This window comes from Aeromonas sp. 96A, assembly GCF_051919165.1.
GTDB lineage: Bacteria > Pseudomonadota > Gammaproteobacteria > Enterobacterales > Aeromonadaceae > Aeromonas > Aeromonas veronii.
The window spans coordinates 3206153-3259862 of sequence record NZ_JBQBFE010000001.1 but is presented as its reverse complement, the minus strand read 5'-3'; the positions used below and the strand labels follow the sequence as shown (position 1 = coordinate 3259862).

The following is a 53710-nucleotide window of genomic DNA, read 5'->3' as shown; positions in this document are numbered from 1 at the left end:
TTGCAAGATGGCCATGACATCATCGGGTGTTGCCCCGAGTGAATTGACAGCCTTGACGATCACTTCCAAGGAAGTGCCATCCGGCCAGACAAACATGTTGTTACGTTCCCGATCGACCTGGATCTTGGAGTTGGGGGTCGTGGTGGTCTGCCCATTGGAGAAGGCGTTGGGCTGGCTGACAGTCTGACTCTCGCCAATGGTCACCGTCAGACTGCCATGACTGACGGCAGCCTTGTGAACCTTGACCCCTTGCCCCATCACCACAGTGCCGGTTCGACTGTTGAAGACCACCTTCGGCCGCTCCTGACCCGGATCCACCTTGATATCTTCCAGCAGGGCCATAAACGCGATGCGCTGGCTCTCGTCCTTGGGGGCTGCAACCTGAACCCGCCCGGCACTCACCGCGCGGGCAACCGGCCCCAGCTGATGGTTGATGGCTCGCTCCACATTGCGTGCGGTCTTGAAGTTGGGTTGATGCAGATTGAGGGTCACTTCCGGCTTTTCGGCAAAATTGCTCACCACCTCTCGCTCGATGGTGGCGCCATTGGGGATAATCCCGGCTGTCGGCACGTTAATCGTGACCGATGAACCCGATTGCCCTTCCGCTTTCACCCCGGCGACGACCAGATTGCCCTGCGCCACGGCATAGACTTCACCATCGATACCACGCAGGGGGGTCAGCAGCAGAGAGCCGCCACGCAGACTCTTGGCATCACCAATGGAAGTCACGGTCACATCGAGCAACTGCCCCTTGCCAGCCAAGGCGGGTAGCGTGGCCTGAACCGAAACGGCTGCCACGTTCTTGAGCTTGGGATCGATATCGTCCGGTAGCTGCACACCAAACTGTTTGAGCATGTTGGCCATGGATTGGCCGGTAAATTTGACCTGGCTTTTGTCGCCGGTCCCGGAGAGACCGACCACCAGACCATAACCCACCAGCTGGTTGGTTCTCAGCCCCTGCACATCGGCAATATCCAGCAAGGCTCGTTTGGCCGGTGCGGCAGCCTGACTAAACCAGGGCAAGCAGAGACACAGCAGGGCGATAAACCATCTGTTCATGTGATTCCTCAAAATGGCGCAAACGCCGAGCTAAAGAAGCGGCCCAGCCACCCCATCTGGTTACTGTCTGCAAGGGCTCCACGACCGGCATAGGTGATGCGGGCATCGGCAATGCGCTGGGACGAGATACGGTTGCTCTGATCAATATCCTCAACCCGCACCATGCCGCCCAAGCGGATATACTCATCCCCCTGATTGAGGCGGATCCACTTTTCACCGCGGATCCCCAGCACACCATTGGGCATCACTTCTGCTACGGTCACGGTAATGGAACCTGCCAGGGTATTTTGCTGACTGGAGGTCGCTCCGCCATCAAAATCCCGATCCGCACTGAGGGCGGCCCCCCAGTCGGGGCGCAGTTTACCGCCAATAGAGGGGGCCGGCACATTCATGCTGCTGTTTTTGCTCATGCTGGTATTGGCTTTCTTGCTCGACTGGGTACGCTCTTCCAGCACCACGGTGAGAATGTCACCAACACGGTAAGCACGCCGATCCTGAAACAGGGTCATCATGTAGTTGCCCCGATAGAGGCCACCATCTTCGCCCTGCGCAGTCGCGGTCACCTTGGGACGGGATGGTGCCCATTTCTCGTCACCCGGCTCGGGTGCCTGCAGCTCATAGGTGGCACAGCCGCCCAGCAACAATACCAACCAGATATAACGCAGCATCGACTTCATCATTACAGTGCCTGAGTGACAAACTTGAGCATCTGGTCGGCAGAAGAGACCACCTTGGCATTCATCTCGTAAGCCCGCTGAGTCGTGATCATGTCGACCATCTCCTCGACCACGTTTACGTTGGAGCTCTCCAGCGCGAATTGCTTGACTGCCCCCATCGCCTCTTCACCCGGTACACCTTCAATGGGCTCACCGGACGCACCGGTTGCGCGGTATAGGTTGCCACCGAGCGCTTCCAGACCTGCCGGGTTGGCGAAATTGGTCAGGGTGATGCGGCCCAGCTCGACGTTCTCTTGCTGACCGGGCAACGAGGCGCTGACAGTGCCGTCGGTACCAATGGAGATCTTGGTGGCGTTATCAGGGATCTGGATCTGCGGCACCATGGGCAAACCATCCGCGTTAACCAGTTGCCCCTCGGCATTGCGATGCCATTGACCATTGCGGGTATAGGCCGTCTCGCCATCCGGGCGCTCAACCCCGAAGAAACCGGCACCGACCACCGCCATATCCAGCTCCTGATTGGTATTCTGGAATTGGCCGGAGGTGAAGACCTTCTGGGTACCCACCACTCGCACACCATTACCCATCTGAATACCGATAGGCGCCAGATTCTGCTGATCCTGCTGGGCACCCGGCTGGCGCTGCACCTGATAGAAAAGATCTTCAAACGCTACTCGATCGCGCTTGAAGCCGACCGTGTTCACGTTAGCCAGGTTGTTGGAGATACTGGACATCTTGGCATCTTGTGCCGACAGACCTGTTTTACTGACCCATAATGCTGCGTGCATTGTTATTCCACCTTGTTCATCAAGCCCAATCCACAAAGGAGTGGCCAGATACCGGACAGCAGCCCGATACCGTCAATCTCAACCCTGACCGGAAATCAATTTGGCCCCTTGACGAGCCTGATCATCCGCCGCTTTCATCAACTTGACCTGCAGTTCGAAATTGCGGGTCAATGACATACTGCTGACCAGCTCATCCACGGCATTGACGTTGGCCCCTTCCAAAAAGCCGGATGCCATCACCACCTGCTCGCTACTTTCGGCATCCCCCCCCTGGCGCATCCGGAACAGACCATCGTGGCCTTTTACCAGCTCAGCCGGATCAGGATTGACCAGCTTCAGGCGGCCTACATCAAGCCGAGCGCCACCACCCGGAGGAGTGATGCTCAGGGTGCCATCCTTGCCGAAACTGATGTCACGATAAGCGGGCAGCACCAGCTCGCCCCCCTCCCCCAGCACCGGCCGACCATTGAGGGTCAACAGCCCGTCGGCATCGGCCTCCAGGTTACCCGCACGGGTATAGGCCTCTTTGCCATCAGGCGTCTGCACCGCCAGAAAACCCTCGCCACGAATCGCCACATCCAGCTTGCGCCCCGTCTGCATCAGAGGGCCAGCTTTGAAGTTGGTCCCGGCCATCTCTTCTCGGGCCATTACCCGGCTCTGGTAACCATCGCCCGTCAGGGCATAAGCAGAAACTCGCTCAAAGTCAGCCCGAAAACCGGCGGTATTGACGTTGGCCAGGTTATTGGCACGGATCTGCTGAGCCATCAGGGTATGCTGCGCCCCGGACATGGCGGTGTAGATAAGCTTTTCCACGGGTTACCCTTAGAAGGAGTTGAACAGAACCTGGGTCATCTTGTCAGCGGAACTGATGGTCTTGGCGTTGGCCTGATAGTTACGCTGGGACGTCATCAGGCTAACCAGTTCACCGGTCAGGTCCACGTTGGAACTCTCGTAGGCCCCGGCAGTCAGCTTGCCCATGGTGCCGGTTCCCGGCGCCCCCAGTACCGGCTGGCCGGAACTGAACGACTGTTGCCAGGTGGTGTTGTTGGTCTGCAGCAGACCATTGGGGTTGGTGAAGTTGGCCATCACGACCTGCCCCTGCAACAGGCTCTGGCCGTTGGTAAAGGTGGCATAGACACCACCATCGGCATCAACCCGTACACCGGTCAGGTCACCTGCGGTATAACCATTAGACTGGTTACGAGTGGCGTTAAAATCGGAGGCATATTGGCTCACCTTGCTGATATCGACGGTGAGCTTGATATCCATGGCACCTGGCGGAGTCAAGTCCAGAATGGGCATAGCGGTAGACTTAGCAAGCGTGCCATCTTTCTCAAAAGTCAGTGCGGTGGTGGGCAGTCCCGTTTTGTCACCATCGAAGGTGTAGTGTACAGCCCACTCATTAGGCTTTTTTTTGACAAAATACTGAGTAACTGTGTGCTCAACCCCCAGCGAGTCATAGACCTTACTGGACTGTGAATAACTGAAAGTTTCAGATTTCTTAGGATCAAAATCGTAAGGTGGTTTGGTATCAATCTCAGTGGCATTAGCCTTCAGGTTCGCCACAAACTCCAGCTTGTCGGATGCCTTGGCTGGCAGGCTGCCCGCCTTGACCTGAATATCCCCGACCACACCGGATTGCAGTTTGCCGGCGTCATCCGTGGTATAACCCTGCAGACGGGTACCACTCGCCGTGGTCAGGTAGTTACCGCTATCACGCTGGAACATGCCCGCTCTGGTGTAGGAGGTTTGTCCGCTGCCATCTTTCAGCACGAAGAAACCACTGCCAGAAATAGCCAGATCCAACCCTCGCCCGGTGCGCATCACATCACCGTTGCGATCAAAGTTCTGGGAGACGTTGTTCATCTCGACACCGCCAGCCTGACCACCACCATAGATGGCAGCAAACTCGGCACGGCTGGATTTGAAGCCTGCGGTGCTGGCGTTAGCAACGTTGTTACTGATAACGCTCAATTCCTGGTTTACGGCGCGCAGGCCGCTCAATCCGATACTGAAAGACACTGTGTCGCTCCTCTCTAATTACGCTGATTTGCCGAACTGGATTGCACTGAACAGCGGGACATCGCCCACACCGGCAACCTGCAGCATGATTTCTCCCGTACCGGGCAAAGCAACACGTTCTACCTTGCTCGCTACATAATTTTTGGTCGCCACCAAGGTCTTGCCCGCCGAGGCCTTGACCTCAAAGCGGTACTCTCCGGCAGGAAGGGGGGGCAGTTCATAATCCAACCCGCCCGCCTTGCTCTCACCCCAACTCTTGCTGGCCACCAGCACGCCGTGCTGATCATACACTTTGAGATCCACTTGCTCCGCCGCACCTTGCAGCTCGATTTGACCGCGGATCTTTTGCTCTTGCTGTTGTTTAAGAGTTTTGCTCGGCACCATGACCTCTTTGTCGACCAAAGCGGTACTCTGCAGCACCTGTTGGGTATCCATCTTGGTGTTGCTCTGTAGCTGAAGCTTCTTCAGTCCCTCGACACCTTCTACCATGCTGAACTGGGCCAGCTGGGCGACATACTGGGCACCATCAAGCGGGTTGGTGGGATCCTGATTCTGGATCTGCGCCACCATCATCTGCAGGAATTCGTTACGCAGTTGCATCCCGCTATTCTGGTTGGCTTGTGTTTCCTGAGCAGCACCGGCGTCATTGCTGGCGATCTTGGGGTCAGCAACAGCCTGACCCGTACCACGCGCCGTATCCAGACTGCTTATCTGTGGCAGACTCATGGCTTAGGCTCCCTGACCAAGACGCAGCAAACCTTGCTGCATACTGTTGATCCGGTTGATCACCTCTACCGAGGTTTCAAAACCGCGAGAGGCGCTCATCATGTCGGCCATCTCTTCCACCACGTTGACGTTGGAGTAGTAGACAAAGCCATCCTGATCGGCCATCGGGTTGGTCGGCTCCAGCCGTTTCTCGACCTGACGGTCGGACTGTACGATACCCGCCACTTGCACCGACGCAGCTCCAAGGCCATCGGCATCCTGAATCTTCTGATAGAGAGTGGAAAAAACCGGCTTGATGGCACGAAACGCGGCGTCTTCACTGGCGGCCGCGCTATCCACGTTGGCCAGGTTGGAGGCAACGGTATCCAACCGCACGGTCTGGGCGCGCATGGCACTGCCAGCGATGTCATAAATCTTGTTGAACGACATGGTTAACGGCCCTCGATCGCTTTGGCGATCCCGGTAATCTTCATATTGAGGAAAGTGAGACTGGTCTGGAAATCGGTGGCGTTGTTGGCAAATTTGCCCTGCTCAACCCCCAATTCGGCGGTATTGCCATCCATGGAGACCTGATCAGGAATGCGATAGAGGGGGTGACGCATATCGTCACGCATGGCGCCCTGGCTGATGGCCTGACTCTCCTCGCCCGCAGCAACTTGCTGCGCGACACGGCCCAGAATCGTCTTATAATCGACATCCCGAGCCAGATAGCCCGGCGTATCCACGTTGGCCAGATTTCCCGCCAGAATACGCGCCCGCTCCGCCCTGACATCGAGGGCATAAGGGTGTACACCGAGGGCGCTGTCAAATGAGATACTCATGCTTCCTCCTTTATCGTTCACTCAGACCGGGGTTACCCTTATCAAGACTCATGCCAACCATGAAGATACCTAGTTTCAAGCGGTTACCATGCACCATCCGCCGCAAGCAGATGATAAATGAGGAAGTGCGACTTCCCGTGTGGAAATGGAGCGGCATCCTCTGGCTACTGCTGAGCGCATTGGCTCACGGTGCCCCACAGGCGCAAAGCGCCATGCTTGAACAGTTGCTTGAACAAGATGCCCGCCAGAGTCTTGATGACTACGTCACCCAACAGGGATGGCCTGCAACCTCAGGGGAGTTTAAGGTCTGGCTTGCTCCTTCCGCCGAGCACCTCCCTCCCTGCCCCTCACACTCACTCTCGTTACAAGCAGGTGGCCAGTATCGGCAACCCTGGGGACGACGCCCCTATCTCATCGAATGCACAGACCCCGCCTGGCAAGTGCGCGGACGGGTAGAGGTCTCGTTGCTCTTGCCGGTCTGGGTTGCTGCACGGGATATCGCAAAAGGCCAGGCCATCAGCGCCAGCGATCTGGTGGAGAAAGAGTTGGATGTCAGCCGCATACAGCGCGGGTTTACCCCGAGCAATCACTCCCTGCTGGGCCATAAAAGCAACCGGCATCTGAGAAGCGGACAGCTCATCGGTGAGCTGGACTTACAAAAAAGTTGGGCGGTCAAACAGGGGGAAGGGGTACTGATCCGCGCAGGGAAAGGTGAGTTCTCCGCCACAACCAGAGGGGAGGCACTCGATAATGGCGGAATAGGCGACGGGATCAGAGTGAAAAATCTTAGCTCTGGCAAAGAGATACAGGCATGGGTGACTGATATAGGGGAAGTTGAAACCCGTTTTTGAACCAAGATCGCAATTTGATTCAAGTTCGACAAGCCTTGGGTCGCTTGTCATAAACAGACCATCAGGAATTTATGTTATGAAAATTACCCGTACTGACTCGCTCTATATTCAAAACCAGCCTGGCCGCAAACCGGATGTCACGACCAAGCCGGAAACCAGGTCCGCACAGTCATCCGAAACCCGGATCAGCAGCACAGCGCAGTCAGTAGCCAACGCCCGCAGCCAGCTGGCCACCACATCCGACGTCGACATGGACAAGGTCAACGAGATCCGCAAAGCCATCAGTGAAGGCAAGCTGGAAATCGATCTGGATGCGCTGGGTCAGGCCATTCTGGATATGCATCGCCGATGAGCGTGGATACCAAGGCCACCGTCAAGGCATTGATCCTCGGGATCCAGCAGGATTACGGCCACTATACCGAACTCACCGCCCTGTTGCTGCGCCAACATGCACTGCTGGCAAGCCATGATGTCGATGGCCTGCAAGTCCATAACGAGCAGCAGACAGCGCTGATGGCCAAAGTGACACAACAGGCAAAGTTACGCTGCCAGCAGCTGCAGACATTGGGCCTCAAACCCGATGAGAAGGGGATGGCCACCCTGATAGCCAAGCTGCCACTTCCCCTGCGCACCACGGTAACCAATCAATGGCAACAGCTTGAACAGCTGCTGCACCAGTGTCTGCGCCAGAATGATCTCAATGGCCGCCTGCTGGCAGGCCAGATGGAGACGATTCATTCGCTGTTGGGACAAGATTCAGGTTATCGTGACCCGGACAGCATCACGGATTAACCCTCCGTCTTACTCTTTGCGGGTCAGGTGACGCAAACTCGCCAGCTCGTCCAGCTGTAGCTGATCCCGCCTCTCCTGCTGCTGGCGAGCAACATCATCACGTCTTGCCAGCAATAGCTCCAGTCCCTTGACCCGCCCGAACTGCCGGACAAGTTCCCCTTCGTGGCGCTCCAGATCCAGTCTGGCCAGCGCAGATTGCTGCACCTGATGGGAGAGCAAACGGCGCAACTGGCCATCCATCTGTTGCTTGTTTTGCCATAGCAAAGGGTGAAACTTGTCGGAACCGGGCCGCAGCGAGGAGATCACTTCCTGCAATTTGTGTGCTCGCTGCTCTTCCCGCAACGCCAGCTCCCGCAAGCGTCGACGCTCGGCGCCAAGATTTTCCAGCTCTTCCTGTTGCAACCCCAGATAAGACTTCAGCATAACGAATCCTTATCCCTGCCCCAGCACCTGCTTGAGACCAACCATCACCTGTTCAAAGGCCATCTCTTCATGCAGGCCTTGTTGCAGAAATGCCGCAATCCCCGGATAACGCTGAACCGCTTCATCCATCTGCGGATCGGCCCCGGGTTGATAACCGCCCAGTGGCAACAGCTCACGCACTTGCTGATAGCGTCCCCATAGCTGGCGCAAGGTGACCGCCAGCTTTTGCCATTCGGCAGGCACGACTTGTGGCATGACCCGACTGACCGAGGCACCGATATCGATGGCAGGATAGTGGCCCTCTTCAGCCAGACGACGGGTCAACACGATATGGCCATCGAGAATGGCGCGCGCCGCATCGACCACCGGATCCTGCTGGTCATCCCCTTCCGCCAGCACGGTGTAGAACGCACTCAGACTGCCATCCGGATGCGTGCCGTTACCGGCTCGCTCCACCAGCTGGGTCAGCATGCTGAATACCGAGGGTGGATACCCTCTGGTGGCAGGAGGTTCACCGATGGCCAGCGCGATTTCCCGCTGCGCCTGGGCATAGCGGGTCAGTGAATCCATCAGCAGCAGCACATCCTGCCCCTGCTCACGGAAATACTCGGCAATCCGGTGGCATAGCTGAGCCGCTCGCAGTCGCATCAGGGGAGATTGATCCGCTGGCGCCGCAATGACCACGGCGCGAGCCAGACCATCGGCCCCCAGACTGTGTTCGATGAATTCGCGCACTTCACGGCCCCGCTCACCAATCAGTCCCACCACCACAATCTGGGCTGCGGTATTGCGGGTCATCATGCCCAGCAACATACTCTTGCCTACCCCCGAGCCGGCGAACAGCCCCAAGCGCTGGCCCTTGCCAACAGTCAGCAGGCCATTGATGGCACGGATACCGACATCCAGCGGTTCACGTACCGGGGTTCGCAATAGCGGATTGGGGGGAAGAGCAAACAGAGGGACACTGTCACCAACATCGGGTAACGGCTGCCCGTCGAGGGGCTGCAGCAGGCCATCGAGTACCCGCCCCAGCAGATGACGACCAAGCCGAACGGTTTCCTCTCCATCGATCGGTTCGACCTGAGCTCCCGCGAAGAGGCCACTCATCGGCTGCAGCGGCATCAGGTAAGAGATATCTCGATTAAAACCGACCACCTCGGCCAGCAAGGGAGCGCCACTTGCCGTGCTGACACGACAACGCTGCCCCATCACCAGTTGGCAACCGACTACCTCGAGAGTCAAGCCGGTCACTCGCACCAACCGGCCAAAACGACGAAACGCGGGCAGTTCATCCAGATTATCCAGCGCACTGGTCAGTGCCTGCTGCAAGGCTTCATGCATCTTGCGGCACGTCCAGCGAGCTGTTGAGCTGTTCGATGCAGGTTGCCAGACGAGAGCTGGTGCTTACCTCGACGACGGCAGCGCGCGTTTCGATACGGGCATCGCCTACCCCAAGTGCTGCATCAACTTGCAATGGCCACCCTTCGCAGCGAGTCACCCCCTGCTCGGCGAGTCGCTGTCGATCTCCCTCGTTGAGGTAGATCACCAGCTCTTCCGATTCACTCGGCAAGGTAGCCAGCGCCTGTTCGACCTGATTCATCACCTGCTGCGGATTGAGGGTGAATTCGGCCATGATGACCCGCTTGGCCACCTGCGCCACCAGCTGGGCAATCAGCTCTTTCTGCTCGGCCATCCGGGCCCGGCTCAGTGACTCCCACTGCTCTTGCAGCTTGGCAAACGGCACCATTGCTTGTTCGAAGGCGGCTCGCCCCTCCGAAAGGCCCTGAGCAAACCCGCGGGTTTGCCCTTGTTGCAAACCGGTGCTCTCGCCTTCCTGCAGGCCGCTGGTCAGGCCTTGCTGATAACCGGCCTGATAACCTTCGTCATGACCTTGCTCCAGCCCCTGCTGATAGCCGAATTCAAACTGTTCTTGCTGACTCCGTGCCTCTTCCCCACTCTGACCGAGCGCAGGGAAACGATACAGACGGGTCGCCCCAGGCATCAATTTGCGCACATTGTGACTCATGAATGCCTCCTTTTAACTGACGGTGGGCTCTTCGAACAGCTGGAACTCGATCTCGCCCTGCTCCACCAACTCGCGGACCAGTTGCATGACCTCTTCCCTTGCCTGCTCGACCTTGCGCAAAGAAACACTGCCCTGGTTCTGGATCTGATCGTCCAGCGCCTGAGCCATCCGCTTCGGCATGGCACCCAACACCACTTTGCGGAAGCTGGTTTCGGTGTTCTTGAGAGCCAATGCCAGCAATTCGCTGGGCAGCTCCTGTACCAAACGTTGCAAGGTGTCGTCGCTCTGACGGCGCAACGCCATGAAATCGAACATGTTCTTCTCGATCTCCAGCGCCATGTCACCGTCGTGTTCGCGCAACAGGGAGAGCATCTGCTCCTTGTCCCCCTGATAACGGTTAAGAATATCGGCCACCTGCCGTACCCCGTTTACCTTGGCACCGGATTGATCTGCCACGTAGGTGAGACAGCGATCCAGTGTCAGCCTGAGTTCGCCCAGCACATGTTCACTGACACTGCTGAGACTGGCGACGCGCACCAGCAAATCGTCATGCACCGAGCTGGGCAAGGCATCGAGCACGGCTGATGCGGTCTGGGGCGGCAGGAAGGCCAGCAGCACGGCCTGCATCTGGGGATGCTCGTTGCGGAAGAAACGGGCCAGCACATCGGCAGGTACCCACTGCAGACGCTGGATATCCTGACTCATCACATCGCCGTACAGACTGTCGAGCAGACTACGGGAGAGTCGTTGCCCCAGAGCAAGATCGAGCGTCTGTTCCAGATACTCCCGTGAAGCACTGCCAATTCCGCTCTGCTCACGGTAGTGATTGAAGAACTGCTGCAACGTCCACTTGGCTTCCATCGAGCTGACGCCAGAGAGAGAGGCCATCTTGGAAATCAAACGCTGCACCTCGTCGCGGGAGAGCTTCTGCATCACCTTGGCAGCAGACTCGGTCCCCATGCTCAGCAACAAGATGGCGGCCTTCTCAAGGTTGTCGATATCGATATCAACGGCACTCTGATTCAAGTTAACGCTGTTCATTGCCACTCACCCATGCTCTGACAACCTCCGCCACCCGGGCGGTATCTTTTTCAACCAGCAACTGCAAATGCTTGAGCTGAACCTCCAGCTCGGATCCCGGTTCCGGCAACGACTCCATATCGAGTGACGAGAACTGGGGCTCCATCTTGTTGTCAGTACGGATCAGACTATTTGAAAGAGCAGACGTCAGCTGGGGATCATCGTCATCCCTGCGCATGGACAATCCGACTGTGGGCTCTAGCTCCTCCTCAGTCTCACCCATTTCCATATCAGGCTGTTGCTGGGTACGAACCAGATGTTTCACCAACGGACGAATACCGAAGAAGACCAGCGTCAGGCCAAGCAAACCACCGACCAGATAACGCAAGGAGTCTTGCCAGTAGGGGGTTTCCCACCAGCTGGATTCGGGAGCGGCTACTGGTACCGCACCATTGAAATCGAAGGCCTGCAGACTAATCTGATCGCCACGCGTCTCATCGAAACCGACAGCACGCTCTACCATCTGACGGATCTGTGTCAGTTGCTCGGCACTCCAACCACCTTTCGGAGCGATCTGCTGATTGAGCAGAATGGAGACGTTAATTCGTTCCAGACGTCCCTGCTGGTAACGGGTGTGCACTATGGTGCGACTGTTTTCGTACTGCTTGCTGACTTCCTGACGCTCGGTACGAGTGTCGTTCTGTTGTGTAGCGGTATTGGTATTGGCATTGCCTTTGTCAGCACCAGCCTTTTCATCTTTTGCCGCTGTTTCAGGCGGGCGGTTGGATAACGCCCCCGGGATCCCCATCGCCAACGCATCGATGGTCTTGTCTGACTTATTGGACTCGCGAGTCACCACACCTTGCGGATCGAGCTGCTGCTGGGTCTCTTCGACAGCGTTGAAGTTAACGTCTGCCGCAATCTGCACCTTGAAATTGGTGCTGCCCAGCATGGGATAGAGCATGTCATTGGCACGCTGACGAATGTATTGTTCCAGCTTGCGGACATACTCCATCTGTTGAACGCTCTGCTTGCCAAAACCGACCTTGTCCCCCAGCTCTGCGCTGAGCAACTGGCCGGATTGATCAACCACGGTCACGGCGCCAGGTTTCATTCCGGAGATACTGCCCGCCACCAGATTGGCAATCGCCTCGACCTGACCCGCTTCGATGGATTGGCCCGGTTGCATATCGAGCATTACCGATGCACTCGGTTTCTCCTCATCGCGTCCAACGAATAGCGTGCGCTTCGGAATAGCCAGATGAACACGGGCACTGCGCACGGCATCGAGCGCTATGATGGTGCGAGCCAGCTCCCCTTCCAGGGCATGACGATAACGCGCCCCTTCCATAAATTCGCTGGTACCCAGTCCGGTTACGTTGTCCAGCCCTTCCAGACCAGACGGCATGGCTGCACGCACCCCTCGCGCAGCAAGTGCCATCCGGACATGAGCCAGCTGATTTTCAGGAACCAGTACCTGACCGGTGCTCTTTTCCAGACGGAAAGGTACCTGCTCTTTCTCCAGCATCTCCATGATGTTGGCGGTATCGTATAGCTCCTGTTTGCCATACAGGGGTACATAGTTTTTGCTGGAGGTCCACAGGATAACGACTATGGTGCCTGCCACAATGGCAGCCAGCAGAGCAATGGTCAGGATCGATTTGTTGTCACGGGAGAGGGTACGCCAATTGCGTAATCCCTCTTGTAGCCTGATTTTGAGCGAATCAGGGGCTGCCCCCTGAGGAGACGTTACCAGTTCAGTCATCTGTTACCTCAGAGCGGCATGCGCATAATGTCATCAAAACCGGTCATCAGCTTGTTGCGAACCTGCATCAAGGCTGAAAAACTCAAGCCGGCTTTTTGACTCGCCACCATGGCGCCCACCAGATCATCGCTCTGCCCGGCATCGACGGATGCCATTAATTTTGACGCGACATTCTGCTGTTCATTGACGCGCCCGACCACATCCCGCATGGCATCGGTAAATGATGCTCCCGACAGATCATTGGATTCGATAGAAGGGGTCTGGCTTGCGACACGCTGCATCTCCTGCATCTGCTGCAGTAGCGTCACCTGTGATGACATCATCTGAATCTTCACTTTTTATCCCTCTGCTTGAATCTGCTGTTCAATATCAATGCCTTGCTCACGCATCGCCGCAAGCTTGTAGCGCAGTGCCCGGGTTGTCATGCCCAGTGCATCGGCTGTGCGGGTACGATGGCCACGAAAGCGGCGCAAGGTCTCTAATACAAATTGGAACTCGGCATGCCGCCTGGTTTCACTTAACCCCTCGGGAGCATGCCACGTGTCTGCTGCGACTGTTTCTTCTGGAAGAATACAATTTGGCAACATCAAATCGACGGACTGTATATGCAAACCACGCGCCATTATTAATGACCGTTGAATGACATTATCCAGCTCTCGTACATTTCCTGGCCATTCATATGACAGCAACAACTGACAGGCACGTTCACTCAGGCGATAGCCCTGTTGGGATGCATAACGCTCAATAAAGTAGTTGGCCAGCGGAATAATATCTTCAGGACGTTCACGCAATGCGGGCCAATTCATTGGCAATACATCAAGACGATAGAAAAGGTCTTCACGAAATAGCCCACATGCAACCAGTTTGCGCAGATCTTTATTGCTGGCGGCAATGATTCGAACATCAAGAGCAATCGTTTGATTGCTGCCAAGTCGCTCAACTTCTTTTTCTTGTAGCACCCGTAATAATTTAGCCTGCAGGTTAAAAGGAAGTTCTGATATTTCATCCAGCAACAGGGTCCCCCCCTGAGCCAACTCAAATTTGCCGGGCTGGGCAGAAACAGCACCGGTAAATGCACCTTTATTGTGGCCAAAAAGAATTGACTCAAGCATTGCTTCAGGAATTGCTGCACAATTAATCGCCAGAAATGGTTTTTCCGCTCTGGCAGACATTTCGTGAATATAACGAGCCAACCGTTCTTTACCGGTTCCTGACTCACCACCAATCAGAATGGTGGCAGAGGTTTTGGCTGCTCGTCGGGCCAGTTGCAATACCTGCAGGCTCATGGGAGAAACGGCGATAAGATTGGGGATCGCTTGACGAAGGCGTAAAGCACCACGGACAGCATCGAGCAATTGCTGGGGGCAGAAGGGTTTGACAATATAGTCAACAGCCCCGGCACACATGGCTTCCGCAGCAATGGTGGCTTGGTGCTCATTGACCATTATGACGCAATCAAGTCCTTCGAACTCACGCAGAATACGCGGCCCGAGCTCGGTCATAGCATCCATATCGAGCAGGATCAAATTGACATTACCATCAGCAATAATGCCCTTTGATTGTTTAACAGAATTAACGCTTGATACCCTGATGCCTTCCTTGGATAAGATTTTTTCAACCTCATTTTCGGCAACTATTAGCGGCTGAATCAATAATATATGTGGTTCAGCCAAGCTATCGCCACACAACCCGATTATTTTATTTATTGACAATCCCGAAGACATAGACGTCTGACACCTGTGATTGTGGATAGAACAATCAATAGAACTGAAGTATCAGGCACAAAGGAGAAATACAAATTCGCACTTAAAAAAGTGAAGTTTGTATCTAGATGGTAACAAAATCGTATCCAAATTCACCTTGGTAACCCCGCTGTCATTAGCTTTCCTGCTGTTAGACCGGAGGCTTTGCGTCCTGACTTTTCAGTTCAGTTTGCCCTTACAATGTGATAACACGCCCCGCCTGATGGGCTAAGCGTGTGGCAACACAATTAATATTGTTTTTTGTTATTTAACTTTCACACATTGCTGCGTCAATTTTCGCCACATCATATAGTATTCATACGGCAATTCAAGCTGGGGCGGAAAAAACACTTCCCTTCAGGATATTTATCCAACAGTAATTAACCAAGTGTACCAATTACCTCCACCCGTAGCTCTTCAGGTATCTCATTGTAGGAAAGCACTTTGAGTCCCTTTGAAAATGATCGGGCATAACGGGCTATTAATGGTCTCAGTTGCGGCATAACAACCAACACAGGAGCATGTCCCAACTGCTGCAACTGCTCCTTCACCAACGGCATATTTTGCTGCAATTGGGCCAGCAGTTGTGGATCAACCGGGAAGCTGTCCAGCTGGATTTTGCCCTGCTGTTGTGACTGATTCATTGCAGCCAGCAATGTCTGCTCAAGGCGATCATCCAGCGTAAACGTAGCCAGCACATCGCGATTACCAATGGCCTGCCGCACAATCTGGCGCTTCAAGGCACAGCGCACATCGGATGCCAGCAAGACAGGGTCTTTGGTCAGCTCGCTCGCATCCAGCAGCGTCGTGGCAACGGTTCGTATATCGGTAAGACTGACCTGCTCCTTTAGCAATTGACGAAACACTCTCAATTGCTGCATCTGGGTCAATGCCAGATTCAGCTCTTCAGCCAACCGGGGGGACTGACTGGCCAGATATTGGCCCAGTTTGCCAACTTCATCGTGACCAAACAGCGCATCAAGCTGTTCACGCAACAGCTTGCTGGCGTGAGTGGCAATCACGGTGGCCGAATCCACCACCGAGTAACCAAGATTAAGGGCCTTGGCCTTTTGCTCCGGGGAGATCCAGACCGCACTCATGCCGTAGGCCGGGTCCTGAGTCAACTCGCCATCTAAAGCGCCATAGGTCTCACCACTGCTGATGGCCATCAAGCGCTGACAATCCACATTCCCCATCGCCAACGCGACACCGGACAACTTGATCCGGTACTGATCCGGCTGCAACTGCAAATTGTCGCGAACCCGGATCTCGGGGAGCAGAAAACCGTACTGCTCGGAGAGGGTTTTGCGGATCCCGCGCACTCGTGCAAGCAGTTCAGCCCCTTTATCCGTTTCAGCCAATGGCACCAGACGATAACCAAGCTCGATGGCGACCGTATCGACTGGCGGCAAATCCTGCCACTCCAGTGCCTGCTGTTCAGGCTGAATCATTTGACGAGTCAGCTCTTGCGCTGCATCCAGATCCGGCACATTGACGGCTCGCTTGCTGACACTCCAACCTGTCCAGGCCAGTACAGCTGCGAAACTGAGGAATGCGAGCATCGGCATCCCGGGCACCAGACCCAGGATCAGCATGATGGTTGCAGAGGTATAGATAACGCGAGGCGATGCCAGGATCTGCTGACCAACCTGATCAGCCATCTCCCCCTCATCACTGACCCGGGTCACGATAATGGCCGCAGCAGTCGACATCAGCAGGGACGGGATCTGGGCAACCAGACCATCACCAATGGTCAACAACGCATAGCGCTGGAAGGCTTCGGCAACGGGCAAGGCATGCTGGAAAATACCGATGGCCAACCCACCCACCAGGTTGATGATCAGCACCAACATGCCAGCTATCGCGTCACCACGAACGAACTTGGAAGCACCATCCATCGCACCATAGAAGTCCGCCTCGCGCGCGATCTCCTCACGGCGAGCCCTGGCCTGATGCTGATCCATGGTGCCGGCATTCAAGTCGGCATCGATGGCCATCTGCTTGCCGGGCATGGCATCCAGAGTGAAGCGGGCGGATACTTCCGAAATCCGCTCGCCACCCTTGGTGATCACCACAAAGTTGATGATCATCAGGATCACAAAGACCACCAGACCGACGACATAGTTGCCACCGATCACGACTTCACCGAATGCCTGGATGACCTTACCGGCTGCTTCATGCCCTTCGTGACCGTGCAGCAACACCACACGGGTAGAGGCCACGTTCAGCGACAGCCGCATCAGGGTGGCAACCAGCAACACGGTTGGGAATACCGAGAAATCGAGTGGTCTGCGGGCCGAGACGGATACCAGCAACACCAGTACCGCCAACACAATGTTGAAGGTAAAGAGCGCATCCAGCAGCCAACCGGGCAGAGGCAGGATCATCATGGCCAGAATGGCCAATAACATCAGCGGAATTGCGGTATAGGATTGGGTGAATACACGCCAGTTCACAACTTACCTCTCAGGTTGACGTAACTCGGGCGGTACATATAACGGAGCAAGAGGGGTCGGTTTCCTCCCCTTGCCTGCCTCATACGCCCTTAACTGCAATACATGGTTCAATACATAGGCAACTGCCGTGTACAGCCCTGCGGGGACTTCCTGATCCACCCTGGTCGAGTGATAGATGGCTCGCGTCAACTCGGGCAAGCTCATCACCATCTTGTCATGCTGTTTGGCGACCTGACGGATCCGCTCGGCCATGCTGTCGACCCCTTTGGCAATCACGAAAGGGGCATTGGCACGAGTCGCATCATATTTTATGGCCACCGCATAATGGGTCGGGTTAACGATAATCACATCTGCCTGCGGTACCCGCTGCTCGATACGCGCGCGGGCAAGCATTCCCTGTACCTGGCGGATTTTGGCCTTGATCTCGGGACGCCCTTCGCTGTTCTTGTGCTCATCCTTGACCTCTTGTTTGGTCATCCTGAGCTGCTTGTTAAGCGACCAGCGCTGATAGGGCACATCCAGCACGGCAATCAGCATCTGAACGCTCCCCAGCAAAATAAATGCCTGGGAGAGGATCCGTAGCGCCTGCTCGAGGGCCGCCTGAGGGGGCATCCGGTTCATCATCAACAAAGAAGGCCATTGATGATTTAACATCAACGCCAGCGTGCCGCCGATCAGCGTCACCTTGAGCAGTGACTTCAGCAACTCCATCAGGCTGTTCTTGGAAAACATGCGCCCCAGCCCCTTCAAAGGGTTCATCTTCTCGCCACTGGGTAGCAGCTTTTTCCAGGTCAACGCCATACCGCCCGGCACAATGCTGAGCAACACCAGCATCAGGGCCAGAAAGCCAAACAGGGGCAGCAGCACCCACAGCATGTTTATCAGCGCTTCACCCAACCAATGGATCATCATCTGCGGGTCACGGGCACCTTGCCAGTCAAAACGCTGCGGGCGCTTCATCAACTCGGCAAAGAACTGGCCAAACCCCGGCACCATCCACTGCATCACCAACCCGCCAAGCAGCAGCAAACCGGCAGAACTGAGCTCTTTTGAGCGGGCGATCTGCCCCTCATCTCTTGCTTTCTGGCGTTTCTGGCTAGAGGCCTCTTCGGTTTTGTCCTGCGCGCTGTTCTGACTCATGCCGGGGTCAAGCCTCGCAGCTGTTCAAGCACATGGGTCACCAAATCCAGATAACGGGAGGGCACACCACTGATGGAGAGCGCCATGGTGAGCAACCCGAGCAACAGGGTCATGGGAAAACCGAGGGAGAAGATATTGAGCGAAGGGGCGGTCCGGTTCATCACCCCGAAGGTCAGGTTAACCATCAACATGGCAACAACGGCAGGCAACGTCAGCAACAGGGCGGCACCGATAGACCAGCCAAACAACCCGATCACACCTTTCATATCGATCAGATCCAGAGATGAACCCGGCGGCCAGCTACGCAGACTCTGCACCAGAATATCCAGTACCACCAGGTGGCCATTCAGTCCCAGAAAGAGCAATGCGCAAAACACCATCATGACCTGACTGATGATGGGGGCAGAATCCCCGTTGACCGGATCATTCATCACCGCCATCGCGAGCCCCATCTGCATGGAGAGGATCTGCCCCGCAGTGGTCATCACCATATAGAACAACTGGACACACAGACCAAACAGCAAACCAAACAGCAGCTGCTCCACCGCCAGGACCAGCGCACCGGCACTGAAAGGATCGACAACCGGCATATCCTTCATCATGGGGGCGAGCAGCAGGCTGATGATGAACGCCAGCATCAGGCGAACTTGCGCAGGCACCCGGGTATCCCCAAAGACCGGCATCACCCAGAATGCCATACCGATCCGGATAAACGGCCACCACCACTGTCCCAACCATGCGGTCAGGTCAGCAGCACTGAGGGACAGCAGCGAATTCATCCGATAAACCCGGGGATTTTAAGAAAAAGATCCTGGAACAAGGTGGTTATCTGCGACAACAGCCAGTTACCCGTAAAGATAAGGGTCATCAGAGTCACGATAAAACGGGGAAGAAAACTGAGCGTCTGCTCCTGGATCTGGGTGGCCGCCTGAAAAATACTGACCACCAAACCTACGATCAGGCCCGGTACAATCAGCACCGAGACCATGGTCACCACCAGATTGACCGCGCCACCAACCAGGGCAACGCTCTGCTCAGGGGTCATATCAGCCTCCCCCACCAAAGCTGGCGGCCAAGGTGCCGACGGTCATCGACCAGCCATCGACCAGCACAAACACCATCAGTTTGAAGGGTAACGAGATGATCAGCGGTGAGAGCATCATCATCCCCATCGCCATCAAGACGCTGGCGACCACCAAGTCAATCACCAGAAAGGGGATAAACAGCATAAAGCCAATCTGAAATGCGGTATTCAACTCACTCAAGACAAACGCGGGCAACAGCACACCGAAAGGCACATCCTCTTTAGCGACCGTAGTTGGTTCGCCAGAGATGCGCAGCATCTGCTCCAGATCCGGTTCACGGGTCTGGGCCAGCATGAATTTGCGCAGGGGTTTTTCTGCCTTGGCGATCCCCTCTGACAGGGTTATTTCATTGTTGTCATAAGGGACAAATGCATTCTGATACATGTCCGTCCAGACCGGACGCATAATCACCACAGTCAGGATGAGGCTGATGCCGATCAGCACCCGGTTGGGAGGGCTCTGCTGCAGGCCAAGTGCCTGTCTCAATATGGCCAGCACGATGATGATCCGGGTAAAACTGGTCATCATCAGTAACAAGGTCGGAAGCAGACCCAGCAGGGTCATGAAGAAGAGGATCTGCAACTTGATGTTGTAGTCCTCGCCCCCTGAAGCACCTGGCGATACCGAGAACAGGGTCATGTCCGCCCCCCAGCCGGGCAGCGAAAATAACAGCAGCGTCAGCAGCAGATAGCGCATCAGTCGTCCATGCCACCCAGCAGGTTGGTATCAATGACATCGACCAGGCGCAGACCATATTTGCCATTCACGACGACGACTTCGCCCTTGGCAAGCAGACGGCCATTCACCCGCACATCCAGCGGTTCACCCGCCAGCTTGTCCAGCTCAATGACAGCCCCCTCCTCGACGCGCATCAAATCGCCGAGCGGCACTTCGGTACTGGCCACTTCCAGCGTCACCTTGACTGGGATCTGGCGAAAGAAGGAGAGATCCCGCTGTTTGCTACTACTGGTGGGGGCCAAGTAGTCTGCAGCGCTAGGCATGCTGATGTCGTCACCAAACAGTTGATCCAGTCCATCCAGATCCAGCGGATCATTCATATTGTGCTCGCTCATGATTCAATTTACTCCTCTACAACCGTCGCAACCTGATAGACCAGGCTGCCTTTGTGTTCTGCGATTCGTCCACTGAAGCAGGGACGGCTGCCAATCAGTGCTGGCACAACTTCAGGCAAGTCCAGTGACAGCACATCACCCACCTTGAGACACTCGAGATCCGCCAGCGTCATGGACAATTGGCCCATCACCACCCGCAGACGAACCGGGACATGAGTCAGAGCCTGTTCCAGCTGACCTGCCGGCAATGAATGACTCACCGGAGAAATGGACTCCTCGGGGGGAAGCAACCACATCTGCCAGTAATGAGTGCAATTACCTGCCTGCAGGGTTGCCTGCGTGGTCCAGAGCTGACGGTGGGCGATGGAATCCCGTGGCACGACATGCAACTGCCACTTCAGATCCCCCAACCCCAGACAAGCACACCAGATATCAACCTGATACTGGCAAAGCCGCAATAACAGCCGCTGTTCGGTATCGGTCAGCCCTTTGCCAGACTGAACATGCTCCTCTTTTTGCTGCAAGGTGCCACCGAAAAAGAGGACCGCAAGACGATAGATGACCAGGGGTGCGATCGAGAAATAGACGGCGCGCTGTGGTTCAAGCGGACTTCTCGCCTCGACCCAGATATGAGCGTCATCTATCTCTGCAGGACCGGAAAAGGCGAACTCGCCATAATTCAGTTCGCACTCCGCACTATTGAACAGCTGGGCCATACAACTCGCAGCTTGCAGGGAAAATGTGCTCAACTGGCCATTGACCTGCTTCAAACGGGCGTGGTTTAACCGCTCGACACCCAACAGATCATAATGAGGCAGGGTTCTGCCCCGTTCTGCGCTAAGCAGCCGGGAAGGTGTGAGCATTGCGCTGCTTGATGACATTAATAATCCACCTTAACCATTTCATCTCGCCTTACTGCCACAGGGTCGCTCATCAGGCCAGCAGTGTGATAGATACAGACAGTCCAGCCGACGTATATCGACCAAAAAGGGTGAGAACTTTATTACAAATTCCAGAAAGCCGCCATGCGGTGCATCTCGGCGTGAATAATAAAAATCCCGGTGCCGTTAGGCACCGGGATTTTAGCGTGACGGTTCACGCGGAATGAGGTCGGAGTCGGCCTGTAAGCCGGGTTCTGTACCGGGTTGCCCCGGGTAGCAATCATTCCTCTAGGCCAGCAATCGCTCGCTGGCTCAAGCAACCTACCCGCCCCCAACGCGGGCCGCGCCAATAGGGGCCTATTTGGTCTTGCTTCGGGTGGAGTTTACCGTGCCACGAACTGTTGCCAGTCGCGCGGTGCGCTCTTACCGCACCCTTTCACCCTTACCTGATCCCTTGCGGGCCATCGGCGGTCTGCTCTCTGTTGCACTGGTCGTAGGCTCGCGCCCCCCAGGCGTTACCTGGCACCCTGCCCTGTGAAGCCCGGACTTTCCTCCCCTCCGCCCGTCTGTCCCGAGGGACACAACGACGAAGCAGCGATTGCCCAGCCAACTCCGAGGCGCGGATTATAGCCTTGCGATACGCACGGGGTAAACCGGCAATTCCCGTTTACAGCCATTTATCGCGCTTTGGCCCCCGTTTACATGCTGAATGCTCGCCGGTTCGGGGGATTGCACTGGTCAGAAAACAGCCTTACGGCCTATTAACCGGCTCAATAGTGCTCGAGGCCGTATTTGTAGAGGGCATTCTTCTTCACGCCGTGGATCTCGGCGGTCAGGGCGGCCGCTTTTTTCAGTGGCAGCTCGGCCACCAGCAGACCCAGAGTACGGATCGCCTCGGCTGGCAAATCCTCTTCCTCTTTGGAGGCGCCAGCCACGACCAGCACGATCTCGCCGCGGCAACGGTTGTCATCTTCACCAAGCCAGGCCAGCATTTCAGAGGCTGGCAGACCATGGATTGACTCGAAGGTCTTGGTCAGCTCGCGGCACACCACCACATGACGCTCGCCGAGAATGCGAGCAATCGCTTCTACTGTATCCTGCACACGGCGCGGCGATTCGTAGAACACCAGCGAGCGGGTGTCTTCAATAACGGCTTGCAGGCGATCGTCACGCCCCTTGCTCTTGGCGGGCAGGAAGCCCTCAAAGGCAAATCGATCGGTGGGCAGACCGGCCGCGCTCAGAGCGGTGATGGCGGCACAGGGACCGGGCAGCGGCACCACCTTGACCCCGGCTTCACGACAGCGGGTGACCAAGTGATAACCGGGGTCGCTGATGAGCGGGGTGCCAGCATCGGAGACCAGCGCAACACTCTTGCCCTCTTTGATCCGGCCGATCAGCACATCGGCTTTCTGCTGCTCGTTGTGATCGTGCAGGGCGAAGGTCGGCACCGAGATTTGGTAGTGGCTGAGCAGGATACCGGTATGACGGGTATCTTCAGCTGCCACCAGATCGACACTGCGTAAAATGTCCAATGCACGCTGGGTGATGTCCGCCAGATTGCCGATCGGAGTGGGGACTATATACAGGGTTGGGATGTCACTCATGGGATCTCCGAGTGCCCCGACAATTGTGTCGCCATATTGGCCCGTTTACACTATGGGGAACTTCAACACTGGTCGGGGAATGAACTTGAACCGGGTTACAAAGCAGCTAAGTGTATCACGACTCTTCGGCATCATACTCGCGGCAGTACTGCTCGCCGCCTGTGCGTCGGAGCCCAATCAACCGTCAGGGCAGTCAGGCATGCCCTCTGCGTTCTCCAATCTGACCAAGAATGCCCAGTGGTATCTTGAGCAGGTGGATCCCGCCAAGCCGGCCGAGGCCTTTACCTGGCAGATGCTGGCGGCACGCAGCTATCTGGCGCTGGGCCAGGCCAAACCGGCCTCGGCGCTGTTCCAGCAATTGCAGAAGCAGGCCAAGGACCCCGCCCAGAAGGCACAGTTGCAACTGTTGCAAGCCCATCTGTTGCTGGCACAAGGCCACGCCAATCAGGCGCTGATCCTGCTGGAAGGCAAACCCGAGGTGGTGCTGGATGCCGATACCCAGAAGGATTGGTATCGCCAGCGCGTGGTGCTACAGCTCGACATCAACAACAAATTTGGCGCAGCCAAGTCGTTGATTGCACTGGAGCCCTACCTCAATCAGAGCGAGCAGGCGACCAACCATCAGCAAATCTGGTCGTTGCTCAAAAGCATGACCCCCTCCACCCTGCAAGCACTGGAAGAGGCTCCGGCCCCTGATGTGACCACCGGCTGGTTGCGACTGGCGGCACTGGTCAACGAGTTTGGCGCCCAGCCGAACCTGCTGGCCCGCCAGCTGGCAGGCTGGAAGCGTGACTTCCCCAACCATCCGGCCCAGAAAGATATGCCGGCAGGATTGGGCGATCTGGCGGCCACTGCCAGCACCTCGGTGCAACAGATCGCTGTGCTGCTGCCCCTCTCAGGCAATCTGGAACCGCAGGGCGCCGCCATCCGTAACGGTATGCTGATGTCTTATAAGGAAAATCAGGGGCAATTCACCCTGAACTTCTACGACACCCAGAGCAAGTCGACCGGCGACCTTTATAAGCAGGCGATTCAGGAAGGGGCAGACATGATCATCGGCCCGCTGCTGAAAGACAGGGTCGAGGAGCTGCTCAAGGCCAATCCGACCGTGCCGGTACTGGCGCTCAACGAGCTGGACAAGCCGGTCGTCAACGACACCACCTACTACTTCTCCCTCTCTGCCGCCGCAGATGCCGCGCAGGCAGCCCAGTACCTCTACACCCAGGGCTACCGCAAACCGCTGCTGATCGCCGCTCAGGGGCGGATCGGTTACAGCAGTATCAAGGCGTTCGAGCAGAGCTGGGCCACCCTGAGCCAGGATAAGCCGGTCGTTGCCACCTTTGGTGCCCGTAACGAAGTGCAGGGGATGGTCAAGAATGCCCTGAGCGGCCGCTCTACCGCCCGAGCTGGTGAAGTGGTGCAACTCTCTGATGCCGCACCGCGCAGCATCGATGCCGTTTATGTGGTGGCCAACAGCCTGGAAACCCGGATGATCAAGCCCTACGTAGATGTCTCGGTCAATCCGATGGGCAGCCTGCCCATCTACACCAGCTCCCGCGGCTACGACAGCGCAGCCACCGAGGTCGCCTCCGAGCTCAACGGCATGCATATCGCCGATATGCCGCTGCTGCTGGGCGGCTACGAGAAACAGCGCGAGCAGATCGCCCTGCTCTGGCCGCAGACCCAGGGTGACCTACTGCGTTTGTTTGCCATGGGCTACGATGCCGTCAGCCTGGCTGAGAACCTGCAGCAGATGCGCAAGGTAGGTGGCATGCAGCAGGCCGGCATGAGCGGTCAGCTGAGCGTGGATGCCCAGGGTAATATCGTGCGGATGCTGAGCTGGGGTACTTACCAGAACGGCAAACTGGTCGACGAGAACGCCGTTCAGCAGCTGGAGGAGCCCTCCAATGAAGGAACTATGGAAACGGATGCGCCAGCAGTTGCCGAGCCTGTTCCCCTCACCAACGAGCAAGGGACAGCACTTTGAACAAGTCGCTGAACGCTGGTTGCAGGCTAGGGGCCTGCAACCGGTAGCTCGCAACTACCGCTGTCGTGGCGGTGAAATAGATCTCATCATGCACCAGGGCCCGACCCTGGTGTTTGTTGAGGTGCGCTACCGGGCCACCGGCAGCCATGGCGGGGCCGCCAGCTCGGTCACCCGCAGCAAACAGCACAAGATCATGCTGGCAGCGCGCCACTATTTGAAGCAACATGCCATCAACGAGGCCAATCAGGCCTGCCGATTCGATGTAATTGCGTTCGAGGGCGACCAGCCAGCCTGGATCCAGAACGCATTTTAAGAGGACCCTATGACTGACCGCATCAAAGAGAACTACACCGAAAGCATCCAGACCAAGATAGCCGCCGCCGAGGCGCTGCCGGATGCCATCCATACTGCAGCCCAGATGATCACCATCTGCCTGCTCAATGGCCACAAGGTGCTGGCATGCGGTAACGGTCCTTCTGCCGCACTCGCGCAACTGTTCATCTCCGAGCTGGTCAACTGCTACGAGACCCAGCGCCCCTCCCTGCCCGGCATGGCCCTGACCCCGGACATGGCGACCATCAGCGCCATCGCCACCGATCACGGTTTTGAAGAGGTCTACGCCAAGCAGATCCGCGCGCTGGGCCAGCCTGGCGACATTCTGGTGGTCATCACCACCTCCGGCCACAGCCGCAGCCTGATCAAGGCCGCCGAGGCTGCCCTCTCCCGTGACATGACCATAGTTGTGCTGAGCGGGGGGGACGGTGGCGAAATGGCAGGTCTGCTCGGCCCGAACGATGTGGAGATCCGTGTTCCCTCCGCCCGTCGCCCTCGCATTCTGGAAGTGAACCTGTTGACCCTGCACTGCCTGTGTGATCTCATCGACCAGACACTTTTCCCGCAACAGGAAGATTGAAACCATGAAAAAGCACACTATCCTGCTCGGTCTGCTGGTTAGCACCCTGCTGCTGCAAGGCTGCGCAGCCCTGGTTGTTGGCGGCGCCGCAGGGACTGCCAAGGCCTCTGGCGATCGCCGAACCCTGGGCGCGCAGTGGGATGACCAGACCATCGAGTTGAAAGCGGCCAATCTGCTGGCCGACAACAAACCCCTAAGTGCAGCCAGCAAGATCAGCGTCTACAGCAACAATGGCCGCGTACTGCTGGTCGGACAGACACCTTCTGACGTTTACAAGATTGAGGCGGGCAAAATTGTCAGTCGCATCGAAGGGGTTCGCCACGTCTACAACGAATTGCGCATCGGCCAACCTGCCAGTTTCACCACTCGCAGCAATGACTCCTGGATCACCTCCAAGGTGAAAGCCGACATGTTCGGCACCAAGAATTTCGACAGCACCAAGGTCAAGGTGGTCACCGAGAACGGCGAGGTGTTCCTGATTGGTCTGGTGACTCGCCAAGAGGGAGAGCAGGCAGTCAACATCGCCCGCCATGTCACCGGCGTGAAGCGCGTGATCAAGGCCTTCGAGTTCGCCCAGAACTAAGCTCGACCACACATAAAAAAACGCAGCCAATCGGCTGCGTTTTTTATTTGATCACCTTCAGGGTCGGACGACCGCTTGGACGCGGCGGTTCCGGCTCAGGCTCCACCGGCGCTTCAGCCTGCTCCAGCCAGATATCGTAACCCGGCTCAGGCGGGAACATGGTGCCCACGCCGTTCTCCCGGGCATGGATAGCCAGCACTGCCGCCATCGGGATGTAAACCTGCTGGGAGACCCCGCCAAAACGGGCACTGAAGCTGATAGCCTCGTTATCCATGTGAAATTGCATCACGGCTCGGGGCGCGATATTCAGCACAATTTGCCCGTCCTGAGCAAACTGCATCGGCACCATCACATGGGGAATGTTGACGTTGACCACCAGATGAGGGGTCAGATCGTTGTCCAGCAACCAGTCAAAGAACGCCCGTAACAAGTACGGGCGGCTCGGTGTCATTGTCGGTTCCATGCTCATACGCCAGCACGGATCTCGCGTTCGGCTTCGGTCAGGGAAGCCTGGAAGGACTCACGTTCGAACAGACGAACCATGTAGGCCTTCAGCTCTTTGGCGCCACGACCGGTCAGGTCGATGCCAAGGCTCGGCAGACGCCACAGCAGCGGTGCCATGTAGCAATCCACCAGACCGAACTCTTCGCTCATGAAATAGGGCATTTCACCGAAGATCGGCGCGATGGCCAGCAGGTTGTCACGCAGTTCGTTGCGTGCCGCTTCAGCATCGGTACCGGCCATGATCTTGTCGGCCAGGGAGTACCAGTCCAGCTCGATGCGGTGCATCATCAGACGGCTGTTACCGCGGGCAACCGGGTAAACAGGCATCAGGGGCGGATGCGGGAAGCGCTCATCCAGATACTCCATGATGATGCGCGAGGTGTAGAGCGCCAGCTCACGATCAACCAGGGTCGGTACAGAGTTGTAGGGGTTCAGCTCGGCCAGCTCATCCGGCAGATTGGCTGGATCAACCTGGCAGATATCCACGCTAACACCCTTCTCCGCCAGGACAATACGCACCTGATGGCTGAACATATCGTTGGCACCGGAAAACAGCGTCATTACCGAACGCTTATTGGCAGCTACAGCCATTGAACCCTCCCGTCATTAAAAAGCAGAAACGGCAATGAAGCATCTTGGTCTTCATTGCCGTGCATTATATTACCCGTATCTGGTCGCTTAGTGAACGTCGCGCCAGAATTCCTTCTTCAACAGCACAGTGAAGATGAAGAAGATCACGATGAAACCAAGCACCCAGAAGCCCATGCGTTCACGCTCCTGTTGTACCGGTTCAGCCGAGTAGACCAAGAAGTTTACCAGATCCAGTACCGTCTGATCATACTCTTCGTCATCCATTTCACCATTACCGTCAGATTTGATGCTGACAACCTGCTGGGTCTCGACTCCATCGACCGTGTGAGTGACGAACTCGGCACGGGGGGTTCCCTGCAACGGTTCCAACACATGAGGCATGCCCACAGACGGGAACACCACATTATTCACCCCAAACGGACGAGTCGGATCCACGTAAAAAGAACGCAGATAGGTGTAAATCCAGTCCGCACCACGTACCCGGGCAACCAGAGTCAGATCCGGAGGGGGAGCACCAAACCACTTGGCGGCATCCTTCTCGGACATGGCGATCTTCATCAGATCACCCACTTTGGCGCCAGTGAAGATGAGGTTCTCCTTCATCAGCTCCTCGGGGATCTCCAGATCGGCAGCAACCCGGTTGTAGCGTTGATACTGGGTAGAGTGGCAGCCTGCACAATAGTTCATGAAGGTGGCAGCTCCACGTTGCAGGGATGCCTTGTCGCTCAGATCATAATTGGCTTTGTCCAGATGCACGGCCCCAGCATTGGCAAACACCAGTGATGGCAGCAGGGTCAGCACTGCAAATATTATTTTTTTCATTTAAATGTAACCCTCTCCGGCAGCGGCTTGGTGCGTTCGTTTTTGCTGTAGAAGAACAACAGCACGAAGAAACCGAAATAACCCAAGGTACAAATCTGGGCAACCAGCGTCAGGGTCGGCGTCGACGGCAGTACACCCAGCACCCCCAGGATGATAAAGCAGACCACGAACTGGGCGATGTTAAGCTTGTGTAGCTTGCTGCGATAGCGAACAGAACGCACCTTGCAGCGATCCAGCCAAGGCAGCAGGAACAACACCACAATAGAGAGGCCCATCATGATGACGCCAAGCAGCTTGTCAGGTACCGCACGCAGAATCGCGTAGAAGGGGGTGAAGTACCACACAGGCGCGATGTGAGCAGGAGTCTTCAGGCCGTTGGCCACTTCAAAGTTCGGCTTCTCGAGGAAGTAACCCCACATATCCGGCTTGAAGAAAATGATGGCGCAGAAGAAGAACAGGAAGCCCGCCACACCGATCATGTCCTTGACGGTGAAATAAGGGTGGAACGCCACCGCATCCAGCGGCCAGCCGTTCTCGTCCTTGTGCTTCTTGATGTCGATACCGTCCGGGTTGTTGGAGCCCACTTCGTGCAGCGCCAGAATGTGCATGGCAACCAGCATCACCAGCACCAGCGGCAACGCGATGACGTGCAGCGCGAAGAAGCGGTTAAGGGTCGCACCGGAAATCACGTAGTCACCGCGGATCCACAGGGTCAGATCGTCACCGATGACCGGAATGGCGCCAAACAGCGAGATGATGACCTGAGCACCCCAGAATGACATCTGGCCCCAGGGCAGCAAGTAGCCCATAAAGGCTTCCGCCATCAGCACCAGGAAGATCAGCATGCCGAAGATCCACAGCAGCTCACGAGGCTTCTGATAAGAGCCATAGATCATGCCGCGGAACATGTGCATATAGACCACGATGAAGAATGCAGACGCACCGGTTGAGTGCATGTAACGCAGCAGCCAGCCGTACTCCACATCGCGCATGATGTACTCCACGGAGGCAAACGCACCTTCCGCAGAGGGGTTGTAGTTCATGGTCAACCAGATACCGGTGATGATCTGGTTAACCAGCACCAGCATGGCCAGCGAGCCGAAGAAGTACCAGAAGTTCAGGTTCTTCGGTGCCGGATACTTGGCCATGTGGTCGTTGTACATGGCCGTGAGCGGGAATCGATAATCGATCCAGCCCATCAGTTTACTCAACATGGTCAGGCCTCCTTGCCATCGGCACCGACCAGGATGGTGGTGTCATTAATGAATTGATAGGGCGGAATGACCAGGTTCAGCGGTGCAGGCACCCCCTGGAACACACGGCCGGCCATGTCGAACTTGGAGCCATGGCACGGGCAGAAGAAGCCGGACGTAACGCCCTGCACCTGCTCGCCAAAGCTGTCAGGCAGATAGGAAGGTGAACACCCCAAGTGGGTGCAAATACCGACCGCGACAAAAATCTCGGGCTTGATCGATCTGTACCCGTTATGGGCATAGTCAGGCTGCTGCGGCTCTTCAGATGAGGGATCCCGCAGCTTGTCATCATGCGCGGCCAAGGCATCCAGCGTCTGTTTGGTGCGTTTCACCACCCAGACAGGCTTGCCTCGCCACTCGACACGGATGAGCTGACCCGGTTCCAACTTGCTGATATCGACTTCCACCGGCGCACCGGCTGCTTTGGCCTTGGCGCTCGGATTCCATGACTTTATAAACGGCACTGCGGTAAACGCAGCTCCTACCCCACCAACGGCAACCGTTGACCAGGTAAGAAATCTGCGGCGACCGGTATCAACTGGCGCATTGCTCATCCAAAAACTCTCCCATGTGGACTCCGCACATTCTTATAGTGTCCCTGTTCCCCATTTTTCCCGTGACAACAGCGGCGGAAGCTGGATTTACAATTGCCACAGAAAACAGGGGAAATTTTAAAGAAAAGATAACAACTTGACAAGAAAGAGCGGTGAGCAATGAAAACAATAAAGAAACAATTTTTTGTCTTTTGTGACGCGTGGTTAGCATTGATGTCGGTAATATTACCAATAAAAAAAGCCTGGCAACCGCCAGGCTTTTTTGACACTCGAAAGAGTGAGTACCAAAAGCGAATTAACGCTTGGAGTACTGCGGACGCTTACGAGCTTTGTGCAGACCAACTTTCTTACGCTCAACCTTACGGGCATCACGAGTAACAAAGCCAGCTTTACGCAGTTCGGAACGCAGGGTTTCGTCGTACTGCATCAGAGCACGAGTGATACCGTGGCGGATCGCACCAGCTTGACCGGAGATGCCACCACCGTTAACGGTGATGTACAGATCCAGTTTCTCGGTCATCTCAACCAGTTCCAGCGGCTGACGAACTACCATGCGGGCAGTCGGACGGCCGAAGTACTGCTCCAGGGAGCGCTGGTTGATTACGATCTTGCCGCTACCCGCTTTGATAAATACGCGAGCAGTGGAGCTTTTGCGACGGCCGGTACCGTAGTATTGATTTTCTGCCATGTTGCCAGTTCCCGATTAGATATCCAGTACTTGAGGTTGCTGAGCAGCATGAGCATGCTCGGCGCCTGCGTAAACTTTCAGTTTACGGAACATGGCACGGCCCAGAGGACCTTTCGGCAGCATGCCTTTGACGGCTGCTTCGATTACCATTTCCGGTTTACGCTGAATCAGCTTGTCGAAGCTGATTGACTTGATACCACCCGGGAAACCGGAGTGAGCGTGGTACATTTTGTCGGTAAATTTCTTACCGGTTACGTGTACCTTCTCAGCGTTTACAACGATGATGTAATCACCGGTGTCAACGTGCGGAGTGTACTCAGCTTTGTGCTTACCACGCAGACGAGCAGCGATCTCGGTTGCGATACGACCCAGAGTTTTACCTTCTGCGTCCACAATGTACCAGTCACGTTTTACGGTTTCTGGCTTGGCAACGAAAGTTTTCATTAAGTTAAACCCAATTACCTGTTACAGACCCAATTGCTTATGGGGGCTCTCCCACAAACAACAAACGATGGCCTACCTGTACCCCTTCGAATACAAGTAAAGCTTAAAGTGTTGCTGTCTTATCGACAGCTGTAACGTGGGCCGGGCGATTATAAGTGAAGTTGCCTTAAATATCACCTGCTAATTTCACTGCCATGAAACCAGCAAATGTCGCCCGGCCCTACCTGCCGCAGATGCCCATCCGACTGGCAGGCGCGGTATTGTGACTAAGGAAGGTGCACTCTGGCAAGGTATTCGTGCGATTGCATTTCCTGAAGCCGTGAAAGACAGCGTTTGAATTCGAAATTCAGCAGCCCTTCGCCGTAGAGTTCTGCCATGGGAACCGCCGCCGACATGATGAGCTTGACGTGCCGTTCATAAAACTCATCGACCATGGCAATGAAGCGGCGAGCCGCGTCATCCGTGCCTGTGCCCATTGGCTGCACATTGGCCAGCAGAACGGTATGGAACAGCCTGGCCAGCTCGATATAGTCGTTCTGGGAGCGGGGAGTACAGCAAAGTTGCTCAAACTCCATGTAGAGCACCCCTTCCCCCATCCCGAGCGACGCCAGCTGACGATGATTGACCTCGAACGTCCCCTCGCAAGCCGTGTGCCCACCGGTTAATTGCTGAAAATAGTGGTCAAGATTGGCTTTTGCCTGCAAGTCCAGCGGGCAGTGATAAATCTCGGCTTGTTCCAGCGTACGCAGGCGATAGTCGATACCGCCATCCACGTTAAGTACCTCGCAATGGCGCTCGATAAGCTCGATAGCAGGCAGAAAACGGGCTCGCTGCAGCCCGTTGCGATAAAGATCCTGCGGCGGAATATTTGAAGTGGCGACCAGCACGACACCGTGACCAAACAGCTCCTGAAACAGCGTGCCCAGCAACATGGCATCGGTGATGTCGGAGACAAAAAATTCGTCGAAACAGATGATGTCTGTCTCGCTGGCAAGCTTGCTGGCCACCAGCTTGAGGGGATCGGATTGCCCGCTCAGCCCCTGCAGTTCATCGTGAATGCGGTGCATGAAGCGGTGGAAATGGCTGCGCATCTTGCGCGTCCCAGGCAGGCTGTCGAAAAAAGTATCCATCAGCCAGGTCTTGCCTCGGCCCACTCCGCCCCACATATAGATACCGAGGACGGGCTCCGGCGGCTTGGGCTTTTGCAGCCAACCCAGCAACCCTCGAGATCTGGTCGGAGTCGGGCGCCGTAGCAAATCCTGATACAGTCGCTCCAGCCTGCTAATGGCCATCCCCTGCGCGGGGTCGGCCACAAAGCCGGGGCGCAGCAGATCCTGCTGGTATTTTTGCTGCGGTGTCATCCTTGAGCGCCTCTCCAAGTCCCTGAATCGAGGACAAAATGGTATCACGGCCTCAGGACGCACGGTATAGTGCCATCAAGGCATGGCGGTTATGACGACCGCATAAACCCACTCTGTTTTAGCTGTAACAAGGAGCATCTATGAGTCTGTTAACTGGGATCCTGCTGGCTGTCGCGGCCTTGATTATCGGTATCGTTCTCGGCCGTTTTTCGGTGCGTAGCCGCGATGCTGGCCGTCTGGAACAGGAACTGAAGAAGGCCCACAAGGAGCTCGAGAGTTATCAGGGCCAGATCAACACCCACTTCGCCGACAGTGCCGCCCTGATGGAGCAACTGGCCGAGCAGTATCAGACCCTCTATCGCCACATGGCCGAGCAGAGCAAATTCCTGGCCAAGGCGCAGGAACCGCTGTTCCGCGAGTCATTGGTAGAAGAAGCCCCTGCCAATGTGGCAGAAGAGCCGGGCGTTCCGCCTCGCGACTATGCTGGCGCCTCTTCCGGACTGCTCAAGCAACCAAACTAGTTCCTCGCGGAACTAATTGACCAGTCCCGTGGTCTGACCTTGACGATTGCAATGCAACTTTTTCTGGGAGCTGTTTTTCATATGCGTAAACCTCTTTCCATGCTCAGTGTGCTAGCCCTCAGTGTCGGTATCGCCATGTCTGCGGCCCCTGCTCAGGCTGCACTGCCTTCCCTGTTAGGTTCAAATCAGGAGATGCCAAGCCTGGCGCCTGTTCTCGAACAGGTCACCCCGGCGGTGGTCAATATCTCGGTTTCTGGCAAAAAAATTACCCGTCAGCGTCTGCCGGAACAGTTCAAGTTCTTCTTCGGCCCCAACATGCCCGATGAACAGGTGAGCGAGCAGCCATTCCAGGCGCTCGGCTCCGGTGTCATCGTCGATGCCAAGAAGGGTTACGTGATCACCAACGCCCACGTGGTTCACGAGGCGGACGAGATCAAGGTCAACCTGAAGGATGGTCGTGAATATGCGGCCAAGAAGATTGGTGAAGACAAGCAGTCCGACATCGCCCTGCTGCAAATCAAGGCCGAGGACCTGGTACAGATCAAGTTCGCCGACTCCGACGAGCTGCGGGTAGGTGACTATGCGCTGGCCATCGGCAACCCGTTTGGTCTGGGCCAGACCGTCACCTCCGGTATTGTCAGTGCGCTGGGTCGCAGCGGCCTCAACATCGAGAATCTGGAGAACTTCATCCAGACCGATGCGGCCATCAACTCCGGTAACTCCGGCGGTGCCCTGCTCAACCTGCGTGGCGAGCTGATCGGTATCAACACCGCGATTCTGGGCCCGAACGGCGGCAACATCGGCATCGGCTTTGCCATCCCCTCCAACATGGTGCGGGATCTGACCGAACAGATCGTCAAGTACGGTGAAGTGCGTCGCGGCCAGCTGGGTATTACCGGCACCGAGCTTACCTCAGACATCGCCAAAACCTTCGGCTACAACAAGAAGGATGGTGCCTTTGTCAATCAGGTCATGCCTGATTCGGCGGCCGACAAGGCGGGCATCAAGGCCGGCGATATCATCGTCAGCATCGATGGCAAACCGGTTCGCTCCTTCGGCGAGCTGCGTGCCAAGATCGCTACCATGGGCGCTGGCAAGCAGGTCGAGCTGGGACTGATCCGCGATGGCAAATCACAAACTGCCAAGGTGACCCTGAAACAGGCCGATGACAGCGAAGTACGCGCCAGTGCGCTGCATCCGGCACTGGAAGGGGCCAAGCTGAGCACCACCACCGACCCGGTCTCCGGTGTCGCTGTGGCCGATATTGATCCTCGCTCTCCGGCAGCCGCTTCCGGTCTGCAGAAGGGTGACATCATCATCGGGGTCAACCGCCTGCGCATCAACACCCTGGGCGAGCTGACCAAGGCGCTCAAGAACAAACCTGACGTGCTGGCGCTCAACATCCAGCGCGGCGACTCCTCGCTCTATCTGGTGATCCGCTAACGCTCAAGTTGTTCGCCCCCCCTCCATCACCCGCGGCCTTCACCGCGGGTGATTTTTATCCATCGATAGTGTTATTCTCTGCGCGCAGCCTGTACGGATGAGAATGACATGAAAATCCCCCCTTTAGTCAGTTACTTGGGCAAGTCTGTCGGTTTTGGATTGACCGTCGCGGCGCTGCTGTTGCTGCTGTTTCCCCATTTTCGCGGTGGTGCCCAACTGCCCGGCATCATCACCAATGCCCGTGAACTGAGTTTCTCCTATGCCGCCCATCGGGCAGGCCCTGCCGTCGTCAACATCTACACCCGCAGCTTTGCCCCCAATCAGGGCAATCAGGGGGAACTGCGCCCACAAGGGCTGGGTTCTGGCGTCATCATGAATCAGCGCGGCTATGTACTGACCAACTACCACGTCATCGCCGATGCCGACCAGATCATCGTCGCGTTGCAGGATGGTCGGGTCTTCAGTGCCGAGCTGGTCGGAACCGATCAGCTCACCGACCTCGCCGTGCTCTATATCGAGTCAGACAACCTGCCGGTGATCCCGCAGGATCCCGAGCGACTGCCAGAAGTGGGGGATGTGGTGCTCGCCATCGGCAATCCCTACAACGTCGGCCAGACCATCACCCAGGGCATTATCAGCGCGACCGGCCGTACCGGCCTCTCCAGCATGGGGCCCGACAGCAATGGCCGTCAGGATCTGCTGCAGACCGATGCCGCCATCAACGAGGGCAACTCGGGGGGAGCACTGGTCAACGGCCGTGGCGATCTGGTGGGTATCAACACCGCCACCTATCACCTCAACGGCAATCAGGAGAGCTACGGCATCAGCTTCGCCATCCCCTACCGGCTGGCAAAACGGATCATGGATGAGCTGATCGCCAACGGCCGGGTGATCCGCGGCTACCTCGGGATCTCCAGTGTCGAGATCAACCCCATAGTCGCGCGGATGATGAACCTCGGCGACCTGCGTGGTCTGGTGGTGGAGAGTCTGGATCCCAACGGACCGGCGGCCAAAGGCGGCCTGCAGCGAGGGGATGTACTGCTCAAGATCAACGGAGAGGCCATCAGTGGCGTACGCAGCGCCATGGACAAGATTGTCGAGAGCCGCCCCGGCACCAAGCTGACCATCTCGGTATTCCGCTCCGGCAAGCCGCTGGAAGTGGTGGTCACTATAGAGGAAGACCTGCGCTATCAGCAGAGAACGGCCAGCTCGAGCGCCGCATCGGCCAGCTAGCGTCACTCCTTGTTATGAGAAGGGCGGGAAACCGCCCTTTTCCATATCTGTCCCCTCGGCTACGTCTCTTATCGTGAGATGACTCACAGTTTCCCGCAACGCTTGCCCTGCTCCCGCCCCCCGATTTGTGCGCTACCGATCACACAAAACCAGCTTCAATAAGCACTCTTTTTACCTTTTCAGTATCCAAACGATCACTTCGGGGCCATTTCCTCAGGAATTTCCGCTTCGAATCGGAAAAACGCTGCCTCCTCCACATCGACGCGCAGGCTTAGGGTAACGCCATACCTTCTGCCAGCCTTGGAGAGCAGACATTGCAAACAGAGACTCACGACCAGACCCTGACCCCGAACAGCCCGGAGTTGCTGCGCCAGACCGATCATATCCTCGCGCGCATTTATCCCATGCTGGCCGAACAGGGCATCATCCCCAACGAGGTGCAACGGCAGATGCTGGCCTCCCATGTCAAAGCCATGGTGTGGCGCTCCCACAGCGGCGAGCCCCTGCCAGAAGTTGACCTCAGCCTGTTTGAAGAGATCTCCCCCTCTCACTGCGTCTCGCCGAACAGGTCGTCAGCTGGCTGGATCAGCTTGCTTATGAGGAGGCACACCTCTTGTCCGTCCATTTTGAAGTCGCCAAAGAAAACGAACTCAGCTCGGTGCAGAACCCGTAACTCAAGGAGAAATCGATATGACAGCCATCAAACTCGTGATTGGAGACCGTCTCGGCAAGGGTCAGAAAGTGGGCGCAGGCGCGGAAGCAGCCGGAGCCAACGTGACCATCATCCCAGGCATGGCCGCTGACATGAAGCTCGGCGACGTGATGAACAAAGAGCAGGCGGATCTCGGCATCTCCTTCTGCGGCAGCGGCGGCGCCGGGGCGATCACCGCCCAGACCAAATACGGCTACAAGTGCCGCTACGGCATGCGCTCTGTTGAAGAGGGCGTCACCGCCATCAACGAAGGGTGCGTGGTGCTGGGCTTCGGTTTCATGGACAAGGAAGAGCTGGGCCAGAAGCTGGTCGAAGCCTTCGCCAAGAAGCACGGACGCGCCTGATGAAAGAGAACTTCACCACCCAGGTCATCGTCAACGGCAAGGGGACGACCCGCCAGCAGGCGTTTGCCTCCGCCCTCAGCCAGGTGCAACCCACACTGCTCAAGGACAACCAGCAGGTACTGCTGCGTATTGAGCCGGTCGATGTACAGGTGCTCAAAGCCGAGGAGTCGGTCCGGGTGGAGAAGTTCCTGTTCTTCTTCCTGCCGCGCCAGCGCCGCGAATACCGCGTCCAGCTGGAGATCAAGGTTCAGGTCACCAGTCTGGATGTCGCCAAGGTGGCGTTCACCCAGGTGTGATGCCTGCGCAGGCACAACCCCACAAGAAGGATACGTTGGATGTTTCTAATCATTTTTATCAAGTCACTCATCATTGGCGGCCTGGTTGGCGTCGGGGTGGGGGCCGGCGCGGCGCGGATGTTCCACGCCCCGACCGTACAGGGCATGGGTGCCTTCCGCACTCTGGGCGAACTTAACTCCTGCGAGGGGGATCCCGCTTCCCACTTCTCGTTTGGTCTGGGCTTCTTCTTCAACGCCTGGGCCTCTACTGTGGCGGCAGGCGCCTTCACCCAGGATGTGGATCACCGCATCATCCCGCACTGGGCCACAGCGGCACTGCTGTTCAAAAATCGGGATCTCGCCACCACCCTGCACGACCCGAAAAAGATGGCCATCGCCGGCGGCATCATAGGTGCCATCGTGGTTGCCTTCCTCAACAGCACGGCCGCAGCCGTCCCGGCCGCCCTGCAGGTCACTGCGGTCAAGGTGCTGGTACCGGCCGCCAACCTGCTGGTCAACACCGTCATGCCGGTGATCTTCTGGCTGGCCGCCATCGAAGCGGGCAAGAAATCCGGTTTCTGGGCCACCATCTTCGGCGGTCTGGCCCAGCTCATCATGGGCAACGCGGTACCGGGTCTGGTGCTCGGCATCCTGATCGGCAAAGGCGTGGAAGAGAGCGGTTGGAACCACGTCACCAAGGTGATGATGGCAGCCATCGTCCTGCTGTTCGTGCTGAGCGGCTTCTTCCGTGGCTTCGACATGAAACTGATTGAATCCTTCCATATGGGTGTTCCCCTGTGGCTGGAAAACGTCCATAACCTGCTGAGCGGCAAATAAGGGGTCACACCATGGATGAGAAACTGAAAAACAACTTCTGGTATGCCGACTGGTCATTCCCCATCTTCGTCGGCCTGCTCTCGGCCGGGGTCTTTGCCGGTACCCACATGTTCTATCTGTACGGGGTCGGTGCCTTCAACGAGGTAGCCTTCGTCGCCATGCTGAAAGCCGGGATGGACACGGGCGCCTATGGCGCAGTGGCGGCCTTCGGTGCCAGCTTCCTGTTTGCCCGCATCATCGAGGGCTCCCTGGTGGGGATCCTGGATATCGGCGGTGCCATCCAGACCGGGGTTGGCCTCGGTGTGCCAGCCCTGCTGCTGGGGGCCGGCATCGTCTATCCGGTGGAGAACTTCGGTGCCTCGCTGGCAACAGGCATGGGGATTGGTCTGGCCATCGGCTACGTCATCATTCTGGCGCGCAAGTTCACCATCAACCAGAGCAACTCCACTTATGGTGCTGACGTGATGATGGGTGCTGGCAACAGCTCTGGCCGCTTCCTCGGCCCCCTCATCATCCTCTCCGCCATGGGCGCCTCCATTCCCATCGGTATCGGTTCCCTGCTGGGTGCGCTGCTGTTCTACGTGTGGGGCAAGCCCATCACCGGCGGTGCCATTCTGGGAGCCATGCTGCTGGGTACCTTCTTCCCGGTCGCCCTTGTGTAAGTACCAGCCGCCCTGCGGGGCGGCTCGCCAGAGGTTCTCAGCATGTACGACATCATCATCAAAGCGGGGCGCCAGGGAGATGGCCAGCTCGTCGATATCGCCATCAGGGAGGGCAAAATCGCCGCCATCGGCTCCCTGCCGGGGACGGCAGCGGCGCGGCAGATCCTGGATCTCGGCGGCCAGGTGCATGTGAGCGCAGGCTGGATCGACGGCCACACCCACTGCTACCCCGCCTCCCCTATCTATCACGATGAGCCGGACAAGGTCGGGGTCGAATCAGGCGTCACCACCGTCATCGACGCCGGCAGCACCGGGGCCGACGATGTGGATGACTTCCAGCAGATCGCTGCGGGCTGCAAGACCCGGGTACATGCCCTGCTCAACATCTCCCGTATCGGTCTGCTGCGCCAGAACGAGCTGGCGGATAGCCGGGACCTCGATATGGATCTCGCCTCGGCAGCCATTCGCCGCCACCCCGACTTTATTGTCGGCATCAAGGCGCGGATGAGCGGCAGCGTGGTCGGAGAAAACGGTCTGCAACCGCTGCGCATGGCCAAGGCGCTGCAACAGACCCACGGCCAGCTACCGCTGATGGTGCACGTGGGTAACACACCGCCGGATCTGGACGAGATCGTCGCCCTGCTGGGGGATGGCGATCTGCTGACCCACTGCTTCAACGGCAAACCGAACCGCATCCTGACTCCGGCTGGCGAGCTGCGGGTCGCGGTGCGCGAGGCGATGAAACGGGGCCTGTTGCTCGACATCGGCCACGGCGGCGCCAGCTTCAGCTTCGAGGTGGCGGAGCTGGCTATCCGACAGGGGATCCTGCCCCGCACCATCAGCTCCGACATCTACTGCAAGAACCGCATCAAGGGGCCGGTCTACAGTCTGGCTCACGTGATGTCGAAGTTTCTCGCCATCGGCATGACGCTGGAGCAGGTGCTCGCCTGCGTCACCCATCAAGCGGCCGATGCCCTACGCCTTTCCGGCAAGGGGCGGCTCGAGGTGGGCGCCGATGCCGATCTGACCCTGTTCGAGGTCACCAGCGGCCCGGCCCTGTTTATGGATACCGAAGCCCAGTCCCGCAGCGGTGACCAACAACTGCAGCCTCTCGCCGCCCTGGTCGGTGGCGAACTGGTTCTGACTCACTATGGGAAATCACACCATGCCTTCTGTTTATGAGAAATATCAGCTCAAACCTGTGATCAACGCCTCCGGGCGCATGACCATTCTCGGCGTCTCCACCCCCGAGCAGGAGGTGGTCGATGCGGTCAATTTTGGCCTGGGCCACTACTTCGAGGTCAAGGATCTGGTCAACAAGACCGGCGCCTATCTGGCTGGTTTACTGGATGTGGAAGATGCGGTGGTGGTCTCCTGTGCCAGCGCCGGCATCGCCCAGTCAGTCGCCGCCATGATAGTGCGCGGCGATCCCTACCGCCTCGAGCAACTGCATGCCCACCCTCATGACGTGCCGAGCGAAATCGTGCTGCCCAAGGGGCACAACGTCAACTTTGGCGCCCCCGTCGGTACCATGGTCAATCTGGGTGGCGGCAAGGTAGTGGAAGCCGGTTACGCCAACGAGTGCTCCCCCGCCCAACTGGCCGCTGCCATCAATGCCAACACCGCTGCGATCCTCTATATCAAGTCCCACCACTGCGTGCAGAAGAGCATTCTGTCGGTGGCAGAGGCCGCCGAGGTCGCCAAGGCCCACGGGCTCCCGCTCATTGTCGATGCGGCTGCCGAAGAGGATCTGCGCCTCTACTACAACCAGGGTGCTGACCTGGTCATCTACAGCGGCGCCAAGGCCATTGAAGGGCCCACCAGCGGGCTGGTGCTCGGCAAGCGTCAGTACGTAGAGTGGGTCAAACAGCAGGCCAATGGCATCGGTCGCGCCATGAAGGTGGGCAAGGAGGGTATCCTCGGCCTGACCCACGCCATCGAGCGCTATCTGGCCAAAGAGAAAGAGAGCGGCGCCGCCATGGTCGCCAAGATGAGCCCCTTCATCGAGCGCCTCAACCAGCTGCCCGGCGTCACCGCCCAGGTGGCATGGGACAGCGCAGGACGCGACATTGCCCGCACCGATATCGCGTTTGACCACCAGCAGATCGGCATGACCACAGTGCAGGTCGTCACCCGTCTGCAACAGGGCACGCCTGCCATCTACTGTCGTGGCTACAAGGCCAACGAGGGGCACATCGAGATCGATGTGCGCAGCGTCACCGTGCCCCAGCTCGACCAAATCCACTCCGCCATTGCCAACCTCGTTCAGGAGAATCGCTGATGTCCCTTACCCCCAACTACTACCGTGATCGGGTCTGTCTCAACGTGCTGGCAGGTTCCAAAGAGAATGCCGTAGAGGTGTACGACGCAGCCGAAGGCCACGTGCTGGTCGGTGTGCTCTCCAAAAACTACCCGGATATTCCCTCCGCAGTTGCCGATATGAAGGAGTACGCCAAGCTTATCGACAACGCCCTCTCCATCGGGCTGGGCGCCGGCGATCCGCGCCAATCCGCCATGGTGGCCGAGCTGGCCTGCCAGCTGCAGCCCCAGCACGTCAATCAGGTGTTCACCGGTGTCGGCGCCAGCCGGGCGCTGCTCGGCCAATCAAAAACGCTGGTGAATGGGCTGATCTCCCCTACCGGCATGCCGGGCATGGTAAAGATCTCCACCGGTCCACTCAGCGCCGGGCAGCGGGATGGCATAGTGCCCATCGATACCGCCATTGCCTTGCTCAAAGACATGGGCGGCAGCTCGGTCAAATTCTTCCCCATGGGGGGGCTGGCCTGCCGCGACGAGTATCAGGCAGTGGCCGAGGCTTGTGCCCGCAACAACTTCTGGCTGGAGCCCACCGGCGGCATCGATCTGGAGAACTTCGAGGAGATAGTGCGGATTGCGCTGGACGCCGGAGTCGAGAAGGTGATCCCGCACGTCTACAGCTCCATCATCGACAGCGCGAGCGGGCACACTCGCCCCGAGGATGTGCGGGCTCTGCTGGCCATAGTGAAACGACTGTTGGCCTGATGGCAGTCACGGCACCGGTTCAATCACTGACCGGTGCCTGGCTTGTTGATGACCCACTTGTTAACATCGACCCTTTATCTCGCAACAGGAGTCTTGCATACCCCCTATGATCAAGCTGCCACACCCCAGGCTCCATCAACTGCTGATCCAGCTCCATGCCGAACCACTGCCACAGGAGGAGCTGGCTCGTCGCCTCAATGTATCCTCCCGAACGGTGCGCACCGATGTGGCGACCCTCAACGAACTGATTGCCACCCACGGCGCCCACCTGATCCACCAGCGTGGCAGCGGCTACCAGCTGAAAATCTACAATCAGGGACTGTTCGACGCCCTGCTGGCGGCCCAGGGTCAGGATAGCGGCCTGCCACGCACCAGCCGGGAGCGGGTGCTGCACCTGCAGATCCTGCTATTGACGGCAGAGCAGGGGATCAAGCTCGATGAGCTGGCTGATACCTGGTATCTGAGCCGGGCGGCACTGCAGGGGGATATGGCGGAAGTCCGTGAACAGCTCAGCCACTTCAGGCTCAGCGTTGAGAGCAAACCCCGCCTGGGGATGCGCATTCAGGGGGAGGAGACGGCGATCCGTGCCTGTTTGACCCAACTGCTCTATCAGGAGTTGCTGCACAACAACCAGTTGCAAACCCTGTTGCCCAACCTTTGCCCCAGCAAGACGATGGAGGTAGTGGGCAATCACATCCATGCCCAGCTTGCCCGACATCAGCTGCGTCTCGCTGACGAGAGCCTGCAGCAGCTCGCCATCTACTGCGCCGTTGCCCTGCTGCGTCAGGCATCCGGTCACGAGTTGCGCCACTTCGCCAGCGAGGATCTGACTCTGCCGCTGCTGGCAGTATCTCGCGATATATATGCGGTATTGCCCACCCTGACGCCCCCCGTAGAGGACGAGATCGCCGGTCTCGCTATCCAAATCCAGGCGCGCCTGATTGCCGATACTCCCCAGCTCAGCCCTGCCATGGCCGCCGAGAGCGAACAGCTGGTGGAACATCTGCTGACCTACATTCATCAACACTACCCTTACGACCTGCGAGGCGACCAACAGCTGCGGGCCGACCTGCAAACCCATATCAGCGCCATGCTGCTACGGGTCAAATACCAGATTGGCAACCACAACCCGCTGGCCGATCACATCAAGCAGTACTACCCCCTCGCCTACGACATCACGCTGGCGGCCATTTCGGAGTGGTTCAAGCAGACCCCCTACCGATTGACCCACCACGAGATCGGCTATCTGGTGATCCATATCGGGGTCGGGTTGGAGCGCCATTACGACATCGGCTATACCCGCCGCCCGCAGGCGCTATTGCTTTGCGATGCAGGTAACGCCACCTTCCGGGTACTGGAAGCACGCATCAAGCGGGAGTATCCCCAGTTGCAGCTGACCACGCTGGAGTCGGTGCGGGATTACGAAGGGCTGGCGCAGATCGCGCAGGACTTTGTCATCAGTACCGTCAAGGTGAACGAAAAAAACGCTCCCGTGGTACTCGTTGCCCCCTTCCCGACCCAATACCAGCTGGAGCAGCTTGGCAAGCTGGTGCTGATCGACCGCACCCGTCCCTACATGCTCGACAAATATTTTGAGGCCGACCACTTCATGGTGGTCAAAGAACCCCTTACCCAGGCCGATCTGTTTGCCCGTATCTGTGATCAGCTGGAAGCGGAAGATCTGGTGGAGAGCGGCTTCAGAGCCTCACTGCAGGAGCGGGAGCGGATCGTCTCCACCATGCTGGGAGAAGGGATCGCCCTGCCCCACTCCCTCGGTCTGCTGGCGCGCCGCACTCTGGTTTACACTGTGCTGGCCCCGCAGGGGATCGACTGGGGCAACGGAGAAATCGCGACGCTCATCTTCGTGCTGGCCATCAGCAAGGCCGACTACGAGGAGGCGATGGGTCTCTACGACCTGTTTCTAGCACTGATGAACGAAAAAGCCAGCAGGAATCTGCTGGCTTGTCGGGATTTTGCCAGCTTCAAAGCGCTGGCGCGTACCGGTTCATAACATATAACGAGGAGTGACTACTCCTCGTTGAAGCCGGAGGTGAACAGCTCCACCACGGCGGCCAGGGCCTCGACCTCTTCGGGGCCCTCAACCTGTACTTCCACCTGCCGCCCTTGCGCGGAATCCAGCATCAGCAGGCCGATGATGCTGTCAGCATCGGCCTCCACACCATCTTCATTGCGCAGCAGCACGTGGGCATCGAAACCCTGCACCAGCTCGAACAGCATCATGGCTGGTCTGGCATGAATACCCAGCTTGTTTTTCACTTCAACCGAGGCGGAAACAGTCATCGGGTCGTCCTATTGGTCCGTCAGGATTGGGGAGCACTCTTGTCGAGAGTGCGGTGGCGGATCTGCACGTTCTTGCCAAGCAAACGGAATGCACTGGCCAGCCGTTCTGCAATAAAGACCGAGCGGTGCTGACCGCCGGTGCAACCGATGCCGACCGTGAGGTAGCTGCGATTGTTGCGCTCCAGATGGGGCAACCAGGTCACCAGCATGTTCTCGATCTGCTGGGTAAACAGCATCACGTCAGCCTGCGCCGAGAGGTAGTTGGCGACCGGCTCATCCTTGCCAGTGAACGGCTTGAGCTCGGGGATCCAGTGCGGGTTGGGCAGGAAGCGGGCATCGAACACAAAGTCGGCATCCTTGGGAATGCCGTACTTGAAACCGAACGACTCGAACACCAGCACCAGCTCGTTCTCTTTCTTGCCGAGTACCCGGGTCTTGATGAGCTCGCTCAGGTCATGAATGCTGAGGGTGGTGGTGTCGATGCGCAGGTCAGCGGTCGAGGAGATGGGCGCCAGCAGGTGGGTCTCCTCCCGAATCGCCTCATCCAGCGACAGCTTGTTGCGTGAGAGGGGGTGCAAGCGGCGGCTCTCGCCATAGCGCTTGAGCAGGGTGCCGTTGTCGGCGTCGAAGAAGAAGCTGGAGAACTCAACCCGCCCCTCATTGCGCACCTGAGCCAGCAGATTTTCCAGTTTCTCCGGATCGCTCGGCAGGTTGCGCACATCGATACTGACCGCCAGCTTGTCATACTGGCTCTCCACCGAGACAATCAGCTGGGGCAGCAGATTGACCGGCAGGTTGTCCACACAGTAGTAACCCAGATCTTCCAGCACTCGCAGGGCTACCGTTTTACCGGAGCCCGAACGTCCACTTACCACGATTAACTGCATCTTGTTCCCTCACGCCAAAACGGGTGTCTCATCCTTGGCCTGCTGTCAGGCCGAGGTCATGATCTGATAGAGCTCTTCGTCGCTGGTTGCCTGACGCAACTGGCGGCAAACCGCCTTGTCACCCAGCTTGGAAGCCATCAGAGAAAGGGTCTTGAGATGCTGCTTGCACTCGCTTTCCGGCACCAGCAAGGCAAACAGCAGGTCAACCGGTTGATTGTCGATGGAGTCGAAAGGAATAGGGTCGGCAAAGGTCATCAGGATCGCGGTTGGCGGGAACTCATCGTCAATGCGACCGTGGGGGATCGCAATACCGGCACCGATCCCGGTACTACCCATTTTTTCGCGGGCCAGCAAGCATTCAAACAGCGCCTGACGGGAGGTGCCAAGGCGTTCGGCGGCCAGCTCGCTGATGATTTCGAGGGCGCGTTTCTTGCTGGTACAAGGGACTGCACTCTTGGTGCAGTCCCGACTCAGTATGTGTTCAAGTTGCATGGTTATTTTTTATTTAACTTATCTTTGTGCTTGATGATCTGCCTGTCCAGCTTGTCGAGCAAGGTGTCTATCGCAGCATACATATCGGCATGTTCAGAGTTGGCAAACACTTCGCCACCGCTGACGTGCAATTTGGCTTCCGCTATCTGGTTCAGTTTTTCCACGCTAAGCACCACATGAACATTGTTGATGTGGTCGAAGTGACGCTCGAGTTTGGCAAATTTGTTATTCACATAATCACGCAGAGCTTCGGTGATCTCGACATGGTGTCCGGTCAGGTTAATTTGCATAACATCATCCTTTTGTTTGCCTAAACCAGGCGTTTGCGCTGATTGGAAGGTGGGATAAACAAGGATTCGCGATACTTAGCGATCGTGCGTCTCGCCACCATAATACCCTGTTCGGCCAGCAAATCCGCGATCTTGCTATCACTTAACGGCTTGGCAGGATTCTCTGCCGTGACCAGCTTCTTGATGAGCGCGCGAATTGCGGTCGATGAGCACTCTCCTCCTCCTTCGGTGTTCACATGGCTGGAGAAAAAAAACTTCAATTCGAAGATACCACGGGGGGTATGCATGTACTTCTGGGTCGTCACCCGGGAGATGGTCGACTCATGCATCTCTACCGCTTCGGCGATGTCATTGAGCACCATCGGCTTCATCGCCTCTTCACCATACTCGAAAAAGCCCTGTTGCTGCTCGACAATGCAACTAGCCACTTTCAGCAGGGTGTCATTGCGACTTTCCAGGCTCTTGATGAACCACTTGGCTTCCTGCAAATGGGAGCGGATAAACTGGGTGTCGGTGCTGCTGCGGGCGTTGCGGGCCATGGCGGCATAGGTCTCGTTGACCCGGATGCGAGGGGCGGAGTCGGGATTGAGCTCGACCACCCACTTGCTGCCCTTCTTGACCACGGAGACGTCGGGGATCACGTACTGGGAGTCGCTCTGGATGATGCCGTTGCCGGGGCGCGGCTCCAGCAGCTGGATCAGATCCAGCACCTCCTTGAGGTCGCTCTCCTTGAGTTTTGTCTTGCGGGCGAGGGTGCGGTAATCCCGGTTGCCGAGCAGCTCCATGTGCTCGAGGATCACCTCCTTGGCCTCGTTGAGCCAGGGGGTCTGCGGGTCATACTGATCCAGCTGGATCAGCAAACACTCCTGCACAGAACGGGCAGCAATGCCGACCGGATCGAAGTGCTGCACCCGCTTGAGTACCGCCTCTACCTCATCGAGCTCCACCTCTACGTCATCGCTGGTGACGGCAGCCTGGATATCCTCCAGCGCAACGGTCAGATAACCGGATTCGTCGATAGCATCGATGATGGCGAGCGCGATGGCGGCATCCACATCGCTAAACGGTGTGAGCCGCATCTGCCACAGCAGATAATCCTGCAGGTTTTCGGTGGTCTCTCCCTGATAGACGCTATCTTCCCCATCGTGGATGGGGCCCGCGCTCTGGGCGGTGCCGGCAGAGTAAACCTCGTCCCAGGTGGTATCCACCGGCAACTCGTCCGGCATCTGCTCCTGAGCCATGGCATCGCTGGAATCCAGCTGGCTGGCATCGACCGGCGCTTCCGGACTGGTCTCTTGCGCCTCGCTCTCTTCCTGCTCCAGCAGAGGGTTGTTTTCGAGCGCTTGCTGAATTTCCTGCTGAAGTTCCAGAGTGGAGAGCTGGAGCAGACGAATCGCTTGTTGTAATTGCGGCGTCATGGTCAGGGACTGACCGAGACGCAACTGTAATGTCGGCTTCATCTACGTCGGGATATCCTTATGTTCAGCGAGGCACTCGTCAAAGGAAATGAAGGCATGCCCCCTTACTATAGACTGAATTGATCGCCCAAATAGACGCGCTTGACCTGCTCATCGGCAAGGATGTCAGCCGGTGCACCTTCGGCAATCATCTTGCCGTGGCTGACGATATAGGCCTTCTCACATACGTCCAGAGTCTCTCTGACGTTATGGTCGGTAATCAAGACGCCAAGGCCTCTATCTTTCAGATGCTGAATGATCTTCTTGATGTCTATCACAGAAATCGGGTCAACCCCTGCAAAGGGTTCATCCAGCAGAATAAAACGCGGCTCGGCCGCCAGCGCACGGGCGATCTCGACCCGACGGCGTTCACCGCCGGAGAGGCTCTGACCCAAGTTGTCGCGAATGTGGGTGATGTTGAACTCTTCCAGCAGTTGCTGAACCTTGTCCTCACGCTCCTCGCGACTCAACCCCTTGCGGGTCTGCATCACGCCCATCAGGTTGTCGAACACCGACAGGCGACGGAAGATGGAGGCCTCCTGCGGCAGGTAACCGATGCCGTTACGCGCCCGCACATGCATGGGCTGCAGGCTGATGTCCTGATCGTCGATGGTGATGAGACCGGCATCGCGCTGCACCAGCCCCACGATCATGTAGAAGGAGGTGGTCTTGCCCGCCCCGTTGGGGCCGAGCAGGCCGACAATCTGGCCGGTGCCCACTTCAAGGCTGACGTCACTCACCACCATGCGGCGCTTGTAGCTCTTCTGCAGGCCCACTGCTTTTAACACTGCCATGGCTTATTTTCCCTGCTTCTTCTGGTCGGCGGGCTTGTCGAAATTCTCTACCTGATCCGGCAGGAACACGGTTTTGACCCGCTGGCTCGGGCTCTTGCTCTCGGCAATCATCTTCTGTTTGACGATGTCGTAGCGGATCAGATCGCCATTGACCTGGCTATCTTCCTGCTTGAGCTGACCGTTGCCTGTGATGGTCACCAGCCGGTTCTTCAGCTCGTAGCGGATAGTGTTACCGTGGGCATTGACCGGCTTGCCGTTATCCAGGATCTGGAAGAAGGTGGCGGGCTTGCCGTAGGCAGTCATCACCTCGGCCCCTTTCTCGCCGGAGCGGGTCACTACCACCTTGTCAGCCTTGATCCGGATGGTGCCCTGATTGATGGTCACATCCTCTTCGAAGGTGATGCGGTTGTCCTGCATCTCGGCCACCTGTTTGACGGCATCGACGTAGACCTTCTCGGCAAAGTCGGACTCTTTGGCGGTCACCGCACCACACAACAACAGGGCTGCGAGGGCCAGATTAGCGTTTTTCATTGAAATAGATGGCATGGCCTTGATCCAGTAACTCAAAATATTTGCGGTCCAGATGGCCCTTAAGGCCAACCCCTTGGGTCTGGAAATCCCGACCCAGAATGTTCACTTCCCGATTGCTGCGCACATCCTGTGTCACCAGATCCAGCTCCAGATAATGGGTATCCAGTGTGGAGATGAAGGAGGTGGGCAGCAGACCATCCAGATGCACCTTGTCCCGCAAGATGACGTTGTCGCCGGTGTTGAGCACGCCGGTTTCAGCGGTGACCTTCCACTCGGCGGCACCCTGATCGTCATACATGTAGACCACCGGCTTGTCGAAGGTGGCCTGCTCGAGGATTTGATAATACTCGGCGTAGGTCGACTCCAGCCGCTCGGTGCGCTTGCCGTTGATATCAAAACGGGTGGTCACCAGATCTTTGGCGACAAAATCCGGCTGATAGTTTTCGATTTTGACGGCGCTCTCAGGCACCAGCTCAACCTTGCCCAACTGCCAGGCAACCAGCGCAACCAGAAACAGCAGGGCAAACAACAGGGTCTGTCTGCTCATACCGAGGCCTCGGGCTGATAATCGTCGTGGCCCTGCGCCTGCAAAATGAGGTCACACACCTCGCGCACCGCGCCCATGCCACCGCCAAGCCGAGTCACCATATCGGCACGACTCAGCACCAGCGGATGGGCATCGGCCACGGCAATGCCGAGCCCACAGACCTGCATCACCGGCAGATCGATGGTGTCATCCCCCATATAGGCGGCCTGCTCAGCAGTCAGCCCCAGCTTGGCCAACAGCGCTTCGAAGTGAGGCAGCTTTTTATCAGCCCCCTGCACCACATGAGCCACCCCTAGGCTTTTCATCCGATCGCTGACGATACGGGAGTTGCGCCCAGTGATGATGGCGATCTCGATCCCTGCATTGAGCAACGCTCGCATGCCCGCACCATCGCGGGTGCAGAAGGTTTTTAGCTCTTCGCCGTTGTTTCCCATGTAGATGAGGCCGTTAGAGAGCACCCCGTCCACATCGCACACCAGCAGGCGGATTTGCGCCGCCTTCTCAAACTGGCTGCGCGTCACCGGACCATAGAGGGTCGGTACGTTTTGCATCAAATTACTCCGGCTTTCAGCAGGTCGTGCATGTTGAAGGCGCCGAGCGGGCGTTTCTCTTCATCCACGACCAGTAATCCGTTGATTTTTCTCGTTTCCATCAGCTTGACGGCTTCCGCAGCCATCATCTCTGGACCTACGGTAACACAGTTGGCCGTCATCACACGGCTGATGGGGGTGTGATGGATATCGATCTGCTGGTCAAGAATGCGGCGCAGGTCGCCATCGGTAAAGAGCCCGGCCAGCAGGCCATTGCCATCGACCACCCACCCCCCATGCCCTCCACCACCGCCGTCATACCGAGCCCCTTGTGGCTCACTTCCAGCAGCGCCTGGCTGATGGTGGCATCTATCCCTACCCGGGGCAACAGCTCACCGCTGTGCATCAGATCGCCGACCCGCAGCAATAGACGCTTGCCAAGGGAACCGCCCGGGTGAGAGAGGGCGAAGTCATCGGCGGTAAAACCGCGCGCTTCCAGCAGAGCCACCGCCAGGGCATCGCCCATCACCAGGGTTGCCGTGGTGCTGGAAGTGGGCGCCAGACCCAGCGGGCAGGCCTCTTTCTCCACCTTGATGCACAGGTGCACGTTGGCCTCTTTGGCCATGGTGGAGGCGGGATTGCCGGTCATGCAGATGAGCGGAATGCCGCGGCGCTTGAGTACCGGCAGCAGGGCCAGGATTTCGTCGCTCTCGCCGGAGTTGGAGATGGCGATGATAAGGTCGCCGCTGGAGATCATCCCCAGATCGCCGTGACTCGCTTCTCCCGGGTGAAGGAAGAAGGCCGGGGTGCCGGTGCTGGCGAGGGTGGCGGCGATCTTGCTGCCGATATGGCCCGATTTGCCCATGCCGGTGACCACTATCTTGCCACCGCAGCGCAGCACCATCTCGCACGCCTTGTCGAAGGCGTCGTTCAGATACTGATAGAGTCCATCAATGGCTTGCTTTTCTGTGTCCAGCACCGCGCGGGCACTGCGACGAAAATCGAACAGTTCAGACACTTTCTCAGGCTTTACAGACATAAAGACACAGCTCCGGGCCGAAATTAGCTGCGGGATTATAAAAAAGTCTGCCCGGATAAGCGAATCGGATGGCAAGTCCCGCTCTCAATGACGCACTTTGTTACAGAAAACTGTCGTGCAAATGGGCTTGCAGCCTGTTCAATAGTTGTTCCTTGCTGTTGCTTAGACCTAGACTACCCCATAAAATTCGCACCTCATTTACACCGGATGGACAATTGTTTGAACAATGACCTGATCACCATCTCCGACCTGACCTTCAGTCACGGAGATCGGCTGTTGTATGACGGGATCAACCTGACCATTCCTCGTGGCAAGGTAACCGCCGTCATGGGCCCGAGCGGCATCGGTAAAACCACCCTGCTGCGGCTGATCGGTGGCCAGCTCAAGCCGGAGTCCGGTCACATTCTGTTTGACGGGGAAGATATCCCCACCCTCTCCCGTTCGCGCCTCTATGAAGTGCGCAAACGGATGAGCATGCTGTTCCAGAGCGGCGCCCTGTTTACCGGCATGACGGTCTACGACAACGTGGCCTTCCCGCTGCGGGAACACTCCGGCCTGCCGGAGGAGCTGATACACACCATCGTCATGATGAAGCTGCAGGCAGTGGGCTTGCGCGGCGCGGCGAAACTGATGCCCTCCGAGCTCTCCGGCGGCATGGCGCGCCGGGCGGCGCTGGCACGGGCCATTGCCCTTGACCCCGACCTCATCATGTATGACGAGCCGTTCGTCGGGCAGGACCCCATCACCATGGCGGTGCTGGTCAAGCTGATCAAGGAGCTGAACGATGCCCTCGGTATCACCTCCGTCATCGTCACCCACGACGTGAAAGAGGTGTTGAGCATCGCCGATTACGCCTACATCATTGCCAATCGCAAGGTGGTGGCGCACGGTACGCCGGATCAGCTGCGCGAAGAGCACAACCCCGAAGTCGAGCAGTTCCTCAAAGGATTGCCCGATGGTCCTGTTCCGTTTCATTTTCCGGCAGGCGATCTGCTACAGGATCTCTGATGTTGATAAGTCAAATAAGCAAGCTGGGGCGGGTTGGCGTGCGCGTCATCAGCGCCGTTGGCCGCGCCACCATCATGTTGTTTCATGCGCTGGCGGGCAAACCCGAGCCGCGCAAGCACTTCCCGCTGCTGGTCCAGCAGCTCTATGTGGTGGGTGTGCAGTCGGTGGCCATCATTCTGGTCTCCGGCCTGTTCATCGGCATGGTGCTCTCGCTGCAGGGTTACAACGTATTGAAGGATTTCGGCGCCGAGCAGAGTCTGGGGCCGCTGGTCTCCCTCTCCCTGCTGCGGGAGCTGGGCCCTGTAGTCACGGCGCTACTGTTTGCCGGCCGTGCCGGTTCGGCCCTGACCGCTGAAATCGGCCTGATGAAGGCCACCGAGCAGCTTTCAAGCCTCGAGATGATGGCGGTCGACCCGCTGCGCCGGGTGGTTGCCCCCCGCTTCTGGGCCGGGGTCATCAGCATGCCGCTGCTGGCTTTCATGTTCAGCCTGATCGGCATCTTCGGCGGCAAGCTGGTCGGCGTGGATTGGCTTGGCGTCGACGAAGGGGGCTTCTGGTCTGCCATGCAAGCCTCCGTCGACTGGCATGAAGATATCATGCAGGGTGCCATCAAGAGCCTGATCTTCGCCCTGGTGGTCACCTGGATTGCGCTCTTTAACGGTTATGATGCCAAGCCGACCTCGGCCGGGATCAGTCAGGCCACGACCCGTACCGTGGTCCACTCATCCCTCGCCGTGCTCGGCCTGGATTTTATACTCACTGCAGTCATGTTTGGATAAGGTAAAGATGAAGTTCAGCAAAGTAGAATTCCTGGTCGGCACCTTCATGCTGGCTGGCATCGGTGCCATTCTGGCACTGGCCCTGCAAGTGGCCGGTTTGAGCTTCAAACCGGAAGGAGAAACCTATACCCTGCGCGCGCATTTCGATAATATCGGCGGCCTGAAAGTCCGTTCGCCGGTCAAGGTCGGCGGCGTGGTGGTAGGCCGGGTCAGCGACATCGTACTGGACCCGAAAACCCAGGTGCCCGAAGTGACCCTGATGATGCAAAAGAGCGCTGGCGAGTTTGCCGATACCAGCTCCCTCTCCATCCTCACCTCCGGTCTGCTCGGCGAGCAATACATCGGTCTGGCCCCCGGCTTCAGCGATGAGGAGATGGGCACCGAGATGCTCAAGGATGGCGACCTGATTGAAGACACCAAATCCGCCATCGTACTGGAAGATCTGATTGGCAAGTTCCTCTACAGCCAATCCTCCGACAGCAAATCAGACAGCAAGAAGGAGTAATCATGTTCAAGAAAATCGCCCTGCTGCTGGGCCTGATGACCAGCATGCTCTTTTCCCTGTCTGCCCAGGCCGCAGTCGATGCCACCGATCCCAACGCGCTGGTGGATCAGGCTGCCAAGCAGACCTTTGCCCGTCTGAAAGCCGATCAAGCCCAGGTGAAAAGCAATCCGGATCACCTGCGGGTGATCATCCGCGAAGAGCTGCTGCCCTATGTGGACAACCGCTTCGCCGCCTACAAGGTGCTTGGCAACCAGATTAAAGAGACCACCGAAGCGCAGCGCAATGCCTTCGTCGAGGTGTTCACCGAGTACATGGTGAGCTCCTACGCCGATGCGCTGGCCCATTTTGACAAGCAGACCGTCAAGGTCGAGCCGGGCAAAGCTCCCAGCGGCAATATCACCGCCGTCAACGTCAGCGTGAAAGAAGCCGGCAAGCCGGACATCTTCCTCGAGTTCAAGCTGCGCAAGAACAACAAGACCGGCGAGTGGAAAGCCTTCGACATGGTGGCAGAGGGGATCAGCCTGCTCTCCGCCAAGCAGAGCGAGCTCGGCGGTTTGATCCGCCAGAACGGCATCGATGCGGTGATCGCCCAGTTGCGCGAGCACAACGCCAAGCCGCTGGTACTCAAACCATGACCCTCAGCGGTGAGCTGCAGGCGCCACAGGTCAATGACCTGTGGCAACGCCGCGCCGAATGGTGGCTGGACGACCAGCTTGAGCTCGGCGGCGTCACCACCCTCGACTCCGCCGGACTGGCCCTGCTGGTCAAATGGGCCAAAGCCGTATTAGTGCGAGGCGCCACACCGCAACTGGTGGGCGCCTCCAGTGATTTCTATACCCTGGCCAACCTCT

General features: G+C 57.5%; 64 protein-coding genes, 1 other RNA gene, 2 pseudogenes and 1 riboswitch (2 of these 68 cut by a window edge). Of the genes and pseudogenes, 24 read left to right on the top strand and 43 right to left on the bottom strand.

Annotation, left to right across the window (positions count from 1 at the left end):
* From fgIL to lfgB, 8 genes are all read right to left on the bottom strand, one after another.
* Positions 1-1059 carry the 5' portion of a lateral flagellar basal body P-ring FlgIL gene (fgIL, locus tag ACTG2W_RS15105; protein ID WP_421308523.1) on the bottom strand. Its footprint begins 48 nt before the window's first position, so 1059 of the gene's 1107 nt are visible here — the first part of the coding sequence; the start codon lies at positions 1057-1059; the stop codon falls past the left edge of the window.
* An 8-nt stretch (positions 1060-1067) separates the two neighbouring features.
* Positions 1068-1739, bottom strand: a complete 672-nt coding sequence (flgH, locus tag ACTG2W_RS15100) for a flagellar basal body L-ring protein FlgH (RefSeq protein WP_040068881.1) — start codon at positions 1737-1739, stop codon at positions 1068-1070.
* Positions 1739-2524: a lateral flagellar basal-body rod protein LfgG gene (gene lfgG, locus ACTG2W_RS15095; protein WP_245148015.1), complete on the bottom strand. Its 786-nt coding sequence runs from the start codon at positions 2522-2524 to the stop codon at positions 1739-1741. The genes flgH and lfgG overlap by 1 nt, the downstream gene beginning before the upstream one ends.
* Positions 2525-2602: 78 nt before the next feature.
* Positions 2603-3337, bottom strand: coding sequence for a lateral flagellar basal-body rod protein LfgF (lfgF, locus tag ACTG2W_RS15090; RefSeq protein WP_005336213.1), 735 nt, complete (start codon positions 3335-3337; stop codon positions 2603-2605).
* A 9-nt stretch (positions 3338-3346) separates the two neighbouring features.
* Complete coding sequence (gene flgEL / locus ACTG2W_RS15085) at positions 3347-4546, bottom strand: lateral flagellar hook protein FlgEL (RefSeq protein WP_167566494.1); 1200 nt, start codon at positions 4544-4546, stop codon at positions 3347-3349.
* An 18-nt stretch (positions 4547-4564) separates the two neighbouring features.
* Entirely contained in the window at positions 4565-5272 is a 708-nt protein-coding gene (locus ACTG2W_RS15080) for a flagellar hook assembly protein FlgD (protein ID WP_167566496.1), read from the bottom strand.
* Between the two features lie 3 nt (positions 5273-5275).
* Positions 5276-5701 (bottom strand): lateral flagellar basal body rod protein FlgCL, encoded by a 426-nt coding sequence (gene flgCL / locus ACTG2W_RS15075; protein WP_019444815.1) that lies wholly within the window; start codon positions 5699-5701, stop codon positions 5276-5278.
* A 2-nt stretch (positions 5702-5703) separates the two neighbouring features.
* A complete protein-coding gene (gene lfgB / locus ACTG2W_RS15070) occupies positions 5704-6093 on the bottom strand; it encodes a lateral flagellar basal body rod protein LfgB (RefSeq protein WP_167566500.1) in 390 nt (129 codons plus the stop codon).
* A 59-nt stretch (positions 6094-6152) separates the two neighbouring features.
* Between lfgB and flgA the strand changes: the two genes are divergently transcribed.
* The 3 genes from flgA (at position 6153) to ACTG2W_RS15055 (ending at position 7736) form a co-directional block, all read left to right on the top strand.
* Entirely contained in the window at positions 6153-6944 is a 792-nt protein-coding gene (gene flgA / locus ACTG2W_RS15065) for a flagellar basal body P-ring formation chaperone FlgA (protein ID WP_181497029.1), read from the top strand.
* A 76-nt stretch (positions 6945-7020) separates the two neighbouring features.
* Positions 7021-7296, top strand: a complete 276-nt coding sequence (gene flgM / locus ACTG2W_RS15060; protein WP_043821914.1) for a flagellar biosynthesis anti-sigma factor FlgM — start codon at positions 7021-7023, stop codon at positions 7294-7296.
* Positions 7293-7736, top strand: a complete 444-nt coding sequence (locus ACTG2W_RS15055) for a flagellar protein FlgN (protein WP_111899825.1) — start codon at positions 7293-7295, stop codon at positions 7734-7736. Before flgM ends, ACTG2W_RS15055 begins: the two co-directional genes overlap by 4 nt.
* A 9-nt stretch (positions 7737-7745) precedes the next feature.
* Here ACTG2W_RS15055 and lfiJ read toward each other — a convergent pair whose 3' ends face one another.
* The 16 genes from lfiJ to rsmI all read right to left on the bottom strand — a co-directional run bounded on the left by lfiJ (position 7746) and on the right by rsmI (position 22951).
* On the bottom strand, positions 7746-8159 hold the full coding sequence (lfiJ, locus tag ACTG2W_RS15050; protein ID WP_005336226.1) for a lateral flagellar protein LfiJ: 414 nt from the start codon (positions 8157-8159) through the stop codon (positions 7746-7748).
* A 9-nt stretch (positions 8160-8168) separates the two neighbouring features.
* Positions 8169-9500: a lateral flagellar FliI-like assembly ATPase LfiI gene (gene lfiI / locus ACTG2W_RS15045; RefSeq protein ID WP_139478374.1), complete on the bottom strand. Its 1332-nt coding sequence runs from the start codon at positions 9498-9500 to the stop codon at positions 8169-8171.
* Entirely contained in the window at positions 9493-10185 is a 693-nt protein-coding gene (gene lfiH, locus ACTG2W_RS15040) for a lateral flagellar assembly protein FliH (protein WP_005336232.1), read from the bottom strand. Before lfiH ends, lfiI begins: the two co-directional genes overlap by 8 nt.
* Positions 10186-10197: 12 nt before the next feature.
* Positions 10198-11226, bottom strand: coding sequence for a lateral flagellar motor switch protein FliGL (fliGL, locus tag ACTG2W_RS15035; protein ID WP_158110359.1), 1029 nt, complete (start codon positions 11224-11226; stop codon positions 10198-10200).
* Positions 11213-12961 carry a lateral flagellar M-ring protein FliFL gene (gene fliFL / locus ACTG2W_RS15030; protein ID WP_245148048.1) on the bottom strand — a complete coding sequence of 583 codons (1749 nt, stop codon included), beginning with the start codon at positions 12959-12961 and terminating at the stop codon, positions 11213-11215. The genes fliGL and fliFL overlap by 14 nt, the downstream gene beginning before the upstream one ends.
* A gap of 17 nt (positions 12962-12978) precedes the next feature.
* The gene (lfiE, locus tag ACTG2W_RS15025) at positions 12979-13305 is read right to left on the bottom strand and encodes a lateral flagellar hook-basal body complex protein LfiE (protein WP_005336241.1); all 327 of its coding nucleotides are present in this window, start codon (positions 13303-13305) and stop codon (positions 12979-12981) included.
* Positions 13306-13308: 3 nt separating this feature from the next.
* Positions 13309-14694: a lateral flagellar response regulator transcription factor LafK gene (gene lafK / locus ACTG2W_RS15020; RefSeq protein ID WP_245148013.1), complete on the bottom strand. Its 1386-nt coding sequence runs from the start codon at positions 14692-14694 to the stop codon at positions 13309-13311.
* A 135-nt stretch (positions 14695-14829) separates the two neighbouring features.
* Positions 14830-14917, bottom strand: a riboswitch (cyclic di-GMP riboswitch).
* A 175-nt stretch (positions 14918-15092) separates the two neighbouring features.
* Complete coding sequence (gene lfhA / locus ACTG2W_RS15015; protein ID WP_021231850.1) at positions 15093-17168, bottom strand: lateral flagellar biosynthesis protein LfhA; 2076 nt, start codon at positions 17166-17168, stop codon at positions 15093-15095.
* 3 nt (positions 17169-17171) lie between these two features.
* Positions 17172-18308, bottom strand: coding sequence for a flagellar biosynthesis protein FlhB (gene flhB, locus ACTG2W_RS15010; protein ID WP_019444827.1), 1137 nt, complete (start codon positions 18306-18308; stop codon positions 17172-17174).
* Entirely contained in the window at positions 18305-19087 is a 783-nt protein-coding gene (gene lfiR / locus ACTG2W_RS15005; RefSeq protein ID WP_421308530.1) for a lateral flagellar biosynthetic protein LfiR, read from the bottom strand. The genes flhB and lfiR overlap by 4 nt, the downstream gene beginning before the upstream one ends.
* Positions 19084-19353 carry a flagellar biosynthesis protein FliQ gene (gene fliQ / locus ACTG2W_RS15000; RefSeq protein ID WP_005336246.1) on the bottom strand — a complete coding sequence of 90 codons (270 nt, stop codon included), beginning with the start codon at positions 19351-19353 and terminating at the stop codon, positions 19084-19086. Before fliQ ends, lfiR begins: the two co-directional genes overlap by 4 nt.
* Position 19354: 1 nt before the next feature.
* Complete coding sequence (gene fliP, locus ACTG2W_RS14995; protein ID WP_107684348.1) at positions 19355-20089, bottom strand: flagellar type III secretion system pore protein FliP; 735 nt, start codon at positions 20087-20089, stop codon at positions 19355-19357.
* Positions 20089-20466 (bottom strand): lateral flagellar motor switch protein LfiN, encoded by a 378-nt coding sequence (gene lfiN / locus ACTG2W_RS14990; RefSeq protein ID WP_019444828.1) that lies wholly within the window; start codon positions 20464-20466, stop codon positions 20089-20091. The genes fliP and lfiN overlap by 1 nt, the downstream gene beginning before the upstream one ends.
* Before the next feature lie 8 nt (positions 20467-20474).
* Positions 20475-21347 carry a lateral flagellar motor switch protein LfiM gene (gene lfiM / locus ACTG2W_RS14985; RefSeq protein ID WP_181294941.1) on the bottom strand — a complete coding sequence of 291 codons (873 nt, stop codon included), beginning with the start codon at positions 21345-21347 and terminating at the stop codon, positions 20475-20477.
* Positions 21348-21574: 227 nt separating this feature from the next.
* Positions 21575-21961, bottom strand: an RNA gene (gene rnpB, locus ACTG2W_RS14980) — RNase P RNA component class A.
* 156 nt (positions 21962-22117) lie between these two features.
* Entirely contained in the window at positions 22118-22951 is an 834-nt protein-coding gene (rsmI, locus tag ACTG2W_RS14975; RefSeq protein WP_204477820.1) for a 16S rRNA (cytidine(1402)-2'-O)-methyltransferase, read from the bottom strand.
* Between the two features lie 199 nt (positions 22952-23150).
* Here rsmI and ACTG2W_RS14970 point away from each other — a divergent pair, with 199 nt between their 5' ends.
* From ACTG2W_RS14970 to dolP, 4 genes are read left to right on the top strand one after another with little or no spacing between them, the layout of a single operon-like run.
* The gene (locus tag ACTG2W_RS14970) at positions 23151-24938 is read left to right on the top strand and encodes a penicillin-binding protein activator (protein WP_019444831.1); all 1788 of its coding nucleotides are present in this window, start codon (positions 23151-23153) and stop codon (positions 24936-24938) included.
* A complete protein-coding gene (locus ACTG2W_RS14965) occupies positions 24880-25251 on the top strand; it encodes a YraN family protein (protein ID WP_181294948.1) in 372 nt (123 codons plus the stop codon). The genes ACTG2W_RS14970 and ACTG2W_RS14965 overlap by 59 nt, the downstream gene beginning before the upstream one ends.
* Before the next feature lie 9 nt (positions 25252-25260).
* Positions 25261-25851 (top strand): D-sedoheptulose-7-phosphate isomerase, encoded by a 591-nt coding sequence (locus ACTG2W_RS14960; protein WP_005336275.1) that lies wholly within the window; start codon positions 25261-25263, stop codon positions 25849-25851.
* A gap of 4 nt (positions 25852-25855) precedes the next feature.
* Entirely contained in the window at positions 25856-26434 is a 579-nt protein-coding gene (gene dolP / locus ACTG2W_RS14955; RefSeq protein ID WP_005336277.1) for a division/outer membrane stress-associated lipid-binding lipoprotein, read from the top strand.
* Between the two features lie 43 nt (positions 26435-26477).
* On the opposite strand, the gene ACTG2W_RS14950 is transcribed toward dolP, so the two are convergent.
* From ACTG2W_RS14950 to zapE, 8 genes are all read right to left on the bottom strand, one after another.
* Positions 26478-26903 (bottom strand): ClpXP protease specificity-enhancing factor, encoded by a 426-nt coding sequence (locus tag ACTG2W_RS14950; RefSeq protein WP_005336278.1) that lies wholly within the window; start codon positions 26901-26903, stop codon positions 26478-26480.
* Complete coding sequence (gene sspA, locus ACTG2W_RS14945) at positions 26900-27529, bottom strand: stringent starvation protein SspA (RefSeq protein ID WP_005336279.1); 630 nt, start codon at positions 27527-27529, stop codon at positions 26900-26902. Before sspA ends, ACTG2W_RS14950 begins: the two co-directional genes overlap by 4 nt.
* 87 nt (positions 27530-27616) lie before the next feature.
* On the bottom strand, positions 27617-28351 hold the full coding sequence (locus ACTG2W_RS14940) for a cytochrome c1 (RefSeq protein WP_236292531.1): 735 nt from the start codon (positions 28349-28351) through the stop codon (positions 27617-27619).
* The gene (locus ACTG2W_RS14935) at positions 28348-29565 is read right to left on the bottom strand and encodes a cytochrome b (RefSeq protein ID WP_040068842.1); all 1218 of its coding nucleotides are present in this window, start codon (positions 29563-29565) and stop codon (positions 28348-28350) included. The genes ACTG2W_RS14940 and ACTG2W_RS14935 overlap by 4 nt, the downstream gene beginning before the upstream one ends.
* A gap of 2 nt (positions 29566-29567) precedes the next feature.
* Positions 29568-30158 (bottom strand): ubiquinol-cytochrome c reductase iron-sulfur subunit, encoded by a 591-nt coding sequence (petA, locus tag ACTG2W_RS14930; protein ID WP_040068840.1) that lies wholly within the window; start codon positions 30156-30158, stop codon positions 29568-29570.
* Positions 30159-30453: 295 nt separating this feature from the next.
* Positions 30454-30846 carry a 30S ribosomal protein S9 gene (gene rpsI, locus ACTG2W_RS14925; protein ID WP_005336286.1) on the bottom strand — a complete coding sequence of 131 codons (393 nt, stop codon included), beginning with the start codon at positions 30844-30846 and terminating at the stop codon, positions 30454-30456.
* A gap of 15 nt (positions 30847-30861) precedes the next feature.
* Complete coding sequence (gene rplM / locus ACTG2W_RS14920) at positions 30862-31290, bottom strand: 50S ribosomal protein L13 (protein WP_005336289.1); 429 nt, start codon at positions 31288-31290, stop codon at positions 30862-30864.
* 266 nt (positions 31291-31556) lie between these two features.
* Entirely contained in the window at positions 31557-32651 is a 1095-nt protein-coding gene (gene zapE, locus ACTG2W_RS14915; RefSeq protein ID WP_440001622.1) for a cell division protein ZapE, read from the bottom strand.
* A gap of 140 nt (positions 32652-32791) precedes the next feature.
* On the opposite strand from zapE, the gene ACTG2W_RS14910 reads away from it, so the two are divergent.
* From ACTG2W_RS14910 to degS, 3 genes are all read left to right on the top strand, one after another.
* Positions 32792-33172: a YhcB family protein gene (locus ACTG2W_RS14910; RefSeq protein WP_005356646.1), complete on the top strand. Its 381-nt coding sequence runs from the start codon at positions 32792-32794 to the stop codon at positions 33170-33172.
* An 81-nt stretch (positions 33173-33253) separates the two neighbouring features.
* Entirely contained in the window at positions 33254-34615 is a 1362-nt protein-coding gene (locus tag ACTG2W_RS14905; RefSeq protein ID WP_005336295.1) for a Do family serine endopeptidase, read from the top strand.
* Between the two features lie 108 nt (positions 34616-34723).
* Positions 34724-35848, top strand: coding sequence for an outer membrane-stress sensor serine endopeptidase DegS (gene degS, locus ACTG2W_RS14900; RefSeq protein ID WP_005336297.1), 1125 nt, complete (start codon positions 34724-34726; stop codon positions 35846-35848).
* Between the two features lie 194 nt (positions 35849-36042).
* Here the strand turns inward: degS and ACTG2W_RS14895 are convergent, their stop codons facing one another.
* The gene (locus tag ACTG2W_RS14895) at positions 36043-36312 is read right to left on the bottom strand and encodes a hypothetical protein (RefSeq protein WP_440016550.1); all 270 of its coding nucleotides are present in this window, start codon (positions 36310-36312) and stop codon (positions 36043-36045) included.
* Here ACTG2W_RS14895 and ACTG2W_RS14890 point away from each other — a divergent pair.
* From ACTG2W_RS14890 to ACTG2W_RS14850, 9 genes and pseudogenes are all read left to right on the top strand, one after another.
* Positions 36211-36521, top strand: a pseudogene (locus tag ACTG2W_RS14890) (transcriptional regulator). The gene ACTG2W_RS14895 and the pseudogene ACTG2W_RS14890 sit on opposite strands and share 102 nt — an antisense overlap.
* A gap of 17 nt (positions 36522-36538) precedes the next feature.
* On the top strand, positions 36539-36904 hold the full coding sequence (locus ACTG2W_RS14885; RefSeq protein ID WP_005355141.1) for an SFCGS family glycine-rich protein: 366 nt from the start codon (positions 36539-36541) through the stop codon (positions 36902-36904).
* The gene (locus tag ACTG2W_RS14880) at positions 36904-37200 is read left to right on the top strand and encodes a DUF4312 family protein (protein ID WP_106843474.1); all 297 of its coding nucleotides are present in this window, start codon (positions 36904-36906) and stop codon (positions 37198-37200) included. Before ACTG2W_RS14885 ends, ACTG2W_RS14880 begins: the two co-directional genes overlap by 1 nt.
* 39 nt (positions 37201-37239) lie before the next feature.
* Positions 37240-38016 carry a DUF4311 domain-containing protein gene (locus tag ACTG2W_RS14875; protein WP_005341754.1) on the top strand — a complete coding sequence of 259 codons (777 nt, stop codon included), beginning with the start codon at positions 37240-37242 and terminating at the stop codon, positions 38014-38016.
* Positions 38017-38027: 11 nt separating this feature from the next.
* A complete protein-coding gene (locus ACTG2W_RS14870) occupies positions 38028-38678 on the top strand; it encodes a DUF4310 family protein (RefSeq protein WP_005355144.1) in 651 nt (216 codons plus the stop codon).
* A 42-nt stretch (positions 38679-38720) separates the two neighbouring features.
* The gene (locus tag ACTG2W_RS14865) at positions 38721-39860 is read left to right on the top strand and encodes an amidohydrolase/deacetylase family metallohydrolase (RefSeq protein ID WP_106843473.1); all 1140 of its coding nucleotides are present in this window, start codon (positions 38721-38723) and stop codon (positions 39858-39860) included.
* Positions 39844-40959 carry a DgaE family pyridoxal phosphate-dependent ammonia lyase gene (locus tag ACTG2W_RS14860; protein WP_106843472.1) on the top strand — a complete coding sequence of 372 codons (1116 nt, stop codon included), beginning with the start codon at positions 39844-39846 and terminating at the stop codon, positions 40957-40959. Before ACTG2W_RS14865 ends, ACTG2W_RS14860 begins: the two co-directional genes overlap by 17 nt.
* Entirely contained in the window at positions 40959-41699 is a 741-nt protein-coding gene (gene dagF, locus ACTG2W_RS14855) for a 2-dehydro-3-deoxy-phosphogluconate aldolase (protein WP_106843471.1), read from the top strand. The genes ACTG2W_RS14860 and dagF overlap by 1 nt, the downstream gene beginning before the upstream one ends.
* Before the next feature lie 106 nt (positions 41700-41805).
* On the top strand, positions 41806-43710 hold the full coding sequence (locus ACTG2W_RS14850) for a BglG family transcription antiterminator (RefSeq protein WP_106843470.1): 1905 nt from the start codon (positions 41806-41808) through the stop codon (positions 43708-43710).
* 17 nt (positions 43711-43727) lie between these two features.
* On the opposite strand, the gene npr is transcribed toward ACTG2W_RS14850, so the two are convergent.
* The 10 genes and pseudogenes from npr to ACTG2W_RS14800 form a co-directional block, all read right to left on the bottom strand.
* Complete coding sequence (npr, locus tag ACTG2W_RS14845; protein ID WP_005336318.1) at positions 43728-44000, bottom strand: PTS phosphocarrier protein NPr; 273 nt, start codon at positions 43998-44000, stop codon at positions 43728-43730.
* A 20-nt stretch (positions 44001-44020) separates the two neighbouring features.
* Positions 44021-44887: an RNase adapter RapZ gene (gene rapZ / locus ACTG2W_RS14840; protein ID WP_021231839.1), complete on the bottom strand. Its 867-nt coding sequence runs from the start codon at positions 44885-44887 to the stop codon at positions 44021-44023.
* A 45-nt stretch (positions 44888-44932) separates the two neighbouring features.
* Positions 44933-45379 (bottom strand): PTS IIA-like nitrogen regulatory protein PtsN, encoded by a 447-nt coding sequence (gene ptsN / locus ACTG2W_RS14835; protein ID WP_005336322.1) that lies wholly within the window; start codon positions 45377-45379, stop codon positions 44933-44935.
* A gap of 2 nt (positions 45380-45381) precedes the next feature.
* Complete coding sequence (gene hpf, locus ACTG2W_RS14830; protein ID WP_005336323.1) at positions 45382-45669, bottom strand: ribosome hibernation promoting factor; 288 nt, start codon at positions 45667-45669, stop codon at positions 45382-45384.
* Positions 45670-45689: 20 nt separating this feature from the next.
* Complete coding sequence (locus tag ACTG2W_RS14825) at positions 45690-47129, bottom strand: RNA polymerase factor sigma-54 (RefSeq protein ID WP_005336331.1); 1440 nt, start codon at positions 47127-47129, stop codon at positions 45690-45692.
* A gap of 65 nt (positions 47130-47194) precedes the next feature.
* The gene (gene lptB, locus ACTG2W_RS14820; protein ID WP_005336333.1) at positions 47195-47920 is read right to left on the bottom strand and encodes an LPS export ABC transporter ATP-binding protein; all 726 of its coding nucleotides are present in this window, start codon (positions 47918-47920) and stop codon (positions 47195-47197) included.
* Between the two features lie 3 nt (positions 47921-47923).
* Positions 47924-48451, bottom strand: coding sequence for a lipopolysaccharide transport periplasmic protein LptA (gene lptA / locus ACTG2W_RS14815; protein WP_040068817.1), 528 nt, complete (start codon positions 48449-48451; stop codon positions 47924-47926).
* Positions 48438-48998 carry an LPS export ABC transporter periplasmic protein LptC gene (gene lptC, locus ACTG2W_RS14810; protein ID WP_106843469.1) on the bottom strand — a complete coding sequence of 187 codons (561 nt, stop codon included), beginning with the start codon at positions 48996-48998 and terminating at the stop codon, positions 48438-48440. The genes lptA and lptC overlap by 14 nt, the downstream gene beginning before the upstream one ends.
* Entirely contained in the window at positions 48995-49549 is a 555-nt protein-coding gene (gene kdsC / locus ACTG2W_RS14805; RefSeq protein WP_076493266.1) for a 3-deoxy-manno-octulosonate-8-phosphatase KdsC, read from the bottom strand. Before kdsC ends, lptC begins: the two co-directional genes overlap by 4 nt.
* Positions 49549-50567: pseudogene (locus ACTG2W_RS14800) on the bottom strand (KpsF/GutQ family sugar-phosphate isomerase). The gene kdsC and the pseudogene ACTG2W_RS14800 overlap by 1 nt, the downstream one beginning before the upstream one ends.
* Before the next feature lie 207 nt (positions 50568-50774).
* On the opposite strand from ACTG2W_RS14800, the gene mlaF reads away from it, so the two are divergent.
* The 5 genes in view from mlaF to ACTG2W_RS14775 are tightly spaced (at most 7 nt apart) and all read left to right on the top strand, a layout consistent with a single transcriptional unit that may run on beyond the window.
* Complete coding sequence (gene mlaF / locus ACTG2W_RS14795) at positions 50775-51575, top strand: phospholipid ABC transporter ATP-binding protein MlaF (protein WP_005336343.1); 801 nt, start codon at positions 50775-50777, stop codon at positions 51573-51575.
* Entirely contained in the window at positions 51575-52354 is a 780-nt protein-coding gene (gene mlaE, locus ACTG2W_RS14790; protein ID WP_440016320.1) for a lipid asymmetry maintenance ABC transporter permease subunit MlaE, read from the top strand. Before mlaF ends, mlaE begins: the two co-directional genes overlap by 1 nt.
* 7 nt (positions 52355-52361) lie before the next feature.
* Positions 52362-52859, top strand: a complete 498-nt coding sequence (gene mlaD / locus ACTG2W_RS14785) for an outer membrane lipid asymmetry maintenance protein MlaD (RefSeq protein WP_005336348.1) — start codon at positions 52362-52364, stop codon at positions 52857-52859.
* A 2-nt stretch (positions 52860-52861) separates the two neighbouring features.
* The gene (locus tag ACTG2W_RS14780; RefSeq protein WP_005336350.1) at positions 52862-53494 is read left to right on the top strand and encodes an MlaC/ttg2D family ABC transporter substrate-binding protein; all 633 of its coding nucleotides are present in this window, start codon (positions 52862-52864) and stop codon (positions 53492-53494) included.
* Positions 53491-53710 carry the 5' portion of an STAS domain-containing protein gene (locus ACTG2W_RS14775; RefSeq protein WP_128834363.1) on the top strand. The gene runs 53 nt beyond the window's last position, so 220 of the gene's 273 nt are visible here — the first part of the coding sequence; it begins with the start codon at positions 53491-53493; its stop codon lies off the right edge, out of view. Before ACTG2W_RS14780 ends, ACTG2W_RS14775 begins: the two co-directional genes overlap by 4 nt.

What these genes read in the sequence shown, in the direction of transcription:
- flgH (WP_040068881.1), bottom strand. Translation starts at nt 1,739, where the DNA reads ATGATGAAGTCGATGCTGCGTTATATCTGGTTGGTATTGTTGCTGGGC.
- lfgG (WP_245148015.1), bottom strand. Translation starts at nt 2,524, where the DNA reads ATGCACGCAGCATTATGGGTCAGTAAAACAGGTCTGTCGGCACAAGAT.
- ACTG2W_RS15080 (WP_167566496.1), bottom strand. Translation starts at nt 5,272, where the DNA reads ATGAGTCTGCCACAGATAAGCAGTCTGGATACGGCGCGTGGTACGGGT.
- flgCL (WP_019444815.1), bottom strand. Translation starts at nt 5,701, where the DNA reads ATGTCGTTCAACAAGATTTATGACATCGCTGGCAGTGCCATGCGCGCC.
- lfgB (WP_167566500.1), bottom strand. Translation starts at nt 6,093, where the DNA reads ATGAGTATCTCATTTGACAGCGCCCTCGGTGTACACCCTTATGCCCTC.
- flgA (WP_181497029.1), top strand. Translation starts at nt 6,153, where the DNA reads ATGAAGATACCTAGTTTCAAGCGGTTACCATGCACCATCCGCCGCAAG.
- flgM (WP_043821914.1), top strand. Translation starts at nt 7,021, where the DNA reads ATGAAAATTACCCGTACTGACTCGCTCTATATTCAAAACCAGCCTGGC.
- ACTG2W_RS15055 (WP_111899825.1), top strand. Translation starts at nt 7,293, where the DNA reads ATGAGCGTGGATACCAAGGCCACCGTCAAGGCATTGATCCTCGGGATC.
- lfiJ (WP_005336226.1), bottom strand. Translation starts at nt 8,159, where the DNA reads ATGCTGAAGTCTTATCTGGGGTTGCAACAGGAAGAGCTGGAAAATCTT.
- lfiI (WP_139478374.1), bottom strand. Translation starts at nt 9,500, where the DNA reads ATGCATGAAGCCTTGCAGCAGGCACTGACCAGTGCGCTGGATAATCTG.
- lfiH (WP_005336232.1), bottom strand. Translation starts at nt 10,185, where the DNA reads ATGAGTCACAATGTGCGCAAATTGATGCCTGGGGCGACCCGTCTGTAT.
- fliGL (WP_158110359.1), bottom strand. Translation starts at nt 11,226, where the DNA reads ATGAACAGCGTTAACTTGAATCAGAGTGCCGTTGATATCGATATCGAC.
- lafK (WP_245148013.1), bottom strand. Translation starts at nt 14,694, where the DNA reads ATGTCTTCGGGATTGTCAATAAATAAAATAATCGGGTTGTGTGGCGAT.
- flhB (WP_019444827.1), bottom strand. Translation starts at nt 18,308, where the DNA reads ATGAGTCAGAACAGCGCGCAGGACAAAACCGAAGAGGCCTCTAGCCAG.
- lfiR (WP_421308530.1), bottom strand. Translation starts at nt 19,087, where the DNA reads ATGAATTCGCTGCTGTCCCTCAGTGCTGCTGACCTGACCGCATGGTTG.
- fliQ (WP_005336246.1), bottom strand. Translation starts at nt 19,353, where the DNA reads ATGACCCCTGAGCAGAGCGTTGCCCTGGTTGGTGGCGCGGTCAATCTG.
- fliP (WP_107684348.1), bottom strand. Translation starts at nt 20,089, where the DNA reads ATGCGCTATCTGCTGCTGACGCTGCTGTTATTTTCGCTGCCCGGCTGG.
- lfiN (WP_019444828.1), bottom strand. Translation starts at nt 20,466, where the DNA reads ATGAGCGAGCACAATATGAATGATCCGCTGGATCTGGATGGACTGGAT.
- lfiM (WP_181294941.1), bottom strand. Translation starts at nt 21,347, where the DNA reads ATGTCATCAAGCAGCGCAATGCTCACACCTTCCCGGCTGCTTAGCGCA.
- rsmI (WP_204477820.1), bottom strand. Translation starts at nt 22,951, where the DNA reads ATGAGTGACATCCCAACCCTGTATATAGTCCCCACTCCGATCGGCAAT.
- ACTG2W_RS14970 (WP_019444831.1), top strand. Translation starts at nt 23,151, where the DNA reads ATGCCCTCTGCGTTCTCCAATCTGACCAAGAATGCCCAGTGGTATCTT.
- ACTG2W_RS14965 (WP_181294948.1), top strand. Translation starts at nt 24,880, where the DNA reads ATGCGCCAGCAGTTGCCGAGCCTGTTCCCCTCACCAACGAGCAAGGGA.
- ACTG2W_RS14960 (WP_005336275.1), top strand. Translation starts at nt 25,261, where the DNA reads ATGACTGACCGCATCAAAGAGAACTACACCGAAAGCATCCAGACCAAG.
- dolP (WP_005336277.1), top strand. Translation starts at nt 25,856, where the DNA reads ATGAAAAAGCACACTATCCTGCTCGGTCTGCTGGTTAGCACCCTGCTG.
- ACTG2W_RS14950 (WP_005336278.1), bottom strand. Translation starts at nt 26,903, where the DNA reads ATGAGCATGGAACCGACAATGACACCGAGCCGCCCGTACTTGTTACGG.
- sspA (WP_005336279.1), bottom strand. Translation starts at nt 27,529, where the DNA reads ATGGCTGTAGCTGCCAATAAGCGTTCGGTAATGACGCTGTTTTCCGGT.
- ACTG2W_RS14940 (WP_236292531.1), bottom strand. Translation starts at nt 28,351, where the DNA reads ATGAAAAAAATAATATTTGCAGTGCTGACCCTGCTGCCATCACTGGTG.
- ACTG2W_RS14935 (WP_040068842.1), bottom strand. Translation starts at nt 29,565, where the DNA reads ATGTTGAGTAAACTGATGGGCTGGATCGATTATCGATTCCCGCTCACG.
- petA (WP_040068840.1), bottom strand. Translation starts at nt 30,158, where the DNA reads ATGAGCAATGCGCCAGTTGATACCGGTCGCCGCAGATTTCTTACCTGG.
- rpsI (WP_005336286.1), bottom strand. Translation starts at nt 30,846, where the DNA reads ATGGCAGAAAATCAATACTACGGTACCGGCCGTCGCAAAAGCTCCACT.
- rplM (WP_005336289.1), bottom strand. Translation starts at nt 31,290, where the DNA reads ATGAAAACTTTCGTTGCCAAGCCAGAAACCGTAAAACGTGACTGGTAC.
- zapE (WP_440001622.1), bottom strand. Translation starts at nt 32,651, where the DNA reads ATGACACCGCAGCAAAAATACCAGCAGGATCTGCTGCGCCCCGGCTTT.
- ACTG2W_RS14910 (WP_005356646.1), top strand. Translation starts at nt 32,792, where the DNA reads ATGAGTCTGTTAACTGGGATCCTGCTGGCTGTCGCGGCCTTGATTATC.
- ACTG2W_RS14905 (WP_005336295.1), top strand. Translation starts at nt 33,254, where the DNA reads ATGCGTAAACCTCTTTCCATGCTCAGTGTGCTAGCCCTCAGTGTCGGT.
- degS (WP_005336297.1), top strand. Translation starts at nt 34,724, where the DNA reads ATGAAAATCCCCCCTTTAGTCAGTTACTTGGGCAAGTCTGTCGGTTTT.
- ACTG2W_RS14895 (WP_440016550.1), bottom strand. Translation starts at nt 36,312, where the DNA reads ATGGGAGGCCAGCATCTGCCGTTGCACCTCGTTGGGGATGATGCCCTG.
- ACTG2W_RS14885 (WP_005355141.1), top strand. Translation starts at nt 36,539, where the DNA reads ATGACAGCCATCAAACTCGTGATTGGAGACCGTCTCGGCAAGGGTCAG.
- ACTG2W_RS14880 (WP_106843474.1), top strand. Translation starts at nt 36,904, where the DNA reads ATGAAAGAGAACTTCACCACCCAGGTCATCGTCAACGGCAAGGGGACG.
- ACTG2W_RS14875 (WP_005341754.1), top strand. Translation starts at nt 37,240, where the DNA reads ATGTTTCTAATCATTTTTATCAAGTCACTCATCATTGGCGGCCTGGTT.
- ACTG2W_RS14870 (WP_005355144.1), top strand. Translation starts at nt 38,028, where the DNA reads ATGGATGAGAAACTGAAAAACAACTTCTGGTATGCCGACTGGTCATTC.
- ACTG2W_RS14865 (WP_106843473.1), top strand. Translation starts at nt 38,721, where the DNA reads ATGTACGACATCATCATCAAAGCGGGGCGCCAGGGAGATGGCCAGCTC.
- ACTG2W_RS14860 (WP_106843472.1), top strand. Translation starts at nt 39,844, where the DNA reads ATGCCTTCTGTTTATGAGAAATATCAGCTCAAACCTGTGATCAACGCC.
- dagF (WP_106843471.1), top strand. Translation starts at nt 40,959, where the DNA reads ATGTCCCTTACCCCCAACTACTACCGTGATCGGGTCTGTCTCAACGTG.
- ACTG2W_RS14850 (WP_106843470.1), top strand. Translation starts at nt 41,806, where the DNA reads ATGATCAAGCTGCCACACCCCAGGCTCCATCAACTGCTGATCCAGCTC.
- npr (WP_005336318.1), bottom strand. Translation starts at nt 44,000, where the DNA reads ATGACTGTTTCCGCCTCGGTTGAAGTGAAAAACAAGCTGGGTATTCAT.
- rapZ (WP_021231839.1), bottom strand. Translation starts at nt 44,887, where the DNA reads ATGCAGTTAATCGTGGTAAGTGGACGTTCGGGCTCCGGTAAAACGGTA.
- ptsN (WP_005336322.1), bottom strand. Translation starts at nt 45,379, where the DNA reads ATGCAACTTGAACACATACTGAGTCGGGACTGCACCAAGAGTGCAGTC.
- hpf (WP_005336323.1), bottom strand. Translation starts at nt 45,669, where the DNA reads ATGCAAATTAACCTGACCGGACACCATGTCGAGATCACCGAAGCTCTG.
- ACTG2W_RS14825 (WP_005336331.1), bottom strand. Translation starts at nt 47,129, where the DNA reads ATGAAGCCGACATTACAGTTGCGTCTCGGTCAGTCCCTGACCATGACG.
- lptB (WP_005336333.1), bottom strand. Translation starts at nt 47,920, where the DNA reads ATGGCAGTGTTAAAAGCAGTGGGCCTGCAGAAGAGCTACAAGCGCCGC.
- lptA (WP_040068817.1), bottom strand. Translation starts at nt 48,451, where the DNA reads ATGAAAAACGCTAATCTGGCCCTCGCAGCCCTGTTGTTGTGTGGTGCG.
- lptC (WP_106843469.1), bottom strand. Translation starts at nt 48,998, where the DNA reads ATGAGCAGACAGACCCTGTTGTTTGCCCTGCTGTTTCTGGTTGCGCTG.
- kdsC (WP_076493266.1), bottom strand. Translation starts at nt 49,549, where the DNA reads ATGCAAAACGTACCGACCCTCTATGGTCCGGTGACGCGCAGCCAGTTT.
- mlaF (WP_005336343.1), top strand. Translation starts at nt 50,775, where the DNA reads ATGGACAATTGTTTGAACAATGACCTGATCACCATCTCCGACCTGACC.
- mlaE (WP_440016320.1), top strand. Translation starts at nt 51,575, where the DNA reads ATGTTGATAAGTCAAATAAGCAAGCTGGGGCGGGTTGGCGTGCGCGTC.
- mlaD (WP_005336348.1), top strand. Translation starts at nt 52,362, where the DNA reads ATGAAGTTCAGCAAAGTAGAATTCCTGGTCGGCACCTTCATGCTGGCT.
- ACTG2W_RS14780 (WP_005336350.1), top strand. Translation starts at nt 52,862, where the DNA reads ATGTTCAAGAAAATCGCCCTGCTGCTGGGCCTGATGACCAGCATGCTC.